A 57,671-nucleotide genomic window follows, 5' to 3' on the forward strand; every position below is an offset into this window, starting at 1 on the left:
TTGCAGTTGCCAGACCGCAAGATGTTTTAACAAATCAAAAGGGGTTTTAATAACTGGCTTAAAGCTGAAAGCTTTCCGGAACCCCCAGCCTAGCTGGGGGTTTTCCATAGACAAAAAACCACGGGGCGTTAAGCCCCGTGGTGTACACATATGTCAGCGATTTTAGTGAGCGCTGGAGGTCACCTGCCGACCCGCCGCGCGATCCCAGATAATCGCCAGGATCACCATCACCACCGTTGGCATCAACCACGCCAGTCCCTGTTCCGCCAGCGGCAAACGCTGACTCCAGGCTGGCAGCATATCGCCAAAGGCAGATGCTTTGATGCCGTCAAGGATACCAAAAAGCAGGCTGATAAACATGGCCGGCGCGATGATACGGGTGGAATTATGCCACCATGAGCGGGTAAAACTTAATACAACCAGTGCGATACACGGCGGATAGATAGCCGTCAGCACCGGAATGGAGATTTGAATCAGATGGCTCAGTCCGAGATTTGACACCACCATAGAGAAGCCGCCGAGAATAAAGACCAGCGTGCGGTAAGACAGCGGAATATACTGCGCGAAAAACTCAGCGCAGGCGCAGGTCAGCCCCACCGCCGTCACCAGACACGCGATAAAGATCAGCGCCGCCAGCAGGAAGCTTCCCGCGCCGCCAAAGGTATGCTGAACGTAGGCATGAAGAATCGCCGCGCCGTTCGCTGACTGATCGACCAGCGTCGCGCTGTCAGAACCTAAGCGAAACAAGGCAAGGTAAAGCAGCGTCAGCCCCACGCCCGCCATCAGGCCGGCCCAGACCGTGTAACGCGTCAACAGGCGCGCTTCGGTCACGCCGCGAGAACGCGCCGCGTTCACAATAACGATACCAAACACCATCGCGCCCAGCGTATCCATCGTCAGATAGCCGTTCACAAATCCGTTAGAAAAGGCCGCATTCTGATAAGCGTCCAGGGCGTTGCTGATTGGACCGGCAGGCCAAACGATAGCCGCGACGGACAGGATGACCAGCGCAATAATTTTCAACGGCGCCAGGAAATTCCCTACCGTATCCAGCAGCTTACCCGGATAGAGGGAAACCAGAATAACGATAGCGAAATAGACCACGCTGTAAATCAGCAACGGCATTGCAGAATCGCCGGTCAACGGAGCGATACCGACCTCAAACGACACCGTCGCGGTACGCGGCGTCGCAAATAACGGCCCGACGGCCAGATAGCAAACGGTCGCCAGCAGGAGTCCCGCCACTTTACCAATCGGCGTACTGAGGCTGTCTACGCCGCCGCCGACTTTCGCCAGCGCCACAACAGTAAGAACCGGTAGCCCTACGGCGGTAATCAGAAAGCCAATAGCGGCTGTCCAGACGTGTTCACCCGCCTGCAAACCGACCATAGGAGGAAAGATAATATTGCCTGCGCCAACGAACAGCGCAAATGTCATAAAGCCCAGGGCGATGATATCGCGCGATTTTAACTGATGGGTCATAAAGTCTTACTGCCTGTGGATGGTGATGTTGTAAACATTAAAATTTTTGCCTTTCCCGGAGGATTATAAAGCGGCGTTTTTTATCAATTTCAGCGGGAAAAACTCCCGGACCGATGCGGCGAAGAATTGTTTTTCGATTTACCGCGCAAATGCAGTCGTAATGACAGCACCTGAAGCGCAATTTAAACGCTTATAACGTTTTAAAGCAAGGTGGGATCTAAAAACCAGATGAATATCGCGATATGAAATTTACAACCAGAATAAAACACCATTCTCATGAAAAAGTTATGGCTAATCATGCGAACAAAAAATCACCAAACGTTGAATGTTTCAACGAGCCCGTCTTAACTGCAAAGAAAATAAGCCAGCATCCGCTGGCTTATGGAAAGTTATACTTACGAAAGGCAATTAATCACTATTTTTGGCAATTAAACGTTCCGGCAGCACAAAGCTAAATCGCGTTCCTTTGCCAGGCGAACTGTCGATTTCAAGGCGGCTTTCATGGTGATTCAACGCATGTTTCACAATCGCCAATCCCAGGCCGCTGCCGCCCGTTTGCCGCGAACGCGCTTTATCGACGCGGTAGAAGCGTTCGGTCAGACGAGGAATATGCTCGGCAGCAATCCCCGGACCGTTATCTTGAATGCAAAATTCAGCGCCATGCGCGGCACGTCGCCAGCTCACCGTAATATGCGTTCCCGCCGGCGTATGGTTTACTGCGTTATATACCAGGTTTGAGATCGCGCTACGTAGCTGCTCTTCATTGCCCAGAACGCTAAGACTATCGTCGACCGCAAACGTAAAGGTATGTTTCTGCTGGCTGAGCGTCTGCGCTTCACGCTCCACGACCCGCAGCATCATCGGTACATCCACTTTTTCATTTAATAACAGCGCCGGGGCCACCTCAATTTTAGACAGCGTAAGCAGTTGTTTTACCAGCCCTTCCATACGATACGTTTGCTCGCGCATCGTATGCAGCGCTTTCTCTCGCGTCGCCCCTTCCAGCGCCTGTTCCTGCATCATTTCCAGATAGCCTTGCAATACCGTCAATGGCGTACGCAACTCATGGCTAACGTTGGCGAAAAAGTTACGTCTGGCGCCTTCAAGCTGATGCATTTGCGTCACATCGCGCGCCACCATCAGGAGTTGTTTATCGGTATAAGGCATGACGCGGATCTCCAGATGCCGCCCGGTATTGAGCACCAAATGAAGCGGACGGGTGAAATCACGCGTTTTTAAATACTGGGTAAACTCCGGATAACGCAGTAGATTGAGAATATTCTGCCCGTTGTCATCCGGCCAGCGTAGCCCCAGTATCTGTTGCGCCAAACCGTTACACCAAAAAATGCCGCCCTCTTCTGTGGTCAGTACCACGGCATCAGGCAGCGACTCCGCGCCGCTGCGAAAACGTTTAATCAGGTTCCCCAGCTCGCGGCGACGCTTCTTATTTCGCAACTGCATCTGGTGTAAACCGTATAACAGCGGTTCCCAACTTCCCCGCCCCGGCGGCGGCGTCATACTTCTGTCGACCCAAAGCCACCAGGAGAGGCGTAACAAATTCCAGAAATGCCAGACAAGCAGTCCCGTCACCGCCGCCAGTAAAAACCACGGCAGATAACCAAAAAAAGCGCTAAGGATAAGCGCGGGGATGCAACAGAGCACCAGCTCCAGCACCAGCCTTTTCCATGACAGCCGTTCCAGCACGCGTCATACTCCCTCAAGAATGGAAAGCCTTCTCCGCCAGAAACCTGTGATCAACTGGCGGAAAAGGCATTAAAAGCGGGTCGAAAAACGATACCCTGTCCCGCGTACCGTTTGCACCATCCGGTCGTGGCCGCTGTGCTCCAGCGCCTTACGCAAACGGCGAATATGCACGTCGACCGTCCGGTCTTCAACGTACACATTGGTGCCCCAGACATGATTGAGCAGCTGTTCGCGGCTGTAAACCCGTTCCGGGTGCGTCATAAAGAAATGGAGTAATTTAAATTCGGTCGGCCCCATATCCAGCGGGCTGTCGCCGGTCATCACGCGGTGAGAGCCAGGATCAAGGCTCAGTCCCTGCATCTCGATCACCTCTTCGACCGCCATCGGCGAGATACGCCGCATAACGGCTTTAATGCGCGCCACCAACTCCTTGGGGGAAAACGGCTTGGTAATGTAATCGTCAGCGCCGGTTTCCAGCCCGCGCACACGATCTTCTTCCTCACCTCTCGCGGTCAGCATAACCACAGGAATATCCCGGGTCATGGCCTCACGTTTGAGATGTTTAATAAACTGTAACCCTGACCCGCCGGGCAACATCCAGTCAAGAAGGATGAGATCCGGCCAGGGTTCATTAAGTTTATTCACCGCACTGTCATAATCTTCGGCTTCTACGGGCTGAAAGCCATTTTGTTCGAGCACGAAGCACACCATTTCACGGATCGGCGCCTCATCTTCTACGACCAGAATACGTCTCGCCATAATTTGCCCTGTTAGTCGTTAGTTATCAATGCCGCGCCATTATGCGTCAGATTTATGACAGATTTATGAAAAAAAAAGGCGGCATTGACAGCATGTTGATGATTTATGACACCGGTGAAACCGTGCATTACCGTGTACCGGCGGTAAATTGCGCCCAAAAATGGAGGGGATGACGTGTATAATCCCGTTCACGCTTTTTTTGCATGGAACAATTATGCGCATCCTCCACACCTCTGACTGGCATCTGGGACAAAACTTCTACAGTAAAAGCCGCGCCGCGGAGCATCAGGCTTTTCTGGACTGGCTGCTGGAGACCGCGCAGGCCCATCAGGTGGATGCCATTATTGTCGCTGGCGATATTTTTGATACCGATTCGCCGCCAAGCTATGCCCGAGAACTTTATAACCGTTTCGTCGTTAATTTACAGCAAACGGGCTGTCATCTGGTGGTGCTGGCCGGTAATCATGATTCCGTCGCCACGCTAAACGAATCGCGCGACATTCTGGCGTTTCTCAATACAACCGTGATCGCCAGCGCGGGCTATGCGCCTCGGCTACTTCATCGTCGCGACGGGTCTCCGGGCGCCGTACTGTGCCCCATTCCCTTTTTGCGCCCGCGCGACATTATTACCAGTCAGGCGGGATTATCCGGCAGCGAGAAACAGCAGCAACTTCTTCATGCAATTGCCGATTATTATCAACAGCAGTATCAGGAAGCGTGCCTGCTACGCGGCGAACGAAAGCTGCCGGTTATCGCAACGGGACATTTAACCACCGTCGGCGCCAGCAAAAGCGATGCGGTTCGCGACATTTATATCGGTACGCTGGATGCCTTTCCGGCGCAGCATTTCCCCCCTGCGGATTATATCGCATTGGGACACATTCACCGCGCGCAATGTGTCGGCGGCACAGAGCATATCCGCTATTGCGGCTCGCCCATCGCCCTCAGCTTTGATGAGTGCGGCAAAAGCAAATGCGTGCATCTGGTGACCTTCGACCAGGGAAAATGGCAAAGTACCGAAAGTCTGGCTGTCCCCGTGACTCAACTGTTGGCGGTTTTAAAAGGCGACCTGGCGTCAATTACCGAACAGCTTGAGCAGTGGCGCGGCGTTGAGCAATCGCCCCCCGTCTGGCTGGATATTGAAATCACCACCGATGATTATCTGCATGATATCCAACGCAGAATACAGGCATTAACGGAGTCACTCCCCGTAGAGGTATTACTGGTGCGCCGTAGCCGCGAACAGCGTGAGCGCTCGCTGGCGAACGAGCGGCGGGAAACATTAAGCGAGCTTAGCGTGGAAGAGGTTTTTGCGCGGCGTCTGGCGCTGGAAGCGTTAGATACCCCGCAGCGCGAGCGCCTGAATCAGCTCTTTTCCAGCACGCTCTACGCGTTGAATGAGGAGCATGAGGCATGAAAATTCTCAGTTTGCGTCTGAAAAACCTGAACTCGCTGAAAGGAGAATGGAAGGTCGACTTTACCGCCGAACCGTTTGCCAGTAACGGGTTATTCGCCATTACCGGCCCGACCGGCGCGGGAAAAACCACCTTGCTTGACGCCATCTGCCTGGCGCTGTACCACGAAACGCCGCGCCTGAATACGGTATCGCAATCGCAAAACGATTTGATGACGCGCGATACGGCGGAATGTCTGGCCGAAGTGGAGTTTGAGGTAAAAGGCGAAGCCTGGCGCGCGTTCTGGAGCCAGAACCGAGCCCGAAATCGGCCTGACGGCAATCTCCAGGCCCCACGCGTGGAGCTGGCGCGGTGTTCAGACGGAAAGATCTTTGCCGATAAGGTAAAGGATAAACTGGAGATGATCGCCACGTTGACCGGGCTGGACTACGGGCGCTTCACCCGTTCAATGTTGTTATCACAGGGGCAGTTCGCCGCCTTTCTTAACGCCAAAGCGAAAGAGCGCGCAGAGCTTCTGGAGGAGCTCACCGGCACTGAGATTTACGGGCAGATCTCCGCACAGGTATTTGAAAAACATAAATCAGCCCGTCTCGAACTGGAAAAGTTACAAGCGCAGGCCAGCGGCGTCGCCCTATTGGCGGACGAACAGTTACAGCAACTGGAAGCCAGTTTGCAGGCGCTTACTGACGAAGAGAAACGCCTGCTGGCCGACCAGCAGGGACAGCAGCAGCACCTTCACTGGCTGACCCGAAAAAACGAGCTCCACACTGAATTACACGCCCGACAGCAGGCGCTGTACGCGGCGCAAGAGGCGCGAGAAAAAGCGCAGCCGCAGCTCGCGGCGCTGACGCTGGCGCAACCTGCTCGCCAGTTGCGTCCGCATTGGGAGCGCATTCAGGAACAAACCCGCGCCGTTGAGCGTGTTCGCCAGCACAGTGATGAAGTGAATGCTCGCTTACAAAGCGCGTATCGCCTGCGCCAGCGTATCCGCGCCTGCGCGCATCGACAATTCACGCAACTGAACGCCACAGGGCAGCGGTTGAAGACATGGCTGGCGGAACACGACGGCATCCGCGTCTGGCGCAGCGAACTGGCGGGGTGGCGAGCATTATTAACACAACAATCCCACGACCGGGCGCAACTGAGCCAATGGCAACAGCAGTTGCTGAGCGATATGCGTCAGCGTGATGCGCTACCGCCGCTCACGCTCGACCTCACGCCACAGGCGCTGGCGGAAGCCAGGGCATTGCATACCCGGCAGCGTCCGCTACGCCATCGTCTCGCCGCGCTTCAGGGGCAAATTCTCCCGAAACAAAAGCGTCAGGCGCAGCTACAGGCAGCTATCGCGCGTCATCATCAGGAGCAGACGCAATACACCCAACGTCTGGCAGATAAGCGCCTGAGTTATAAGACTAAAGCGCAGGAGCTTGCGGACGTTCGCACTATTTGCGAGCAGGAGGCGCGCATCAAAGATCTGGAAAGCCAGCGGGCGCACTTACAGTCCGGCCAGCCGTGTCCGCTTTGCGGCTCGACGACGCACCCCGCCATCGCCGCCTATCAGGCGCTGGAACTGAGCGCGAATCAAACCCGCCGCGACGCGCTGGAAAAAGAGGTCAAAACGCTGGCGGAAGAAGGCGCTGCGCTGCGAGGACAGTTAGATGCCTTAACGCAACAATTACAGCGGGATGAAAGCGAGGCGCAGTCGTTGTTGCAGGAGGAGCAAGCGCTTACTGAGGAATGGCAAACGCTGTGCGCTACGCTGGGCGTTCAGCTCCAGCCGCAAGAAGACCTCGCTGGCTGGCTGACCGCCGCGGAAGAGCATGAGCAACAGTTGGATCAGCTCAGCCAGCGTCATGCTCTACAAACGCAAATCGCGGCGCATACTGAACAGGTAGCGCGCTTTACCGCGCAGATTGCACAGCGTCAGGCGTCGCTGACGGCTGATTTGGCGCAGTATACGCTTTCCCTTCCTGCGCCAGAAGACGAGGCATCCTGGCTGAATGAGCGCGCCGACGAAGCGAAAATATGGCAACAGCGTCAGACAGAGTTCGCGGATTTGCAAACGCAGATCGACAGGCTTGCCCCGTTGCTGGAGACGCTACCGCAAACGGATACCGCGGATTCCGACGACGACGTGCCGCTGGATAACTGGCGGCAGACGCATGATGAGTGCGTGTCATTACAAAGCCAGTTGCAAACCCTGCAGGAACAGACGACGCAGGAACAGCAGCGCGCCGCCGAGGCGATAGCGCACTTTGATGCGGCGTTAAAAAATAGCCCGTTTGACAGCCAGGCAACGTTCCTGGCGGCGTTGCTGGATGAAGAGACCGTGACCCGTCTGGAAAAACAACAACAAACGCTGGAAAGTCAGCTACAACAAGCGAAGGCGTTAAGCGCGCAGTCCGCGCAGGCGCTGGCTGACCATCAGCAACAGCCACCCGCCGGTCTGGACCCAACGTGTACGGCGGAGCAGCTCGCGCAGCGGCTGGCGCAGTTGGCGCAACAACTGCGCGAGAACACGACACGCCAGGGGGAAATCCGCCAGCAAATTAAACAGGATGCAGATAATCGGCAGCGCCAACGGGCGCTGATGGCGGAAATGAAGCAAGCCTCTCAGCAAGTGGAAGACTGGGGCTATCTCAATGCGCTGATCGGCTCTAAAGAAGGTGATAAGTTCCGCAAATTCGCCCAGGGACTGACGCTGGATAATCTGGTCTGGCTGGCGAATCATCAGCTCACCCGCCTGCATGGCCGCTATTTATTGCAGCGCAAAGCCAGCGACGCGCTGGAACTGGAGGTTGTCGATACCTGGCAGGCCGACGCCGTGCGCGATACGCGAACGTTATCAGGCGGCGAAAGCTTCCTGGTCAGCCTGGCGCTGGCGCTGGCGTTATCAGATTTGGTCAGCCATAAAACGCGCATTGATTCCTTGTTCCTGGACGAAGGCTTCGGCACGCTTGATAGCGAAACGCTGGACGCCGCGCTGGATGCGCTCGACGCGCTGAATGCCAGCGGGAAGACCATCGGTGTGATTAGCCACGTGGAAGCCATGAAAGAACGTATCCCCGTGCAGATAAAAGTGAAAAAAAATCAATGGGCTTGGTTATAGCAAACTGGACAAAGCGTTTGCCGTGGAGTAACGCGAGTGTCATCCTGCGCACAGCATACCGTCATGACATAGCATAATAATGAATACACAAAGACGAATAAGGAATGGTATTACCTCGCGCTTATCCGCAAGCTATACGTTGATTGGCTGTGACAATTCATAGCCACAGCGCGCGACATGCGTCTTCATTTTCGGCAGGTGGTATGAAAAAAGTTATTTTTTCTTTGGCGCTGGGTACGTTCGGACTGGGGATGGCCGAGTTTGGCATTATGGGCGTGCTGACGGAGCTGGCACGCGATGTCGGGATAACGATTCCCGCCGCCGGGCATATGATCTCGTTTTACGCCTTCGGCGTCGTGCTGGGCGCGCCTGTAATGGCGCTCTTTTCCAGCCGCTTTTCGCTTAAACATATACTGCTGTTTCTGGTCATACTGTGCGTGATGGGCAATGCCATATTTACCTTTTCCTCGTCATATCTGATGCTCGCCGTCGGCAGACTGGTTTCCGGCTTTCCACACGGCGCCTTTTTTGGCGTCGGTGCCATTGTCTTGTCAAAGATTATCCGCCCCGGGAAGGTCACCGCCGCCGTCGCGGGTATGGTTTCAGGGATGACGGTGGCGAATCTGGTGGGCATTCCGTTCGGCACTTACCTGAGCCAGGAATTTAGCTGGCGCTACACCTTTTTATTGATCGCGGTTTTCAACATCGCCGTGCTCACCGCGATTTTCTTCTGGGTGCCGGATATTCGCGACAAAGCCCAAGGCAGCCTGCGCGAGCAGTTCCACTTCTTGCGTAGCCCCGCGCCGTGACTCATTTTCGCCGCCACGATGTTCGGCAATGCGGGCGTTTTTGCCTGGTTCAGCTATATCAAGCCATTTATGATGTACATCTCCGGTTTTTCGGAGACGAGCATGACGTTTATTATGATGCTGGTCGGGCTGGGGATGGTGTTAGGCAATCTGTTAAGCGGCAAACTCTCCGGTAGATATACGCCGCTGCGCATCGCGGTAGTGACTGACCTCGTTATCGTGCTCTCTCTCATGGCGCTCTTTTTCTTCAGCGGATACAAAACGGCATCGCTGACTTTCGCGTTTATCTGCTGTGCTGGTCTGTTTGCGCTCTCTGCGCCGCTGCAAATCCTGCTGCTGCAAAACGCCAAAGGCGGCGAACTGCTGGGCGCGGCGGGAGGGCAAATCGCGTTTAATCTCGGTAGCGCGATTGGCGCCTGGTGCGGCGGGCTGATGCTGACGCTAGGTTTTGCGTACCACTATGTGGCGCTTCCCGCCGCCCTGCTCTCGTTTTCCGCCATGTCGTCGTTGCTGGTATACGGACGTCTAAAACACAAGCAGCCATCGGTCACGCCGGTTGCCGGATGACGCCATCCGGCTAGAAACGTTACGCCAGCGGCCACAGCCAGGCCGCGCCGCGCACGCCGCTCGAATCGCCATGCCGCGCCTTACGTACCGGCGTCTCGCACTCGCCGCCAAAAACAAACGATTTCATCAGCGACGGAACCGTTTTGTACAGGCGCTCAACATTGCTCATACCGCCGCCCAGCACAATGACATCCGGATCCAGAATATTCACGACATGAGATAATGCCTTCGCCAGCCGTAGCTCATAACGGCTTATCGCCAGTTCCGCCACGGCGTCCTGCGCGTCGACCAGACGAATAATCTCATCGCCTTTTAGCGTTTTACCGCTCAAACGCTGGTAATCCGTGGCGAATCCCGTACCGGAAATAAAGGTTTCGATACAGCCTTGTTTACCGCAATAACAGGGAATTTCTTCGCGGTAACGCAACTCATCGTCATCCATCCACGGCAACGGATTGTGGCCCCATTCGCCTGCCGTACCGTTGCCGCCGATGTGCGCCCGGCCATTTAGCGCTACGCCCGCGCCGCACCCGGTACCGATAATCACCGCAAATACCGTTTGCGCCCCCGCCGCCGCGCCATCTACCGCCTCTGATACCGCCAGGCAATTGGCATCGTTGGCTAACCGCACTTCACGCTTCAGACGACGGCTCACATCGCTATCGAACGGCTGGCCGTTAAGCCACGTAGAGTTAGCGTTTTTTACCACGCCGGTGTAAGGCGAGAGAGAACCGGGAATGCCAATGCCAACGCTACCGGTCTGGCCGGTCGCCTGTTCCGCCATGTCGACCAGCGTAGCGATGGTTTCTATCGTTTGCTGATAATCCTCCCGCGGCGTAGGCAGACGATGGCGAAACCGCTGCTCTCCTGCATCATCAAGCGCAATGACTTCCGTTTTTGTGCCGCCTAAATCGATACCAATACGCACATACCGCTCCTCATTTTTTGGGAATATCAACAGGGTAGAATTCACCGTTCTGATTGGCAATGCAAGCCTGCCGACAATTCGTTACTATACCGACTGGATTTAACGACAAGGCCGTGGAAATTATCATGCTGTGGTTCAAAAATTTAATGGTTTACCGTCTTAGCCGCGATATCACATTACGCGCCGAAGAGATGGAGAAACAGCTCGCCTCAATGACGTTTACCCCATGCGGTAGCCAGGATATGGCCAAAATGGGCTGGGTTCCGCCGATGGGCTCTCACAGCGATGCGTTAACGCACACCGCCAATGGCCAAATTATTATTTGCGCGCGCAAAGAAGAGAAAATCCTGCCATCGCCAGTGATCAAACAGGCACTGGAGGCGAAAATCCAGAAACTGGAAGCCGATCAGGGACGCAAGCTGAAGAAGACGGAAAAAGATTCCCTGAAGGATGAAGTGTTGCATTCGTTGCTGCCGCGCGCGTTTAGCCGCTTCAGTCAGACAATGATGTGGATTGATACCGTTAACGGCCTGATTATGGTTGACTGCGCCAGCGCGAAAAAAGCGGAAGATACTTTGGCGCTACTGCGTAAAAGTCTTGGCTCGCTGCCGGTCGTCCCGCTGGCGCTGGAAAATCCGATTGAGCTGACGCTCACCGAGTGGGTGCGCTCCGGTACGGTCGCTCAGGGTTTCCAGTTGCTGGACGAAGCCGAATTGAAAGCGATGCTGGAAGATGGCGGCGTGATCCGCGCGAAAAAGCAGGATCTGGTCAGCGACGAGATCGCCGTTCATATTGAAGCGGGTAAAGTGGTCACGAAGCTGGCGCTCGACTGGCAGCAGCGTATTCAATTCGTCATGTGCGACGACGGCTCCATTAAGCGTCTGAAATTCTGCGATGAGCTGCGCGATCAGAACGAAGATATCGACCGGGAAGATTTTGCCCAACGTTTTGATGCGGACTTTATCCTGATGACCGGCGAGCTGGCGGCGCTGATTCAAAGCCTGGTGGAAGGATTAGGCGGCGAAGCGCAGCGCTAACCAGAGGGTCCCTCTCCGCCGGAGAGGGGACTCACCGTTACAAATAGCGGCACAGATACGAGGTGGGCTCAGCGACCTGTAGATGAAACTCGCTGTGGCCAGGCACGTTAAACACCTCACCGGCTGTATACACTTTCCATTCGACAGTTCCCGGCAACAGTACCTTCAACGCGCCGCTCACAACCGTCATCTCTTCGGGTTCGGCGGTGCCAAATGTATACTCCCCTTCCGCCATCACACCAACGCTGGCCCGGCCGGTGCTACTGCTGGTAAATCCAATAGACTTCACTTTCCCGGAAAAGTATTCATTGCTTTGTAGCATAATCAGGCCCCGTCTCATTATTAAATTAACACCCAATATAGAGTCCTGACGTTCGGCCTGTCACGTAAAATTAGACAAGCAGTTCTGAAGCTAACCGCGCAATCAAAACATTAGAGAGTAAAACCGGCACATCCAGCGCCTGCTGTAAAATATCCCGATGACGCTGATGAAAACCCAGACAATCCAGCATAATGACGTCCGCGCCTTGATCCAGTAGCGCCTGCCCGGCATCAATTAACTGTTGCTCAGAACCGTGAACCGGATTCGCCAGCGAATACACCGGCGGCATTTGCAATACCTGCCATTTTTTCTCCTGGGCCGCCAGAAGTTCTGCAACAGGCACAATCGCGCCCACCTGATGTCCATCCACAATAGAGGCGACAAGCGGTGGAATAATACGCAGCGGTTCAAGCAAAATAGAATTACGGGCTGCCGTACTTTTAATCGCCGCGGTGCTCATCAGTATAATGACATCGTAACCCTGATTATCCAGCACCTCGACAACGCTCTGTAAATCTCGCTCCACTTTCTGGCGGGAAACATGGGCTATCTGGTTATCATTCAGCAACGTCAAAAGCAGATCGTCGCCAGGCTCTACAGCGTAATCCGCCATAACGTCTTCCCGGCTCATTTTTCCCAGCAGGCTATGATGGGTTATGGGTTATGTGTTGTTCGTCGATGTATTCCGTCAGAAGCGGTAACACTTCGCTCATTGGCACAACGCCGATTGTGAGGATTGCCAACGACGCACTCATTTTTATTCCACCTTATTACTTCGTCGTAATTCCCGGGCAAATATTCACACGCTCACCGCGCTACCTGCCCTACAAATCTCAGAAAGCGTAGCAGCAGATGAGCAACGTATTGTGTAAAGATTCCAAATAACTCCAATATTGTATTGTTATCGCTTAATTTATGGTTTTAGTTGCCAGTATAAATGTTTCAAGAATGTGATGGAGATACAATTTAGGGGTACTCAGAATCCCTTCCGAGTGGTTCATGCGTCTATGATTTATCCGGATCTTCGTAACGTTTTTTCGCATCCATCGCTTCTTCTGCGGTCGGATGCTCGCTGATGAGCGAATCAGGTTTCGGATGGTCAGCCCGTAGCTGATACCACGTCACCGTCTGGCCCGGCGTGCCTTTTTCAATGGTGACGATATAAGCTTCCCGCGGATAAGGTGGTCTGGTTGGCATAGCGTTTCCTTTATTCTGGGTGAGCGTTAAGTATAGACATCTCCCTGTAACCGTTGCGTCGACGGCGGCAGCGCCGCAATAATTTCAGAAACGACCTGGGCCGGCGCTTTCGTCGCGTCAATAATGTAATGCGCCGTTTCGCGATACAACGCGTCACGCTGCTCAAGCACTTCCCGAACCTCTTCGCTCAACGGCTTGCCGGTGAGGGTCGGGCGCAGATCCGCTTCAGGTTCAGCCTCAAGCCGGTTAACCAGCGTGGATACCGGCGCGCACAGATAAATCACTACGCCAACACGGTGCATATAACGTCGGTTATACTCCGTGAGAATAATACCGCCTCCCGTCGCCACGACAGTCGAAGGCGCGCTTACCGCCTCCAGGGCCGCGGTTTCCCGGGCGCGGAACCCTCCCCAGCCTTCTTTTTCAACGATATCAGCGACGCTCATCTGCACGTGCGATTGCAGCCAGCGGTCGGTATCTGCAAACCGAAAACCGGTTGCCTGCGCCAGCGCCATACCGATGGTGGTTTTCCCACAGCCCCGCGGGCCAACAAGATAAAGAGGTTGCATCATAGCAGGCGTTCCCCCAGGAACTGCGCATACGCAGGATTTGATATCAGTAATGTTATAATCATATCATCTAACTAGTACAACGCATAAATGTAAATAATAATTTACACAAAGGTACTAAAGTCACAATATTAGTACTATAGCAAGAATCAGAAATGAATAAACTGTAAATTTTTCATTACATGATTTATTTTTTACGCTGGCTTTCCAGCCACCACTTATCCAGCTCGGCGGCAAAATGCTGACGATCGCGCGGCGAGAGAGTGTTTGGTCCCCCCGTTTGTACGCCGCTGGCGCGTAGCGTGTCCATAAAGTCACGCATCGTCAGACGTTCGCGAATCGTGGCGTCGCTATAGCGTTCTCCCCGGGGATTAAGAGCCGCAGCGCCTTTTTCCAGCACTTCAGCCGCCAGCGGAATATCCGCGGTAATCACCAGATCGCCCGCTTCGCATTGACGCACAATTTCATTGTCCGCCACGTCAAACCCGGCGGCCACGCGAAGCGTGCGGATAAAACGCGAAGGCGGCACGCGCAAGGCCTGATTGGCAACCAGAATAAGCGGCAACTGCATCCGCTCGGCGGCGCGGTACAAAATTTCTTTAATGACATTCGGACACGCATCCGCATCCACCCAGATGGTCATAATGTCTCCCGTACGGTATACAATCTTTTATTGTCTCGCGCTTTTGTCTTTCATCAAAGTGCTGTTTCTCCTTCTGCCCGTTTTCAATCCGCGTTAAGCTAACCATTCCCCATAACACACAAACATAGGGAGTGACGAGATGGAGAAGAAAATCGGTTTTATTGGCTGCGGTAATATGGGCAAGGCTATTCTTGGCGGACTGATTGCCAGCGGTCAGGTACTTCCCGGCCAGATCTGGGTCTACACCCCCTCCCCCGATAAAGTTGCCGCCCTGCATGATCAGTACGGCATTAATGCGGCGCAAAGCGCGCAGGAGGTCGCTCAGGTCGCGGATATCGTTTTCGGCGCGGTAAAACCGGGCATTATGGTGAAAGTGCTCAGTGAAATCTCCTCCAGCCTGAACAAAGACTCGCTGGTGGTCTCTATCGCCGCAGGCGTAACGCTTGATCAGCTTGCGCGCGCGCTGGGACACGACCGTAAAATCATTCGCGCTATGCCGAATACGCCGTCGCTGGTCAACGCAGGAATGACCTCCGTCACGCCCAACGCGCTGGTCACACCGGAAGATACGGCTGATGTGCTGAATATTTTCCGCTGCTTTGGCGAGGCGGAAGTGATTGCTGAGCCGATGATCCATCCGGTGGTTGGCGTGAGCGGATCTTCGCCGGCCTATGTCTTTATGTTTATCGAGGCGATGGCGGACGCTGCCGTTCTGGGCGGTATGCCTCGCGCTCAGGCTTATAAATTCGCCGCGCAGGCCGTCATGGGGTCGGCGAAAATAGTACTCGAAACCGGAAAGCATCCCGGCGAACTGAAAGATATGGTGTGCTCGCCTGGCGGAACGACGATTGAAGCCGTACGCGTTCTGGAAGAACGTGGCTTCCGCGCTGCGGTAATAGAAGCGATGACGAAATGTATGGAAAAATCAGAGGCGCTCAGTAAATCCTGAAGCCCGGCTGGACGTCATGCCGCCACTTCGGTGCGGTTACGTCCGGCATTCTTTGCTTTGTAAAGCGCCATATCCGCAGACTTTAACCATTCCCGATAATGACCGATTTGTGGCGTTAACGGCGCCACGCCCACGCTGATACGTAACATGACCTGCGGCGCGCCCGGCAAGCGTAAGGTATTTAGCCGTTCATGCACTCGCGACATGGCGGTAATCGCGCTGTCTGCCGGCGTTCCGCACATAATCACCGCAAATTCGTCGCCGCCAAAGCGCCCGATAATATCACTCCCGCGTAGCGTTATCTGTAATTGACGCGTCAGGGCGATAATAGCCTCATCCCCAGCATCATGTCCCCAGGTGTCGTTAATGCTCTTAAAATGATCGATATCGATAATCAACAATGTCGCCTCCCGATGGTGGCGTCGGCTGTGATCGAATTCATTACGTAATAAAATTTCCCAGTGGCGTCGGTTATAGACGCCGGTCATGCCATCCCGCGAACTCATCGCCTGCAAGCGTCGCTTATGTTCCGCTAATTTAATGGCCGTTTGATAACTTACCCAGGCGAACAGAAGCGGATACAACATAATGACGGGCAAAGAGAGCGTGACTTCCAGCGACGAGCTTCGCATCGCGACGGGTAGCCCGGTAAGCTGCAACGTCACCAGACATGACGCCAGCAAAAGGCCCATTCCGACAGTGAATAGCCGCCGCCCGCCAGCGCCCATCAGATTCATGCTCATCATCATAAACAGCGCGGCGGCAGGCAACATATTGACGCCCATCAACGCGATCCACATGCCGGAGAGGATCGCATCCACTTTCAGGTTGTAAATTTCCTGGCGTAGCGGATCAAGGGCTTTCGCCGCCCACTGCCACGCCAGATGCGGCCAGACAAAAGACCAGCCGACCAGCAATAACCACCAGCCGCCAAAGACAGGTTGCGACACTAACACGGCGGCCACCGGTAAAAGCATCCCCCCTAACCCCACCGCGCGCGGTAGCCTGATGCGCCGGGCGAAGCGCAATCCGGAGCGCTGACGATCATCAGAAGGGTCAGGCGGCGCTACCGCCTGCTCAACCGCTTTTCGGTAAAAATTTTCATCATTCATTATTTTTGGGAACATTTAGAAACAATTTTCCCAAATTATAGAAACAGAGCGCATGGAGGGAGTATGAAATTTCGGGTGAGTGTTTTTCAGGGCTCACCCGATAGCACTACGCCGCTTTTTTCAGGCAGGCGCTCATAAACTTGCTACGGTCATCGCCTTTCAGTGATTGTTCCGTCGCCTGAACATTGCATTCACGCATTTTCTGCTGTTGCGGCGTCAGGCTTTTCTCGCCAGGGGCTGACTGGCTGTTTTTCAGGCAGTCGCTAAGGTAGGTTTTACGCGCATCGCCTTTCAACGCTTGCGCTGTCGCCTGCTGATTACAGGTCGTCATGCGCTGCTGTTGCGGCGTTAACGGTTTCTCGGTTGCGCCGACGGCGGTTAAAAAGACCAGGCCAAAAAGTAAAGTCACCAGTAATGTTATTTTCATAGCACCATCCTTTTGTCAGTGTACACATTACACGTTGTCCCTTTGGGAAATATCCCAGGGACTTTATATAAGTCTGGCTGTTACTGGCAAAAATACCACCCGGCAGTAAAAGTATTACTTACCGTTAGCAATATATGTTTTATTGATTGACAAACCGTAGGCTAATGTGCAACTCGATTATCCACAGTCACACTGGCAGGATGCAGAAGAACAGCGCATAACGTTACACTGTTATTACCATAGCCGCTTCGTTTTTATTTTGCTCTGTATTAACCAGAAGAAAATAAAAACGAAGCGGCTATGTTATTTCATAAAAGTAACGTTATAACAACTGTGTTGTTTTAAATACGATTAGTGCCGGGGGTGTCTCAGCAACTTTTTTACATATTGGCGCAGCAATTCCGTATCGTGATCAGGAACGCTGGCATCCGGCTTTACGCCTTCAAGTGCCCCCTCTACCTGACGTATCAACATCTCCTGCTCGTTTTGCGCCATGTTACGTAACATTGCTGTGACGATAATCTCTAACGCTTCTACCTGAGCAACCAGTTCTTTCGACTCTTCTTCTTTTTGGGCTAGCTTAAGCAACAACTCTGCTATGAGATTTTTCATGACCATATTTCCTTATTAGTTCCAGGGTGACGTTATCACTATGAAGAACCACTGCCTAGAGGCTGAAAGTACTATTTTTATGATACAGGAAGAACTTTACACAAATAATTATCACTGTCGCCGCAGCGAAACGTTTCTCAGACCGAAAACGAGACGATAATAAACCATCAAAAAACAATAATCACGCTATATCATAATTTAAGGTTATGCCATCTATAGAAAAACTTCACGGATAAAGAGTATATCTTTTAATTTAAACCATATCGTAACGGCAGAAGCGCCGTTACGATGCACCGCTATTGGCCTTTCGCTTTTTGCGCGTTACGCCGATGACGTAACGCCAGGGTCAGTTGTCCAATATTGATCAACACGATCGCCGCCGTAGCGATAAAAACCCAGCGGAAACCGGCCATCGCCGATACCGTCGCGCCCATCAACGGCCCAACCACGTTGCCCAGGTACATAAATGACTGGTTGTAGCCAAAAATACGTCCGGTAATTTGATCGCTGGAGTATTTCACCAATAACGTTTGTACGGCGGGTAACATCGCGCCATCGGCAAAGCCTAACAAGAAACGTAACAGCCCCAGCTGGAACGGCGTGGTGACCCAGGACATCGCGAAGAAAAGCAGCACTGCGCAGATAAGCGTGGCCATCAGAATTCTTTCCGTGCCGATTCTGTCGCCAAGTTTTCCCAGGCGAGGCGCGGAGATACCGGGCACCGAGGCGATTAACCCGCTAAGAAAGGCGATGTTATTACTGTCCGGCATCATTGATTTGATAAACAGCGCCAGGATTGGACTGATGGAACCATTACAGAGTTGAATGACCATCGTGGTAAAAAACAAACTGATCACCAGCGCAGGATAAGGTAACGACGCAAAAACGGCTTTACCGCTCAGGCGTTCGCTTTTCTTGATGACCGGACGCACGCCTTCTTTAATTAAAAATAGCGTGACCAGAAAGCTCACCACCAACAGCATGGCGGTAATCAGAAATACCGCCCGCAGCCCGATATGATCCGCGACAAAGCCGCCCATTAACGGCCCGCCGATAACGCCGCTGATCTGCGCGGTAGAAAGCGTACTGAGCGCCCAGCCGCTACGTTCGCGCGGTACCTGAGAGGCTACCAGCGCCATGGCATTGGGGATATAGCCTGACGTTAACCCCATGATTCCGCGCAGCAGGAAAAGTTGCCAGACATGGGTCGCGAATGCTTGCAGTAGAATAGCTATCGCCATCCCGAGCGACGCGCGCAATAGCATCAGTTTACGCCCTTTACGATCGGCGAGACTGCCCCACATCGGCGATACAATGGCGGAAATAAGAAACGTGATGCTAAACGTTAACCCGGACCACATTGATAACGCTTCATGGGAAGAGACGCCAAGCTGGGAAATATACAGGGGTAAAAATGGCAGGATTTGGCTGATTGCCAGCCCGGTAAAAAAACATCCAAACCAAACGGAAATTAGATTAACTTTCCAGGATTCCATAAGACTCGTAACGGTAAGTAGCTGAAAATACGCGTTAGCTTAGCAAGCTCTCATTTTCCTGGTGGTTCCAGAGGTGCGATACGTCACACTTTGCTATTTTGTCTCCCCGTTCATCATTTTTGTGAAACATATCACATTATATAGCCGCGAAAGGCAGACGTTTATGCTTTAACGACACACGCCGTAGCCCCGCATTCCAAGATGAAAATGGTTAGCATGAGCAGCGTTATAGTCAGGCCCGAGCCCATTGCCATAATAATGGCAACTGGCGTTTAACATAGCGCGTAACCAGGGCCCCGTCTCCTCACGCCCCCAGCCGCGCAGGACAGTGATTTTTCGGCCATCTGATAGTTGAAACCCGCTGACATCCAGCGCTTCTGCGCTGGCATGTTCACTGCGACGCGCATCCGGACGGTGATAAATATTACGGCAGGCATAGCTGCCCAGATGTTCGATGCGGGTCAGGCGGCGCTGCATCCACGTTTCTGTTAAAGGTTTTGCCTGCTGTTCGACAAACAGCGCGGAACGCAGCGCCAACGGGCAGGAGGCTAAAAAACTGCTGCTCAGTTTTACCTGGCCAAAATCTCTGACGCGCACAACATGGGACAAGGGACATTCACCAGCGCTATCCGCAACAGGTTGTGATGAAATTAATCCCTGTTGATTGGCCGCCGTCAACAGCTCCCGGCACTGCGACGGCGTCAGGCGCTGTAGTTTGAAGGTAGTGATCCAGCCTGGCGGATCGGCAAGTTGTAGCGGAGCAAAAGGATTATAATAAGAGGGAAGATAACGATATCCCAGCCCGCCAATACCGCCCAACAGCACAATAATCAGAAAACCCTTACCTCTCACGCGGCCTCCGTTCTCACATCCCATAAACATTATGGCAGAAGCCCGCGAAACCCGCGTTTTGTCGTGGTAATGTATACGCTTTGCATTCGATGGAATGGGTTTTTAAGATGGCGAAATTGCGGGTAGGAATAGTATTTGGCGGTAAGTCGGCGGAACATGAAGTGTCTTTGCAATCAGCGAAAAATATCGTTGATGCGATCGATAAAACCCGCTTCGACGTGGTGCTGTTAGGGATAGATAAGGCGGGACAATGGCATGTTAACGATGCGGAAAATTATTTGCAGAATGCAGACGATCCGGCACATATCGCGCTACGTCCTTCGGCAATCAGTCTGGCCCAGGTGCCTGGCAAACACCAACACCAATTGATTAACGCTCAGAACGGGCAGCCGCTACCGACGGTAGATGTTATTTTTCCTATCGTCCACGGTACGCTGGGCGAAGACGGCTCATTGCAGGGGATGCTGCGCGTCGCAAACTTACCGTTTGTCGGTTCAGACGTGCTGAGCTCCGCAGCCTGCATGGATAAAGACGTCGCCAAACGACTGCTACGCGATGCAGGACTGAATATCGCCCCGTTTATTACACTCACCCGAACGAATCGTCACGCGTTTAGTTTTGCCGAGGTTGAATCCCGTCTGGGACTGCCGCTGTTCGTTAAGCCCGCCAATCAGGGCTCTTCGGTCGGCGTCAGTAAAGTCGCTAACGAAGCGCAATATCAGCAGGCGGTCGCGCTGGCTTTCGAATTCGATCATAAAGTGGTGGTGGAGCAAGGGATCAAAGGGCGCGAGATCGAATGCGCCGTATTAGGTAACGATAACCCACAGGCCAGTACCTGCGGCGAAATCGTACTGAACAGCGAATTTTACGCCTACGATACTAAGTATATTGATGATAATGGCGCGCAAGTTGTCGTGCCTGCGCAGATCCCTTCCGAGGTGAATGACAAGATCCGCGCGATCGCGATCCAGGCTTATCAGACGCTGGGGTGCGCGGGTATGGCGCGTGTCGATGTCTTCTTAACGGCAGACAATGAGGTCGTGATTAACGAGATTAATACGCTGCCAGGTTTTACCAATATCAGTATGTATCCAAAACTCTGGCAGGCGAGCGGATTGGGCTATACCGATTTGATCAGCCGCCTGATTGAGCTGGCGCTGGAACGCCATACGGCGAATAACGCCTTAAAAACCACGATGTAATAGCGCACGCCCGATAGCGCAACGTTTATCGGGCGTCTTTTACCTCATCATCTTCGCGCCGGCGAATGATGAACCCCGCCAGCCAGAAGCTGATAATCCACGTTACCAGCCCAACGCCATAGGTTTGCCATCCTTTCGCCTCAAAACCCAGCAATCCTACGACGCCATTCAAAATAAAGATAAGGCCAATAGAGAAGGCATAGTAGTGCCAGTCACGACGAATTTTTACAGGCAAACGCATAACGACTCCGACGTATTAACAGCAACAAAAACGTATTTTTGCATACTTCTGGCGAGCGAGTCTGTGGGGGATACGGAATTTCTTAAATGTTAATTGATTTTGATAAAAGTGATCGTTTTGTGACAACTAACAAAAATTTACGCGATGGATACATTCCATATGTGAAATTACCATGATTCTGATATTGACAAACACAATGACCTGTCAGACTTCACAGTAAGCCGATGGCATAACGCCAGATCGTAGCCGATCATCCTGGAGGTCTTTATGGCTGATTTCACTCTCTCAAAATCGCTGTTCAGCGGGAAGCATCGAGAAACCTCCTCTACGCCCGGAAATATTGCTTACGCCATATTTGTACTGTTTTGCTTCTGGGCCGGAGCGCAACTCTTAAACCTGCTGGTTCATGCGCCGGGTATCTATGAGCATCTGATGCAGGTACAGGATACAGGTCGACCACGGGTAGAGATTGGGCTGGGCGTCGGGACGATTTTTGGCCTGGTGCCCTTCCTCACGGGCTGCCTCATTTTTGCCGTTATCGCCGCGTTTTTACGCTGGCGTCACCGTCACCAATAAACCTTAGCGCGCTGGAGAAAATATCCCAGCGCGAAATTTATCGCCCCATACACCGCGCCCGCCGCTCATCAACTCGTTTAGCAAACCAGGCGGTCGTCAGCTTACGCGTGATCTTCGGACTTTCCAGTTGAATACCGGGCAACATTTCCCGCGCAAGCGTCTTGCCCGTTTTGGCCTCGGCCAGCTTATAGACTTTCTTGTAGAGCGCCGTTTTTTCAAACGCCAGGTTATCGCCTTTCTCCAGTTGGCTGCGAATTTCACGCTCACTCATTCCCAACTGCCCTGCCAGTTTGCGCACCGCTAACTCTGTTTTGCCCGGTTCCTTGCTGTTATAACGAATCAGATCGCCATCCAGCGCCAGTTTTACCCCACTGGCTTTACTGACGGCATTCTGGAACGCAGCGTTACGGCTGGCGTACCATCCCGCGTTGAAGTCGGCGAAGCGGAAAACAGGCGCGCTGTAGTTCGCCGGGTAATTCAGCAAATGGTAGGTTCCAAACCACAATCCGCCACGGCGCGTAAAGACCTCCTGACGTACCGTACCCGCCATATTCCACGGATAACCTTTCGCGTGCTGTTCGGCAAAGGCAATGCTGACCTGCATCGGGCCGCCCGTATGCACCGGGTTATATGAGCCAAATAGCGTCTGCCCCATAGGGACCATATTGATAAAGTCGTCAAAAATAGCGCTAAGCTGTTTTTCGGTTTTTACCGTGTCCAGGCGTTCGCTATAGCTCTTGCCGTTGGGGGAGTTAATTTTCAGCGCGGTGTGCACCAGAAACAGCGGAATGTGTAGTCGTTCAGCGCGGCGATCAATCTCCTGCCAGGCGATTTTACTTAGCCCCGGCACGACAGGATCCGCCTGATAACCGGACTCCTGCTGGGCGACAGCCAGCACCGAACAGATATTTTCTACCGTCGGCGCCAGCCCCTGGCTCTTAAACGTTGTCGCGATATCTTTCGCCCAGGCCTCTCTGTCTTTGACACTGGCCGGCATTTTCTGACGTACTACGCTTGCCACGTCGACAGGCTTCTCGCCCTTGCTCACCGGCTGCCCGGATTGACTACTACAGCCAGCCAATATGGCGACCGCCAGAAAAGGCAGAGGATAAAGACGGGACGCCGCCGACATAACGTTTCCTTCTGTTAGCTAAAAGAGTGGGTCACTTCCTGAACTGGCTGACCATCCAACTGGCGTTCAAAGCTACGTAAACGTTTATAAATAGACATCAGCTCCACCAGAGTCGTCCAGGAGTTAATCAAATACTGGAACGAACCGCGCACCTGACCAAACACGTTGGTGATTTGCGTCATCAGCCCCAGCGTAATCGTACCGGCAACAATGGAAGGAAACAGCAGGAACAAACCGAAAACGTTATCGACCTGCAAATAGAGAATGCGCGCGATGTTGAAATACATATAGTGAAAGTAGAGACGGAAGTAGTTATGGCGCACCGCGCTAAACAGTTCACGGACGGTGGGCGGCGTGGCGCGGCTGGCGTCATCTTCACCGTAGACCAGCTCTTTACGATAAGCTGCCTCCACTCGCTGATTTTTAAATTCCAGCCCCGACAATTTGATCCCGACGACCGCCAGCAGGCCCGTCCCCATTAATGACCAGACTATGGCGGCAATGACCAGGCCGTAAGGGATATGTCCTACGATGGGTAAATTCGGCACATGCGCTGACAGGGTGACCAACACCGGCAGAAAGGCGATAAGCGTCATGATGGCATTGATAAAACTCACGCCCATGTTCTCCAGTGTAGAGGCAAAACGCATGGTATCTTCCTGCACACGCTGGGCGGCCCCTTCGATATGGCGCAGGTACTGCCAGTGCGCCATATAGTGCTCATTCATTGCGGTACGCCAGCGAAATACATAGTGGCTGACAAAGAAGTTGTTCAGCACGCCGATCACCACGGCGATAAGCGCAATACCGAGAAACACCCCCACTTCATGATAAAATTGACCAAGAGTGACCTTGTGCGGCGAGTTGAGCGCCGTTTGAATCAAATCATAGAATGGCGCGTACCAGGCGTTAACCGCGACGCCAACCTCCACCAAAAACCAGGTGACAAAAATAATGAGCGAGGTGCCAAGTATCGACCAGTACTGCCAGCGGTGCGGGCTATAGATGAACCAGAACGTTGCAAATAATCCCACGCAAATCAGGTAATAAGCATAAAAAATCAGATAGTCCAGCAACCAGAAGCGCGCTGCGCTGATAGGCACTTCATCGGATGCCCCTACAAGTCGCGCCACCCAATCTCCTCCTCCCGCCTGCCAGAAAATGACAGCGATCAGCGCCCAAACAAACGCCGACATGAAAAACGGCCCTGGCTTTGGGAAAAAAGATTTAAACATCATGCTCTCCTGCTAACTTCTTATCTTTATTACGGCTGCTGTGACGGCGGCAATAGCACGCCATGCCCACGGCTAAACCAGGCATTGTGACCTACGTTGTGACGCTTAGTTCGCATTTCTGCTCAACAGAATTGTTTCGACGAGTTTCATACTCAGCAGGCACGCTGACGCTATCAGGTTATCACAAGCGCTTTATCACAAAAGTAAACATTCTCCATCACGAAAACCCGCCGTTACGTTTTTTCACCCACTTTTTTCTCTTTAACGTTTTGCAATGTGCCGCCGGGTAGTATAAATACGCATAACCACCGTTATTTCACTTATGGACATCACCGTTGAAACGTAGTCTGCTTTTTACTGCCATGCTGTTTGCGGCATCACTTACTTCTGTCCAGGCGGCTCAGCCGATTGCCGATCCGGTTTTTGCCTCTGATATCGTTGATCGTTATGCCGAGCATATCTTTTATGGTAGCGGCGCCACGGGCATGGCGCTGGTGGTGATCGACGGCAATCAACGCGTGTTTCGTAGTTTCGGTGACACCAGACCGGGCAATAATGTTCGTCCACAGCTTGACTCGGTCATTCGTATCGCTTCTCTCACCAAGCTCATGACCAGTGAAATGTTGGTAAAATTGCTCGATCAGGGAACGGTAAAATTAAACGATCCGCTCAGCAAATATGCGCCTCCCGGCGCGCATGTCCCGACGTATCAAGGCACGCCGATTACGTTGGTCAACTTAGCGACCCACACCAGCGCGCTTCCGCGAGAACAGCCCGGCGGCGCGGCGCATCGTCCGGTATTTGTCTGGCCAACCCGCGAACAACGCTGGAACTGGCTCTCCACAGCAACGTTAAAAGTCGCGCCCGGTTCACAGGCGGCCTATTCCAATCTGGCGTTCGACCTGTTAGCCGACGCGCTGGCGACCGCCTCCGGCAAACCTTATACGCAACTGTTTGAAGAAAAGATTACCCGCCCGCTGGGAATGAAAGACACCACGTTTACCCCCTCTCCCGATCAGTGTAAGCGTCTGATGGTGGCAGAGAAAGGCGCAAGCCCCTGTAATAATACGCTGGCTGCCATTGGCAGCGGCGGAGTCTATTCTACGCCAGGAGATATGATGCGCTGGATGCAACAGTATCTGTCGTCAGATTTCTATCACCGTAGCCATCAGGCCGATCGTATGCAAACGTTGATTTATCAGCGCGCACAGTTAAAGAAAATCATCGGGATGGACGTACCGGGTAAAGCCGACGCGCTCGGTCTGGGCTGGGTCTATATGGCGCCAAAAGACGGACGTCCTGGCATTATCCAGAAAACGGGAGGCGGCGGCGGTTTTATTACCTATATGGCGATGATCCCACAATATAATATTGGCGCTTTTGTGGTCGTAACCCGTTCCCCCCTCACCCGTTTTACCAATATGAGCGACGGGATTAACGATTTGGTTACTGAGCTAAGCGGCAATAAACCGATTGCTATTCCTGCATCCTGAGTCGTCGCGCCTCGCGCTATATCAGACGAGGCGCGACATTTTTGTTAATATTCGGAGGGCAAACGGTTAATACTGATCAATTTGCCTTTATTCATTTCAATGTAATTACCCTTACGCAGGGCCGCGAGAACTTCCGCCACCACCGATCGCGATACGCGCGTTCGTTGATGTATATAATTCATAACACCAATACGTGAGCGAAGTTCTTCATCCCACTCAATCATTGTCATTAACGTCGCACGAATCTGGTCGTAAGAATTATTACCAATGAGCTGCTTGTCACGAAGCTCCAGTACCTGACTTTTCCATACTATCCAACAGAAGGCTTCACGCCACAGTTGGTTCTGCTCAATGATGGCGAGAGTTTGTGATGATGAGAGGCGATAACCGATGCAACCGCTCTCCGCAATTAATTTATATTGTGCCTCTTTTTTCGCCACGCCATCGGCTAAGCCAAAAATAAAAGGGGCCTGCACAATACCAATAAGAACTTTATCACCCCGAACTAACGAAACAACCCCCTCTAAAATAACAAAGGTATGGGTATTACTTTCATCAGGTGAACAGATAATCTCTTTATCGTTAACAAACTCGAAACGCGTACCATGCTTAGAAAGGCATTTATCGAGTCTGTTGAATTCCTGTAGTGGCTTGTTTAAAGATAACATATGCATTCCTTGCAATAATGCCCGTCAAGTCCTTGACGGGCATTTTTCAGTTTAAATTACTTTTATTTCTCCTGAGAGAAAATGATTACCAGGTATATTTAACACCAACGTTTGCAGACCAGTCTTGATCAACATCACCGCCGCCGAGGTAGTTAGCATCGGTGTAGGCGCTGAAGTTCTTCGTGAAGCTGAACTGAGTACCCAGACCAACACGTACCGCAAAACCTTCTACGCCGTTGTCGATAGAGTCGCCGTTTACGTCAGCATCGTTGTTGGAGTCGTCGTAAACGTAAGCCAGTTTGAAGTACGGGGTCAGCGCCTGATCTTCGCTGTAAGTGAAGGTATAACCTGCATCTACACCGAGTTCATAACGCATGCTGTCGTAAGACTGACCGTCAACTTTCATGTCGTTGCTCAGCTGGTAGTCGTCGCCGGACTGGAACAGACCGGATACGCTGCCGTAAGGCGTTACGTAGCCTGCATCACCCAGCTTCAGATCATAACCCAGTTTCAAGCCGAAGCCCCAGGCGTCAGAAGAGGTGTTGCCGTCAACGTAAGTACCGTCGCTCATGTTAGCAGACAAATCGTTGTTGAAGTGAGAGTAGCTTAAGTTACCGTCAACAAAGATGTTGTTTGCGAAACGAGCGGAAGAGTAGATGTAGGCAGACTGGCTGTCCTGATCCACCTGACCGGTACGATCGCTCAGATCGCCTTTCGCGAAGCCTGCTGCCGCACCAACGATCCACTTAGCGTTGTTACCGTCAACTTTGGTATCAACACCGACCATGATGCCATTAACATCCTGATCGTAGTTAATGGTGCCGTTGTCGCCGTTGAAGTTACCGCCGAAGTAGCTTACCCATGCGCCGCCGTTATCCGCCAGGCCATGACGAGCGTTGGTCAGACGAGTACCAACGGTGTCTTGTTCCAGGTTCCAGATATTGGTGTTCGCAGAAGGAATGCTCAGCGCCATGTTAGCGTAGTCGGTCAGTTCCATCTGTTCCAGCACGACAGTGTTGCCTTCCTGCTTAGCCTGATAGGTGTAAGCACCCAGGTCAGCTTTGTTTGCTGCAGAGAAGGTAGCGTCGGTGTTTATGTCATTGACATAAATCAGCTCGTTACCTTTGTAATCCGCAACAGAACCGGCACCAGTAGCGTTGTCGATGCGCACTTTATAATTACCAGTGGCCGCTACAACGTTGTCAGTGGTGCTACTTGCATCAGCCTCGTCACCATTGTTGATATCGCCGTTACCGTTGATAGTCAGATGACCATCAGAGTTCATCGCGACAACGCCGTAACCGTAGTTAGCCTGAGTGGTATCCCAGGTACGGTCGTTCACCAAATCGGCATTTAGGGTATAGTCATTGCTATGAATGTTGAACACACCAGCATAAACATTGCCATTATTATCCGCAACGTTACTGCTAGTCAGTTCTAACGTATCAGTATCAATGACGCTATCTGCGTTTGTATTGTTGGTTTGAATATCTAACATACCACCGTGAGTTACGGTAATAGTATTAGCATACAGTGCATCATCACTCCATGCACTGCTGACATCATCAGCCAAAGTAACTGTACTGAAAGTATCAACGGTCAGGTGATCAGTATCAACGTAGCCACCTTCCCCGATGTTCATAGCTGAACCACCGTTTAGAGTAATGGTATCAGCGGTTAAATTGGAGCCATTAGCGACATCAACCTGAGAGCCGCTATTTACTGCTAAGGTATCTATTACAGATGTTTTTGTGGTATCCCACTCAGATCCATTATTCAAGCTGACGTCAAAGATACCGCTCTGGAAGGAAGCAGCACTATTAACACGTCCCCAGGCATCATAATTAGTCGAGTCTGGATCTAAGCTATTGGCATCAACATCATAGAATTGCACTGGATCCATTGACTGTGAATCATTAACCGCCGCACCAACCCATTTAGTGTTATTCAGGGTCAATGTCAGGTGATCAACGTTTTGATCATCATCTGCCCAACCACCATTCGTATAGACAGTAGTGGAATCATCGACTAAACGGCCATTAGAATAGAAATTATAATTCCAGGAGCTCTCAAGGACGACATCCCCCAGTAACTGCGAGTCGGTAAACGTAACGTTGTTTACCATACGGTAATTTGAATAAGGATCGTCAACAAAAGCTAAAGCAACATCATCTTTATTCCAACCATTGCCATTATAATCGCTTGGTTCACTTGAATTGCCAAAATGGCCTTGTTCCTCATCTTCGGACCAGGAGCCTGAAGTTACAGTTGAATTCGCTACGTTAATAGTGTTATCCCACTGATGTGCTTCGGTTGTATATGTTGAATTGCCAAGATCATTTTGGTAAAGAGCAATACCAGCCACATGAGAATTGTTAGTAATATTAATATTACTTTCAACATCAAGGGTTATAGCAGTGCCTAAACCAGCAGTAACCAATTTGTCATAATCGGTTTTGACTGTTTTTCCATCAGAATCGAGATAGGTATCAGTGAAGTAAAACGCCTCAAAGTCATCATCGATTGTAGAATTAGAAATGTTTAGATTAAAAGTATCATCATCAACCCAATCATGGGTCGTATAATCACTACCGTTAGTCCAAACATATTGACCGTAGCCCATCTGGTAAGAAGTAATCATACCATGAATGGTTGAGTTGGTAACATCCAATGTATTCGCAGTATCATTGGCGTAATCATGATTCAGATAATAAGTTGAAATAACGCCATTTACAGTGTCACCAGTAAATTTTGTATCAAAATAGCCGCTATCACTAGCTGGGGTGTTGTAGACATAACCACCATAAGTTAGATAGTCATGGTCGTTGGTATCATCCCAGCCAAAAACAGTGGCCGCATCGTCATGGTACCCAAAAGTATCGTATGTAGTAGCATTCGCCTGAGAAGTGATTGCCAGAGTGCAAGCCAATGCTAATTGTGAGACTACAAGTTTCTTTTTCCAGGAGTGCATTTGTCATCCCTCCTCAGGGACGTAATATAGTTGATCCATCAATTATCAATGCATAAAAACATATAGATGTTTAGCAAGGAGGATTATGCGGCGTCATTGCTAAAAGGTTCAATTATTCTTTATCCTCAGTCCGGATTCGGACATGAATTAAAAAGGCGTAATAAAAGGAAAGTTGATAATTAAAAAGCGTTCTTTTTCATGACCTTGCAAGAAAATAAAAAAACAAAATACATATAAGATAAATATGAATTAAAGAAAAACAAAATAAATATGAATAATGTCAAAATCCACATTTACTTAAATGACGATGAAATAAAACTAAAAACAACGTAAAACTAATTCTTATTTAAAATGATATAGTGCCTGATGTATTAATCTTCGGTATATAAAAGAAGCGCCATGTTCTGCCGCCGCCGGGGCTGCGCCTGCTACGTTAAGGACCGTTTTCGTAAAACATCTGCCTGCAGATTCAGGTATACTGGGCCTTCGATTCCACAAACATCAGGCAGACCATGACAGACCTTATCCATCGCCCTCGCCGCCTGCGCAAATCCGCTGCGCTGCGCGCTATGTTTGAAGAGACAACACTTAGCCTGAACGACCTGGTGTTGCCGATCTTTGTTGAAGAAGAACTCGACGATTACAAAGCTATTGATGCCATGCCCGGCGTAATGCGTATCCCGGAAAAGCAGCTGGCGCGAGAGATTGAACGTATCGCAAATGCTGGCATTCGTTCCGTTATGACCTTCGGCATTTCTCACCATACTGATGACACCGGCAGCGATACCTGGAAAGAAGACGGCCTGGTGGCAAGAATGTCCCGCATCTGTAAGCAAACCGTGCCGGAGATGATCGTCATGTCCGACACCTGCTTCTGCGAATACACCTCGCACGGCCACTGCGGCGTGTTGTGCGAACACGGTGTGGATAACGATGCGACGCTGGCCAACCTCGGCAAGCAGGCCGTTATCGCGGCGGCGGCTGGAGCAGATTTTATTGCGCCCTCCGCGGCAATGGATGGACAAGTCCAGGCTATCCGCCAAGCGCTGGATGCCGCCGGTTTTACCGATACGGCAATAATGTCCTACTCCACCAAGTTCGCCTCTTCTTTCTACGGCCCCTTCCGTGAAGCAGCGGGTACCGCGTTAAAAGGCGACCGCAAGACGTATCAAATGAATCCGATGAACCGCCGTGAAGCGATTCGCGAATCACTGCTCGACGAAGCCCAGGGCGCGGATTGCTTAATGGTGAAACCGGCCGGCGCGTATCTGGACGTGCTGCGTGAAATTCGCGAACGCACAGAGTTGCCGCTTGGCGCTTACCAGGTGAGCGGTGAATACGCCATGATTAAATTTGCTGCTATGGCTGGCGCCATCGATGAAGAAAAGGTCGTGCTGGAAAGTCTGGGCTCGATTAAACGCGCCGGCGCCGATTTGATTTTCAGCTACTTCGCACTGGATCTGGCTGAGAAAAATATTCTGCGTTAATTCTGTTACAGGGCGGCGCGCTGCCGCCCTTTCCCGACTTTACACCCCACTATTCAGTCGCTGAGTCTAACCCGTTGCCGGACGCGGCTTATCCGGCTTACGGCTATTCCTCGATCGCCTGGCGAATTTGCTGCAACGACGCGGGATCGTCAATGGTTGTCAGATCGCCCGGATCACGGCCTTCGCAGATCGCCTGGATCGTGCGGCGAAGCATCTTTCCGGAACGCGTTTTGGGGAGCTGCGAAACAAACCAGACATGCGCCGGACGACCAAAGTGACCGATCTGGTTATCCACCAGCGCCATAATCGCTTTTTCCTCGTCGCGCGCCGCCTCGCGATCCGCCAGCGTATCGCTCTGCTTCGGAATGACAAACGCCACCGCCACCTGCCCTTTCAGAGCGTCTTTTATCCCCACCACCGCCACTTCCGCTACGTTCGGGTAACCGGAGATACTTTCTTCTATTTCTCGCGTCCCCAGCCGATGACCCGCAATATTAATCACATCATCGGTACGGCCCAGAATAAAGTAATACCCCTCGGCGTCGCGGATTCCCCAGTCGAAAGTGGCATAAACCTGACGGTTAAACAGCGACCAGTAAGTCTTCACAAAACGCGCATCGTCGCCCCAAATAGTCTGAATACAACCCGGCGGCAGCGGCCCTTCGATCACCAGCATGCCTTTTTCATTTATGCCGCAGGGTTCGCCGGTGACTTCATTGAGTAGCTGGACGTTATAACCGTACATCGGCACCCCGGGACTTCCCAGACGCGACGGCCTGTCGTCCAGCGCGCGGGCCAGCGCCATGATCGGCCAGCCGGACTCCGTCTGCCAATAATTGTCGATGACCGGTACGCCCAGCGTCTCCGTCACCCAACTGGCCGTCGGCTCGTCCAGCGGCTCACCGGCCAGATAAAGCGCCTCCAGCGAGGAGAGATCGTGATTGCGGATTTGCGCCGTCGGGAATTTTTTCAGCACGCGAATCGCGGTCGGGGCGGAAAACATCCGGTTAACCTGGTATTTCTCGACAATTTTCCACCAGACCCCGCAGTCCGGGTACGTCGGCAGTCCTTCGTAAACAATAGTCGCCATGCCTGCCAGCAGCGGCGCGTAAACGATATAGGAGTGGCCGACGACCCAGCCGATATCCGATGCGCAAAAGAATACGCCGCCCGCCTTGCCGCCAAAAATGGTGTCCATCGAGGTTGCCAGCGCCACCGCATAACCGCCGACGTCGCGCTGGACGCCTTTCGGTTTGCCGGTAGTGCCGGAGGTGTAAAGAATGCACGAGGTTTCATTGGATTCCAGCCACGCCACCGGCACGCTCGCGCCGAGATACTGCTGGCGCAACGTGGAAAAATCCAGATCGCGCCCATCCACCCACGACATTTTCGCCAGCCCTCTGTCCACCAGCAGAACGTGTTTCGGCTGATGCTGCGCCTGCGCAATAGCGTCATCAAGCAGCTTTTTATACGGCAGAATTTTACCGCCACGCGCTCCGGCATCCGCCGACACAATCAGCGCCGGTCTGGCATCGTCAATGCGCGCCGCCACGCTGTGCGAGGCAAAACCGCCAAAGACCACCGAATGGATCGCGCCAATGCGCGCACAGGCCAGCAGGGTTATCTGCGCTTCGGCAATCATCGGCATATAGACCAATACGCGATCGCCACGCTGCACGCCCAGCGACAGCAGCATAGCGGCCACAGCGTTGACTTCATCATGCAACTGGCTGAAGGTAAATGTGCGCTCTTCATCGGTCTCTGATGAGACGGCAATCAGCGCCAGCGCCTCCGGCTGTTTATCCCGCCAGCGGTCGACGGCGTTATGACATAAGTTAGTGGTGCCGCCGCAAAACCAGCGGGCAAACGGTGGACGGCTATGATCCAGCGTCTGCGTAAACGGCTGTCGCCAGTCGATACGCCGGGCCTGCTCGGCCCAGAACGCCTCCGGTTCGTTAATGGAACGCTGATAAAATTCGCTAAAAGACATCACGCTCTCCTGTTGAACTTACGCCTTACTGCTGGCTGGCTCAGATGATATATAAATCGAGGTATTCGTTAACCGGCATCTGCTCCAGGCGGGCTCTGTCCAGGGAGACATCCAGAATGCGTTGCTGCTGGCGAGTCGGGAACTGACGCGCCAGGTTAATTTTAAATTTTTCGATAAGCTTCGGAATACCGTCGGCGCGGCGACGCGCATGACCAATCGGATACTCCACGACAACCTCGCCAAAGCGTGAGCCATCAGTAAACTCCACGGTGATCGCATTGCCGATAGCACGTTTTTCCGGGTCGTGATAGTCGGCGGTAAAAGCCGGGTCCTCATAGCACACGATTTTCTCGCGCAGGGCGTCAATACGCTTGTCCTGCGCCACCTCGTCTTCATAATCCGCCGCGGTTAACCGTCCGAACAGCAACGGCACGGCGACCATATACTGGATACAGTGATCGCGGTCCGCCGGGTTATTGAGCGGGCCTTTTTTATCGATAATGCGAAGACAGGCTTCGTGGGTGCGGATAGTCACTTTCTCGATATCCGCTGCCGTTTTGCCCGCGGCCTGCATCTGCTCATACAGTGTCATCGCCGCTTCGACGGCGGTTTGCGAGTGGAATTCTGCCGGGAAAGAAATTTTAAATAGCACGTTTTCCATCACGTAGGAGCCGTAAGGGCGCTGGAAACGGAACGTTTCACCTTTGAATGAAACGTCGTAGAAGCCCCAGGTTTTGGCGGTGAGCGCCGAGGGATAGCCCATCTCGCCGGTTTTCGCCATCAGCGCCAGACGTACCGCGCGCGAAGTCGCATCGCCCGCCGCCCAGGATTTGCGCGTACCGGTATTCGGCGCATGACGATAAGTGCGCAACGACTGCCCATCCACCCACGCCAGCGATACCGCGTTGAGGATCTCATCGCGCGTCAGCCCCAGCATTTCAGCGACCACCGCGGTCGAGGCCACTTTGACCAGCAGCACATGGTCAAGCCCGACACGGTTGAAGGCGTTTTCCAGCGCGATGCAGCCCTGAATTTCATGGGCTTTGATCATCCCGCTCAATACCTGTTTCATGGTCAGCGGCGCTTTGCCGGCGGCGACGGCGTTGCGTGACAGCCAGTCAGCCGTCGCCAGAATACCGCCGAGGTTATCAGAAGGATGGCCCCACTCGGCGGCAAGCCAGGTATCGTTAAAATCGAGCCAGCGGATCATCGCGCTAATGTTAAAGGCTGCCTGTACCGGATCGAGCTGGAACTGGGTGCCCGGCACGCGTGCGCCGTTGGGCACCACCGTGCCTGGCACGATTGGCCCAAGCAATTTTTTACAGGCCGGGTATTCCAGCGCTTCCAGACCACAGCCGAGCGTGTCGAGCAGGCAGTAATGCGCAGTGTCGTACGCCACCTTTGAGGTGATCTCGTAATTCATAACGTAATCAACGATATCAACGATTTCACGGTCAAAGTCTGGGCGAACGTTCGAAATATGTGCGGACATAGGGTACAACTCCTGTTTTTATATTTAGAGGTTTTAATTAGCAACGCTTTTCGATCGGCACAAATACGCGATCTTCCGGGCCGGTATAATTGGCGGAAGGACGAATAATTTTGTTGTCCTGACGCTGTTCAATAATGTGCGCCGCCCAGCCGGTAACGCGGGCGATGACAAACAGCGGGGTGAACATTTCGGTAGGGACGCCCATCATGTTGTAGGAGACCGCCGAAAACCAGTCGAGATTCGGGAACATCTTTTTGGTCTCCCACATCACCGTTTCCAGACGGTCGGCGATGTGGTACATCTTCAGCGAGCCGCCTTCTTCTGAAAGCTGTTTCGCCACCCGTTTGATCACCTGGTGGCGCGGGTCGGCGATGGTGTAAACCGGATGTCCAAAGCCAATCACCACCTCTTTGTTTTCCACGCGTTTACGGATATCCGCCTCTGCCTCGTCCGGTGTTTCATAACGCTGTTGAATTTCCAGCGACACCTCATTCGCTCCGCCGTGTTTCGGGCCGCGCAGCGCGCCAATCGCGCCGATAATCGCGGAGTAGACATCCGAGCCGGTCCCGGCAATTACCCGGCTGGTAAACGTCGAGGCGTTGAACTCATGCTCGGCGTACAGCACCAGCGAAATATGCATCGCCTTTTCCCAGCTTTGGGTTGGCTTTTCACCGTGCAGCAGATGCAGGAAATGGCCGCCGATGGAATCATCGTCGGTTTCCGGCTGAATACGTTCGCCGTTGTGGCTGTAGTGATACCAGTAAAGAAGGATAGAGCTGAGCGAAGCCAACAGCTTATCGGCAATATCGCGCGCGCCGGAGACGGTATGTCCCTCTTTTTCCGGCAGGGTGCAGCCCAGCGCGGAAACGCCGGTACGCATCACGTCCATCGGGTGCGAGGCCGCCGGTAACGCTTCCAGAACGGTACGGACATTGGCGGGTAATCCGCGCAGCGCTTTTAACTTGCTTTTATACGCGTTCAGCTCGTCGCGGGTCGGTAATTTTCCGTGGATCAGTAAATGCGCGACTTCTTCAAATTCGCAGTGCTCCGCCAGATCGAGAATGTCGTAACCGCGATAGTGCAGATCGTTACCGCTTTTTCCCACGGTACACAGAGCGGTATTTCCGGCAGGTACGCCGGAAAGCGCGACCGATTTTTTAGGCTTAATGACATGCGTGTTGTTTTGCAGGATCGTCGTGTCTGTCATATTGTCCTCGTCATTATTGTAATGTGTAGGGTATTGAGGCGTGTAGGCCGTACCGTAGGCGGGATAAACGTAGTGCCATCCGGCATTGCCTGATGGCGGCTTCGCCTTATCAGGCCCACAGGCTACGATTTTTTATTCCTGTACAGCGCGTCCAGCTTCTCTTCGAACTGGTAGTAATTGATGCTTTCGTACAGCTCGTTGCGGGTCTGCATGATGTCGATCACGTTCTTTTGCGTCCCTTCCTGGCGCAGCACGGTATAGACTTTTTCTGCGGCGCGGTTCATGGCGCGAAACGCCGACAGCGGATAGAGCGCCATCGCCACGTGTGCGCTGCGCAACTCGTCGGTCGTAAACAGCGGCGTCGCGCCAAACTCAGTGATGTTGGCGAGGATCGGCACCTGCGCCACGTCGGCGAACTGGCGGTACATCGACAGTTCGGTGATCGCCTCCGGGAACAGCATGTCAGCCCCCGCATCCACGTAAGCCTGCGCGCGATCGAGAGCCGCCTCCAGCCCTTCCACCGCCAGCGCATCGGTACGCGCCATGATCACAAAGTTCGGATCGGTGCGCGCATCCACTGCCGCCCGAATTCTGTCTACCATCTCCTCTTTCGAGACGATCGCTTTGTTTGGACGGTGTCCACAGCGCTTAGCGCCAACCTGGTCTTCAATATGCAGCGCGGCGGCGCCCGCTTTGGCTATGGACTTTACCGTCCGCGCGACATTAAAGGCGGAGGAGCCAAAGCCAATATCCGCATCCACCAACAGCGGCAGCGGGCAAACATCCGTGATGCGCCGGATATCGGTTAACACATCATCCAGCGTCGAAATCCCCAGATCCGGCAGTCCGAGCGAGCCCGCCGCTACGCCGCCGCCAGAAAGATAGATAGCCTGATACCCGGCCCGTTGGGCCAACAGAGCATGGTTGGCATTAATAGCGCCGACAATTTGTAATGGATTCTCTTTAGCGAGCGCGGCGCGAAATGCCTGCCCCGGCGAATGTAAAGACATAATTCGTCCTCATGTTAGTAAATTGTTATTCAAGATGTATTCACCAAAGCAAAGGCTATGCCAGGCAAAGAGGCAGCGAGAAAATTAAATACAATGAGATTTAAAAACAGGTAATTACAGTCATTCCTGTTATGAATAAGCGCGATTAAGGGAAAAGAAAAACGTGTCAGCTAACGTTTCATGAAACGAATCGCTCCGTTTCATTGCAACATTTATGAAACACGTTTAAAACAAAAAATCGCCCCTTAAAGATGAACCTACTGCGATGACGACTGCTCACAGCGCTCCGCGCGATAATAGCGATAAACCGGTGATCTGGACGGTCTCCGTAACGCGTCTATTCGAACTGTTTCGGGATATCAGCCTGGAATTCGATCATCTGGCGACCATCACGCCTATTCAACTCGGCTTTGAAAAGGCGGTGACCTACATTCGCAAAAAACTGGCGACCGAGCGCTGCGACGCGATTATCGCGGCGGGTTCGAACGGGGCCTATTTAAAAAGTCGCCTGTCAATACCGGTGATCCTCATCAAGCCCAGCGGATTCGACGTATTACAGGCGCTAGCGAAAGCGGGAAAGCTCACCTCGTCTATCGGTATCGTGACCTATCAGGAGACCATTCCGACTTTACTTGCCTTTCAGAAAACGTTTCACCTCTGTCTTGAACAGCGAAGCTATGTCACCGAAGAGGACGCGCGCGGGCAAATTAACGAACTTAAGGCCAACGGTATTGAGGCCGTCGTCGGCGCGGGATTAATTACCGATCTGGCGGAAGAAGCGGGTATGACCGCCATCTTTATTTATTCCGCGGCGACCGTTCGTCAGGCTTTTCATGATGCGCTGGATATGACCCGTCTGACACGGCGCCAGCGCGTGGATTACCCATCCGGCAAGGGATTACAAACCCGGTATGAACTGGGCGATATACGCGGCCAGTCGCCGCAAATGGAGCAGCTCCGCCAGACGATTACGCTCTATGCCCGCTCCCGTGCGGCAGTGCTGATTCAGGGGGAAACAGGGACCGGAAAAGAGCTGGCGGCGCAGGCGATTCACCAGACGTTTTTTCACCGCCAGCCTCACCGTCAGAATAAGCCATCCCCTCCCTTTGTCGCCGTCAATTGCGGCGCGATTACCGAGTCATTGCTGGAGGCGGAACTGTTTGGTTATGAAGAGGGCGCGTTTACCGGTTCACGACGAGGAGGCCGGGCGGGGCTGTTTGAAATCGCACACGGCGGCACGCTGTTTCTGGATGAAATCGGCGAAATGCCCTTGCCGTTACAAACCCGACTCTTGCGCGTACTGGAGGAAAAAGCCGTCACTCGCGTCGGCGGACACCAACCGATCCCGGTGGATGTCCGGGTGATCAGCGCTACGCATTGCGATCTGGATCGGGAGATAATGCAAGGACGTTTTCGCCCCGATCTCTTTTATCGCCTGAGTATTCTGCGTCTGACGCTTCCTCCTTTGCGCGAGCGGCAGGCTGATATTTTGCCGCTGGCGGAAAGCTTTTTAAAACAGTCGCTGGCGGCGATGGAAATTCCGTTTACCGAATCGATACGTCATGGATTGACACAGTGTCAGCCGCTTTTGCTGGCCTGGGGCTGGCCCGGTAATATTCGCGAACTGCGTAATATGATGGAGCGCCTGGCGCTTTTTTTAAGCGTCGATCCCGCACCAACGCTGGACAGGCAATTTATGCGGCAGTTATTACCTGAGCTTATGGTGAACACAGCAGAGCTGACGCCTTCAACCGTGGATGCGCACACGTTACAGGATGTACTGGCGCGCTTTAAGGGCGATAAGACCGCGGCGGCGCGTTATCTGGGGATTAGCCGCACCACTCTGTGGCGTCGTTTAAAAGCAGGTGCCAAAGACCAGTCGGGTAATTAAGACAAATGACAGCGTCCTGAATGCCTGATGGCGCTACGTTTACTGCAGGCCGTCATCCGGCAAAACGGATGCCGGTTGCCAGGAATAAAAATACCCGCCGGAAACCCAGGCGGGTATTTTTATGATGCAACGCTTTTATTTCTTTTTATAAATATCAGCCGTACCATGAATTTTATTTTCTGTCTGCCCGGACGTCAGCACCACCACATCCGCCCCTTTTTCATCCGCCTTTTTGATTAAATCTTCTCTGGCGTCCAGCGGCGACATTTCCCCGGTGGTGGAAATCGTGCCAATTTTCGTGTATTCGGAGGCGACTTTATCAAAGTCCGTTTTTTTCATGATTTCTGCGGCATAAACGTTTGTCACGACAAACGCTAATGCGCCAAGCATAACCTTGTAGCCAGTTTTCATAGCAAAACCCTCGTTTTATTATTACGCCATCATCGCTTTATCAGAACAAAAAGGCCGTTCGGACTGATTAAATAAGTAGTGTAGATTGCTGGAAAAATCCAGTCAGCCCCCGCTCACTCGGCATAACGACGCGGATTAAAACGCCCCTGCTTTGTGATCTCACTCGCAATCATCTGGTTTGACTATTAATAAGATGAACGTTATTTCTTGAGGCTATGGGAAGAGTTGTCTATGGAGCCGTTTCATGCCGTTGTGCTTACCGTCAGTCTGTTTGTGTTAACCTTTTTTAATCCCGGCGCGAATCTGTTTGTGGTGGTGCAAACCAGCCTCGCATCAGGACGCCGGGCGGGAGTCATCACCGGCCTGGGCGTCGCCACGGGAGACGCCTTTTATTCCGGGCTGGGGCTTTTCGGTCTGGCGACGCTCATTACGCAATGCGAAGCGGTATTTTCTCTTATCAAAATTGTCGGCGGCGCCTATTTATTATGGTTCGCCTGGAACAGTATTCGCCACCAGGCGACGCCGCAAATGAGCACGCTCCAGACGCCGATTGCCGCCCCGTGGACAATTTTCTTTCGCCGGGGATTAATGACCGATTTATCCAATCCGCAAACCGTACTGTTTTTTATCAGTATTTTTTCCGTAACGCTTAGCGCAGAAACGCCCACATGGGCAAGGTTAATGGCCTGGGCCGGAATTGTGCTGTCATCCGTTATCTGGCGTATTTTTCTCAGCCAGGCCTTTTCGCTCCCCGCAGTCCGCCGCGCTTATGGACGAATACAGCGCATTGCCAGCCGTGTTATCGGCGCCATTATCGGGATGTTTGCGCTCAGACTTCTCTATGAAGGCATGACGCACCGCTAATGTTTGCCCGGTAGCCTTTGCTACCGGACGATAAGCGTTATCAAAACGCCCATGACACGCTGCCTACAATGCTACGCTCGGCGCCAAAATAACAATAAGAGAGCGAATTACAGGCAGCGACATAGCGTTTGTCCGTCAGATTATTTACGTTGAGCTGGGCGCTCAAGCCATTTAACCCAATGCTGGATAAATCATACCCAACCACCATGTCGACCAGTGTATAGGACGGCAACGTGTGGGTATTCAGGCGATCGCTGGTCACGCCGTTGACGTACCGGATGCCGGAGCCCAAAGTCAGCCACTCTAACAGACCGCTTTTCACATCGTAGCTTAGCCAGGCGCTGGCCTGGTTCCGTGGAGCATAAACCGCGCGCTTCCCCTGCTCTTGCGGGCTACTTTTCTTATAACGGATATCAGTATAGGTATACGCCGCCTGCAAACGGACGCTATCCGACAAATGGCTAATGGCCTCCAGTTCAACCCCTTTAGACTCAATTTCACCAATCGAGCGGTACGGATCGGTAGGTTCTTCTTTGGTCGCGATATTGGTTTGGTTAATACGATACACGGCGGCGCTAAACTGGCTGTTCCCCCCCAGCGGTTCGTATTTTACCCCCGCCTCCCACTGCTTGCCTTTCATCGGTTCCAGCACATTGCCGTTTTCGTCGGCGAAGCTGGTCGACGTAAACGCGGTAGAATAACTGAGATAGGGGGCGACGCCATTGTCGAACAGATAAAGCAACGCGGCACGGGTGCTGACGTTGTTTTTATCGAGATCGCTGCGTGAATCATGAAGTTTGTCGATGTTAGACACGCTGACCCGATCGTAACGACCGCCCAACGTAAAGCGCCAGCGATCCCATGACATCTGATCCTGTAAATAGTATCCGGTCTGCCGCAGCTTATGTTTTTCACGGCTATACAACGTAATGTAATCCGGCTGAGCGCCATAAACAGGGTTGAAAGCGTCAATCGGCGGAAACGCGCCATAATAGCCAGTAGTATGATTACTGCGATCCTGATAATCGATCCCCACCAGCAGACGATGATTAATCGCCCCGGTATCCACGCTGCCGTCGAGCTGATTATCCAGCGCGATAGCCGACATTTTCTCCCCGGAGCCGGAATAGCCGCGATTCAGCGCCGTTTCATTCAACCAACCTGCGGCATAGACCTGATTCAACGTCACTTTGGTATGCAAATAACGCAATTTTTGCCGTACCGACCAGCCGTTATCGAACAGATGCTCAATGTTATAACCCACCATATTTTCACGGCGATCGTATTTGTCGTAGTCATCTTCACCTTCAAAGAAAGTGTTAGAAATTTTTCCGCCGTTATAAGGTACAACCGTGCCTTGATAAGGCAGTCCGGAGTGGCTACCGCCTTGCGGATCACGGTGCAGATAGGCCATAAGATCAAGACGCGTCCGATCGGTAATTCTCCAGGTCAGGCTCGGCATCAGCGCATAACGTTCCTCTTTCAGGGGCGTAAACTGCGAATCGGCGTAACGTGTCATGCCGCTAAGACGCGCCGCCACACGTTCATTGTCATCCAGTGGGCCGGTCACATCAAAAGCCGCCCCGCGCTGGTTGTTATTGCCGGCAAACAGCTTCACTTCTCCTCCGGCATCAAACGCCGGTTTTCGCGACGTCAACGAGACAATGCCGCCTGGCGATGAACGTCCATACAGAACGGACGCCGGGCCGCGTACCACCTCGATATCTTCCAGAAACCAGGGGTCAACCACCAACGAACTGTGCGAATTGGTGTCGCCCATCATTTTTAACCCGTCGAGATAGACGTTATCCAGACTACCGTCCGAAAAACCACGCAATACGATGTAATCAAAGCGGTTAGAGGCGCCTATCTGGTTACTGTATACGCCTGGGGTGTAGCTGACCGCCTGACGCACGCTGGTTGCGCCCTGCTCTTCAAACTGCTGGCGGGTAATAATGGATACCGACTGCGGCGTTTCAATATCTGGCGTCGCCAGCCTGGTCGCGCCACTCTGAACGGGCGAGGTGACAATGACGGTATCATTTTTTGTGGTTTCCTGGGCAAAAAGAGGAAAAGTCGCGCCGCCGATAGCTCCGCCTATCAATAGCGCCATACGCGTTGTCGCAAACATGAACATCTCCAAAGGCATCTTTATTGTAAATAAGAATTATTACCCTTTAGAGATAACGAACCACTATGCGTAACGCCAGATTGCCTATGCGCAATGATAAAAAATCACCCAAAGCGGCAGAAAACCGGGTTAGCGGCGGATATTACCGCTCTGGCGGGGCGCGTTACGCACAGTGGCGGGACGCCGTCAGAGACGCGTCACGCAGCTCGCCGGGCGAGCAGCCATAACGCCGACGAAATGCCGTCGCAAAGTTAGTGGCATGTTGATAGCCTGACATCCAGGCGGCCTGCTGCACGCTGTATCCCTCCATCAGATAACGACGCGCGCGCGCCAGGCGGCAATCGCGCAGATAATCAAACACGGTACACCCATAGGCATGGCGAAACTTGCACCGCAGGCTACTCGGACTCATTGCCGCCCGACGCGCCAGTTCGTTCAGCGTGTAGGCTTTTTCCGGCGTTTGCTCCAGTAAACGCCGAATGAGCTCCAGCCGCTGGTATTCACCGGTGACGGGAAGTCCGCGTTTTTGCGTTGCGGGCTGACATAGATTTAACGCATAGCCCAGCAATTGCAGCATGATGCCTTCCAGCATTAACTGGCGTGACGCCGCATGAGGTCCGGGCTGCTGCGCATAACGTAGCCCCGAAAGCAGAAACTCCGGCACCTGCCAGACCCTCGCCGAGGCCGCGCTACGTTCCCACTCGTCTGCCAGCGAGACAGGCAAACGCTCCCGCCACCCGCCGTCCGGGTACATTCCCAGCGATAAGGTGCGCAATTTACTGTCTGCGCCGTGATGGGCGCGTATCGTCTGCTGCTCACTCAGTTGCGAGCAAAACGCCATCCCCGCGCTCAACAAAAAGGTCTGCTCATTGACAGCCAGCGCGACGTTACCTTCCAACACCACCAGCATATACAGCGGACTGCTATGGCGAGAGGTGGTTTCATAAGGTTGTAACACGTGAACATCCGAGCGTGTAATGCAAATCCCGCCGGGAAGCGCTATCTCTTCGATATCGCCATGAAGTACGGGACTACTCTGCGTATACTGCGGTAACGCAGGGAAGCGGTAATCAATGCCATAACGCTCGCCAAACGCGATGAAGTCGCTGACGGAAAAGATCTTTTTCATCGCCGGGGCGGCGGAAGAGTGACAGGAGATCGGAGACATTATCAATACCGTTTATCTGCGTTATACCAGAGCGTTAGCCACTGTGTAACCATATCACTGCGGCCCGGGAACGACAATAAAGATGAGAATAATTATCAACCGCTATTGAGGGGAGAGATAAGGCGAGCAAAGGTGATCGATAAACGCCGATCTGTCGATAAAAACGCGCTTTCGCGAGAGACGAAAGCGCGTCCGGGGGTATCAGTCAGGAGCGAAATCCTGCGGAGGTCATGAGCAGTCTGAACAACATTCCGACGCCCGCCAGCAGAAGCACGCTGGCGCACCATATCGCGACCATCCATACGACTCGCCGCGACCATTTTTTCACTTTAACCATCAGTGATATCCCTCTCCATGTCGCACTTTTCCACGGAAGACGTAGTAGCTCCAGAAGGTATAAGCCAGAATAATCGGGATGATTATCAGCGCCCCAACCAGCATAAAGCTTTGACTTTGCGACGGCGCGGCGGCGGCATACAGCGAAATATCCGGTGGAATAATATTCGGCCAAATACTGATTCCTAACCCGCTGAACCCCAGAAAAATCAGCCCTAGCGTGAGAATAAATGGACGCGCATGGGATTGTGGTTTTTTCACGCTGCGCCATAGCCAGACGCTAAAAGCCAACACCAGCACAGGCACCGGCAGGAAGTAGTATAAATTGGGCAGCGTGAACCAGCGCTCGGCGATGTCGTCATGGGTGAGCGGCGTCCACACGCTGACGCCCCCCATCACCAGCAACAAGACGATCAACAACGGGCGCGACAGCGCGCACATCCGGCTATGCAGCGGATCTTCGCTTTTCATAATCAGCCAGGTAGCGCCCAGCAGCGCGTAGGTGACGACCAGACCGACGCCGCAGAACAGATTAAACGGCGTCAGCCAGTCAAGCTGCGAACCGCTAAAGGTTCGCCCTTCCACCTGAAAACCGCTCACCACCGCGCTCACCACAACCCCCTGGGCAAAGGTCGCCAGGATTGACCCGACGATAAAGGATTTATCCCAGAACGCGCGATGCGACTCGGTGGCTTTAAAACGGAATTCAAAAGCGACGCCGCGAAAGATAAGACCAAGCAGCATAACCACCAGCGGGATAGTCAGCGCGTCGGTGATGACGGCATAAGCCAACGGGAACGCGCCAAAAAGCCCGGCCCCGCCCAGCACTAGCCAGGTTTCGTTCCCGTCCCATACCGGCGCGACCGAGTTCACCATAACATCGCGATCGTGTTTATCACGAATAAACGGAAACAGGATACCGACGCCCAGATCGAAACCATCCATCACGATATACATCAGCGTGGCGAACACGATAATAGCAAACCAGATAACCGGAAGATCGATGGTCATTCGCGTTTCTCCTGCTCAAGCGATTCTCCCACGGCAGAGATAGGACGCGCGGGTCTGCCATCGGTTTCAGCGGTCGGTGTCTCCGCCGGCTGCGGCCCTTTCTGGATAAGACGAATCATATAAATATAGCCAACCCCAAACACCAGGGAATAGACCACAAAGAAGGCCAGCAAACTGATGCTCATTTGCAAGGTGCTGTGCGCGGAAACCGCATCACGCGTTCGCAGCAGGCCATAGACCACCCACGGCTGACGTCCTACTTCAGTCGTCACCCATCCGGCAAGGATGGCGATAAGCCCGGACGGCCCCATCCACAGCGCAAAGTGCATAAAGGGCCGCGAATGATACAGGCGGCGTCGGTAGCGTAGCCACAGGCTGGCCAGCCCCAGAAAGATCATCAGTACGCCCATGCCCACCATCAGACGGAAAGACCAGAACACCACGGTAGGGTTGGGGCGATCCTCTTTGGGATAATCTTTTAGCGCAGGCACCTGTTTGTCCAGGCTATGCGTCAGGATCAGACTGCCCAACGCCGGGATCTCAAGCGCATAGCGGGTCCGTTCCGCCTCCATATCCGGCCAGCCTACCAGCGTAAGCGGCGTTGGCTCGCCGGGCGTATTTTCCCAGTGCCCCTCAATCGCGGCGATTTTGACCGGCTGATGCTTCAGGGTGTTAAGGCCATGCATATCGCCAATCAATGCCTGAACGGGTGCCACCACGACCGCCATCCATAGCGCCATCGAGAACATACGGCGGATAGCCGGCGTATCGTTACCTTTCAGTAAATGCCAGGCTGCGGACGCGCCGACAAACATCGCGCTACTTAAAAACGCCGCAACGGACATATGCAACAGGCGATACGGGAACGACGGGTTGAAAATCACCGCGAACCAGTCCACCGGGACTACCTGACCGTTATGAATTTCAAATCCCTGCGGGGTATGCATCCAGCTATTAGACGCCAGAATCCAGAACGTCGACATTAACGTGCCCAACGCCACCATACAGGTAGACAAGAAATGCAGGCCCGGCCCGACTTTGTTCCAGCCAAAAAGCATCACGCCTAAGAATCCCGCTTCCAGGAAGAATGCGGTGAGCACTTCATAGGTTAATAAAGGCCCGGTGATACTGCCGGCGAACTGGGAAAAACCGCTCCAGTTCGTTCCGAACTGGTAAGCCATGACCAGACCGGAGACCACGCCCATCCCGAAGTTGACGGCAAAAATTTTGAGCCAGAACTGATAGAGCGAGCGCCAGACAGGATTACGCGTTTTTAGCCATAAACCTTCCAGTACCACCAGGTAACTGGCTAAGCCAATCGTAATCGCGGGGAAAATAATATGAAAAGAGACGGTAAAGGCAAACTGGAGTCTCGCTAAAAAGAATGCATCAAACTCCATGTTCCCTCCCGTTTATATAGTCACTTCGTGTAAAATATTCACTGTTCGCAACCAGGTTGAAACGAAACGGTTATTTTCCCCAAACGTAAAAACGTCGGGGAATATCCAGATAAATTACGATTTTTTTTGCGGCTGGCTGTCAGGCTTATCGCCCGACTCTGGCGCTTCGGAGGGGTCGTCTTTTTCGACAGCGAAACGGTAGTATCTATTTAGCATAACATGTCTCCCTTAGTTACATTCACTTGGCAATATCTACCTGGCCGTTATAAAAATAACGGCAAAACAAAAAAACAGCGTCTTCAAGACTATTTGCAATTTCAGCAAAATACACTTAGCTGAAAGTTAAGAATAGACGTAAAACGATAACCTTCAAGTCAACGCGGTTTACGGGACGGGGGATTAGCACAGGAGAATGACCGCAACGCTCGCTGCGCGGCGGCCATTTTATATGGCCTATCAAAAAGATAACCGTTAAGGTCTATTCAAACCCGTTAGTTTGCCTTCCCCCCAATCAAGCCATTGATGGTAGAAAATACCGCCGGCGCGCTGGTCGCTTCCGCAAACTCGACATTGATATTTTGCCGACGCAGCATATCGAAGAATTTACGTTGCGCATCAAGAATAACCTGATCGCCTACGCGCATATTTTCTGCTTTAGTTTCAACCAGTAAATAAACACTGTCGGCGTCCTGACGCTCAATACGGTACACAAAATCCGGCGTAGTAGAGCCCCCCGTATATTTGGGGATCTGAATGGCCCGCTTAGGCAGTTTGCCAAACACAGAAACCTGTTGCGGATAATCGTATTTTAATAGCGGCAATTCTGGATCGACGCTGTCATAACGCAACGGCGGTATTTGATAGAGAGAACGGGGATCGTCTATCGCATTCTCATCCACATTTTTCCCCACAATTTCAGCGCTAATCTCCTCTCTGAACTGCCGTGCCGTAGAATCAAATACCGACGTTGAAGCCTGAAAATCGAGAGGCAGATAATCGTGGCGCTGCGCAAAATGCGCATTAATCCGCGTCTGTAATGCGCGGGTCATATTGTCCAACGAGATCTCGCTTAAATAGCGTGAATCTCCGTGCAAAACATCACGCAGCATCGCCATTAACACCGGGTGCAGGACGTTAATCGGCAGACTGGTGCGTAACGCCAGTTGCTTAAGAAAATGGCCATATTTCATGCCCGCCATAAATTCGCTGGCGGCTAATTCGCCTTCCCGCTGCGCCACTTCAAAACGGCCATTATCTTCATTCGATACCAGCCGTTGTTGCACCTGGCTTGGCTTCTGGCGTATATACAGCGACGGATCGCGCAGCACCTCGGCGGCAATCTGTTCCAGAGAAGCGCCGCTACGCTCGAATTGCAGCATATAACGGCGGGAAAACTGCTCCCAGATACTGCTAAGTTGTTCCCAATTCTCTTTGCGTAACCTGACTCGCAGTCGGGAGGCGGGCTTATTGTCACGAATGCGATCCGCTCGCACCCGCGCCTGCGTCAGCTCAGGGTAGAACTCCAGTAGCCACGCAAAGCCACTTTTGGTTTCCCCGTTAAGCGTGACGCTGGGTTTAAACTCATTACTCCGGTTGATCAGTTTTTTATCATCCAGATCTTCCAGCAAACGAAGCTCCGTAAACGCAGGATCGACTTTTTGTCGCTCGGTGACGATGAGTGTGATCATCGCCTCATCCAGCTTCTGCTCGTTAAGCTGAACTTTGCTGTCGCGATTAATCTCATCAACCAGCATACTGGCAAACGCTTTTTCATCATAACCAATCAGAAACGACAGTCGGGACGGCCACTCTTCCTGATGAACGCGATGGCCGTTTTCATCTACCGGTAGCCGCAGGCCGCGCCCCACTTCCTGAATTTTGCTCGACTCGCTACCGGAAGAACGTAATTTAGCAATGACAAAAACATTCGGGTTATCCCAGCCTTCGCGAAGCGTCCATTTTGAAAACAGAAAGCGGCGCGTTTCCCAGTTGCCGTGATGGTCTGAAAAACTGAGCAACTTCTCTTTATTTTTCAGAATATCATCTACCTCAGCCTGGATCGCCTCATCGCCGCTTCCGCGGTCTTCGCCAAAGTAACCAGCGTGGACGTTTTGGTTATCCGAGTGCAGGCTGGCGAGCGTGGCCTGCAGAAACGACAGATACTCCACTTCTCGCGGCAGGGTCTTGCGCTGATAATCGTCAATCAGTTGCGTCAGTTTCTTTTTCAGTAAACACTCAAACTTCAGTTTCAACCAACCTTCGTCATCACGATAGCTTTTAATACTGTCAATAAAGAAAAAGCTTAAGGTCTTAATACGCGGGGCATTATTTTCTGGCTCATTGCTGCGTAAGAAATTTGCCTGCTCAGTGTCAAAATGCTTATCGATAGCGTCCTGAATAATCAGTTCCTGGTAGCTCGCGCCAAAGGTTCCTGGCACCAGCGCCATCCCTGCCTCCAGCTCCAGATCGTTCGACAACATTTTACTGCCGGCATATTCGATACTGCCTTCAAATCCTGCATCGACATCGGCGAGATTTTCGCCCACGCCAACCTCGGCAATTTTGCTCCCCCGTCGGAGGATTAATTTCTTTGCCGTGACGCTGTCAACGATATAACGATTGTTGGCCTGTTCTTCGGGGAGATTCGGGTAATAAATATCAATACCTTTCACCAAACCATCGTTAAAACTGTCCACCGCGTTGAGATCAAACTGCGGTTGCCGGCGATAGTAATCTTTACGTACACATTTATTTTTACCCTTACCTTCGACAATATCCGGGAAGGTAGCGCCAAAGCGGACGATCATTTGCGGCTGAATGGCCTGAATCGCTCGATAAAATTTGTTATCTCGCACAAAACGATGCGGTTCATCAATAATGACCACCGGTCGCGTCATTTGCAGCCCTTTAACAGGCGACGTCAGCCCGCCCAGTAGCGTTGATCGTAATCGTCTCGCGTCATACTGGCGGAATTGAGCATTTGCGCATTGATCAGCAAAACCTGAATCGTATGGCTATCACGACGGCTGGCATCAGTAAAACTTAATAACTGGGCCGGAAAATTTTTACGCCCCGACTTTACTTTAAAATCACCGGCGTTGATGGTGCAAAATTCCATCCGCGTATTTTCGTAGAACTGTGAAAAATGCTGTCTGGCGTAATCGCTGGTGATAAAGTTCCGCGCGCCTTCTTTAATGGCTGGCGTCGGCACCACCAGCACAAATTTGAAGAGGCCATACTTCTGATGCAGTTCATACATCAACCGAGTATAGACATAGGTTTTGCCCGTCCCGGTCTCCATTTTAACGTCAATATTGGCCTTATCGTCGTAACGTCCCTTAATCAGCGGATTAGCATAGTGATTATGATCGGCCTGCGCGTGATCGATACCGGTGAAACTCGCCAGAATCGCCGCTAACGCCTGTTCCTGATGGGGAAGTTCTTCCAGCAAAATATTCATCATCATCCCCTCTTAATAACGCTTCACCAGGTTCACTTTTTGATCAAGCTGTTTTAAGCCGATTTCCAGTTCACGAATGGATTCAAGGTCGAAAGAGTAGCCGTAAATGACAATGGTCTGAACCGGAAGCTGGTGCGTACCAATGTGGTTGAGAAGATCGCGGGTCTGCTCTGTTCCCCATCGTTCATCAATCAGATACAGGCGCGTATTATCAACATACCTGGCGCAATAGCCGGAAAAATCAACGGTCTGTACGTCAATATCCATTTTATAACCATCGGCGACCAGCCATGTCGTTAATAAGGTCTCTTCGCCGCTTGCGCCGCCCGGCACGCCCAATCCTCTGGCGGAAAAAGGATTGATCATGTCGGTAAATCCTGACTCGGTGAAAGCGGCCAGTTGACCGCTGGTATTGATAAAATGGCCGGTAGCAATATCGAAGCTATCCAGATCGTCCAGCGTCTGCTGTGTCGGAGTGGCAAAACGATAATGTTTAAAACCGAGATCGCTATTGGTCGCGGGATTGTTGGCGCGGATCTTCGCCGCAACGCGTGTAATTCGCTCGCGGCTGATTTCATCAATAGTGTTATAACCTGCTTTTTTCGCGATAGTGTTATTGCTTAATGCCTGATCGATAGTACACAGAATAAACGTGCGCTGCCCCCCATCTTCTTCATTCAGCGCCATCACCGCATGGGCCGTGGTGCCGGAACCGGCAAAAAAGTCCAGAACGACGCCGTCTTTATCGATAGCGAGCTTGATGATTTTCTTCAATAATGCGGTCGGTTTCGGCGTATCAAAAACGTTGTCGCCGAAGAGATCCAGAATCTCCTTTTTCCCCTCTTTATTCGACGCTACGTTATCCCAGTAATTGGTCGTTGGCTGCCCTTTACTGTGATGCGCGTACATGACTCGCTGGGGAATACCGCCGTTATCTTTGCCAAAATAGACCAGATTATCGGCCACCAGTTTTTGGTAACTGGCTTCAGGATAAGCCCATAGTCTTTCGTGTACCGTACCGTTCGGCGTGGTAATTTTATAGGTATAGCCGCCGCCGCTCAGCCCTTTTGACACCGTTAACGGCACCGGTCGCCATTTCCCTTCTGGAAACTGTTCGGTCGGTTCTTTATAGGATTTCTGAATATACTCTTTAGAAAGCGGTTCTAAACGTAAAGCGCCCTGACCGGTTTTGGCGTAAACAAGAATGTATTCCCCCTGGATGGAAACGTTATCAGAGTCGTTAGAAATCTCTTTTTTGCGCTTCCACATCACATTGGTGACAAATCCGCCTTCGCCAAAAATCTCATCCATCATTAATTTAAGATTGGCGTACTCATTATCGTCGATAGAGATAAAAATAAACCCGGTATCTTTCAGGAGCTTCCTGGCCAGGAAAAGACGCGGATACATGAAAGATAACCACGCGGAGTGCGTCGATTTACCCTGAATGGATTTTAAACGTGCCAGTTCGGTATCATTAAGACCAAACATATCCTGCAACGCCCGATCGCTATATTCAAAATGATCGGGATAGACAAACCCGTCCGATCCGGTGTTATAAGGGGGATCGATATAGATCATATCGACGGTATCGGCGTAATTATTTTGCAGATGGCGTAAAACATCCAGATTATCTCCGGTCAGAAAAAGATTATGGCTGTTTTTATTTTCTGCCAGAGTATTGTGTTCCACGTCAGGAACGATAACGGTAACGGATTTTTCACCCGCCTGTTTTTTTGCGTAATCTTTGCCAATAAAATCAATCTGATAACCGCTAGTCAGCTCATCAATATTACGCGCTTTCAGCGCGCGCTCAAATTTGGCGAGATCAAATCCGCCTTTCGCGATCAGTTCGCCCTGCTCGTTATAGCGATCGGCGATAAAAAATTCCGGTAATGCACGTTGTAACTCAGACAGAAAGGCGCTATTCGGGGCAACAGACTCGTTGTGTTTTTGGTTATCTTTCAACATGATATCTTCGCTCCGTTGACAATTTTAAGGTCCAACAATCAATTTCTTATAAAGAAAAAAGTAAGCGATGATTGTAATGGTCACGAAAGGCAGATGCCATCATTAACCTTTGTTGTTCGTTGAAAGGGCGTAAAAACCACAGGAGGAAGGAGCGCTCCCGGCGACAGTATGCGCCAGGAGCGTAGTGTTTACGTGCGATGACCGATGGCCGACTCCGGGAGGGCGTCGCTATCTGTACCGGAGATGACGACTCCCCGGGTCTCGCGACCAAATGCCACAAATACACAGATTAAAATAGCCACCGCGCCAGCCACGATCGCCATTGCCAACCCGTAATTGCCACCATGCGTTTCCGCGATGCGGGCCTGTAACGTCGCATTAACCGACGCCAGTAAATTACCGAGTTGGTAAACAAACCCTGGCAGCACGGCGCGCGCATTCGCCGGAACCAGCTCGTTCAGCCAGGTCGGCACGACACCCCAGGCGCCCTGCACCATAAACTGCATCAGGAACGCGCCCAGACCAATCGTGAATGATCCGCTGGAAAATGCCCATAGCGGGAGTACCGGAAGCGCAAGAAAGGCGGCGATCATGATCGCTTTTTTACGCCCAATACGTTCCGATAGCGTACCGTAGAAAATACCGCCGAGCATGGCGGCAATGTTATAAAAAATTGCAATGATACTGATCAGATGCGGATCAAAACCATGCTGCATCTTCAGGAAGGTAGGATAGAGATCCTGCGTGCCGTGACTGAAAAAGTTAAAGAACGCCATGACCAGCACCAGATACAGACACAACTTCCACTGTTTGCGCAGAACAGGAAGCAGCGCGGTATTCTCTTTACGCGCTCTGGCCGCCAGCCAGACGGGGGATTCCGGCACTTTAAACCAGATATAAGGCAGCAAGACAACAGGCAGGGCGCCAATCAGGAACATGCCACGCCAGCCTACCATACTGTAGAAGAGGCCAAAAATAACCGAGGCGAACAGATAGCCGCAGGGATAGCCTGCCTGAAAAATGCCCGACATCAGGCCACGCGAACGATCGGGAATGGTTTCCATCGCCAGTGATGACGCGACGCCCCATATCCCGCCCATCGCCACGCCGTACATGACCCGAAAAATCAGAAATGCCATGAAGGTGGGCGACCAGGCGGAAAGCAGTTCAAACACCGTAAAGAACAGAATATTGAGCATCAGTATCGGTCGACGTCCGTACTTTTCCGCCATTCGGCCAAATAGCAGCGCGCCAATGGGACGTACCGCCAGGGTCAGCATAATCGCAATGGAAACCTCCGATACGGAAGCGTGAAACCATTCGGCGAGATCGCTAAGTACAAAGACAAGGATAAAGAAATCAAACGCATCCAGCATCCAACTGGTAAAGCTGGCAAACGCCACATGTCGTTGTGTCGTCGTCCAGTTCAGGGGGGTGTACATAGGTAGTGTCCTGCATCAAAAATAACATCAAGCTTTGAAGCGGCGAAACGCTGGAGCGCTCCCGTCGTCAAAGCGACGTAACAAGGTAGCGTTGCGCTACTTATTTGTTATCTTTTTGTATATAGCAGGTAAAATGTTAGCAAAAATAGACAAATCATTACATATTATTAACAAAGCTTACTGGCACATGATTTGTCACATTTTTTATGGGGATTATCTCACGCAAAGAAAAGCGAAGCGTGGCTAGCGTATCGCGACCGGCCTGTCGCCAGACCGATCGCCATTGACGATTACCTCTCGCGCGGCGGGAAACCGGCCTTTTGCAGGGCGGCGGCAATCTGCTCCGCGGATAGCGACGTTTCAATGTCAACCAGACGCGTCGCCGGGTCGGTTCTCACCGTCGCATTAGCATCGAGAGTCAGAATCGTCTTTTTTACCGTACTGGCGCAGCCGCCGCAGGTCATGTCATCAATATGGAACTGCATAGTGAACTCCTTTTGTGTGGGAACTGTTGCCAGTCTGGGCCTTGTCAGTGTTGGAAGGTCAAGCGTAATCTCAGGACTTACAGACGCTTTGCCAGTCCGTGGCGACGAGGACGGCGCAATACCGCTCCGGTACGCGCCTCCGAGTACAGGCTGCGCGGCGCAAACGCCCGGATAGGCGCAGCGCGCGCCGCCTTCTTCCCGACCATCAGCCTGACAGGCTCGGCGGGAACGGCCAGCGCGTCTCTTAGCGGACTCTTTGAACCGGGATCGGGAAGCTGGCGTTTTCTACCGCAAATCACCTTGCCTCTCTTTCACGGCGGCGCATTACGCGCTGACCTGGATAGGGCGCATGTCCAAAAACAGATTGAAATCGCCTGGTATGAAAACGTTATTCAGCAAGCCTTTCGCGACGTGGCGGATGGTCTGGCGGGACAGCGTACGCTGAATGACCAGGTGCAATCAGAACAACGCGCGGTTGAAGCCAGCCAAATCGCCTATGAGCTGGCCGGACTCCGTTTTCAGGAAGGCGTCGATGACTACCTTACGCTGCTTGATACCCATCGTATGCTTTATGGCGCGCAACAGCGTCTGGTACGCACACGTCTCATGCAACAGTTGAATATCATTAGCCTGTATAAAGCATTAGGCGGCGGTTGGCGGGAATACAGCGAGAAAAAGCAAGGTTAGCCCAAATAGCGCGCGCGTCGCCAGTGCGGCGCGCGCGCTAAACAGGCATATATTGCCTGCAAAATAAGGTTAACGAGGGCAACGATAAACGTTCCCGCTTAACGTGACATTCGTTTGTTTGCTTGAGCCCGAACCGTGCCATGAACTTCCTGTCTGGCCTGCACGCTGGGTTAACAGGACTACCGTATTGTCGCCCATTTTATAAGCTTTGTTTTTCAGATCGTTACGGGCCCCCGTTTCCAGGTTACTGTTGGAAGTCCAGCCACCGGTAAAGAAATTCCCCTGGCTGCCCGTGATATCTCCTAAGTAGCTGCATTCCTTACCTGGCTCGCTGGTCATCACCCGTACCTGTTCAGCGCCATAATTCAGCGAATTAGCGCTACATGCGGTTAAAGCCAAGCCGACGAAACATACTAAGATCTTTTTCATACTAATACCTGGTCTATTAATCATTAAATAATAACGCGTTCTTGCTTCTGAACGCCGTCAAGGAACTATATTTAAGATGTAACGAATGTCTTTCATTTGCTGAAGAAAAGTCTCTGTCATGATGCTATCATGTATGCTTGAGGCTATTTCTTGTTCAGTTTTTTCAATATGCTCTCTGAGCCTTATTTTTGTTTTTTCGTCAAGCGCCGAGATAAGTATCTTAATGGCAAGCAGCAAAGTAGGATTGATGCTTTCACACTCTCTCATCGTTAACTTTTTCATCTTGTTTACTTCAAGCCTGATCGGCGTTTTTGTCTACACGGCAAATTTTAGATGCGAAGATATGGCGACTTCTTTGGTAAATAAATAGCAAATGGAAAAAGCGCTTGAAGCCATATTTACGACAGATACGCAATCTATGAATGTACAAAGTCTTACGACTAATGCCATAGCTACTGGCGATCTGACTCATCGACTTTTTATATAAAAAGTGCCATAACAACTCTTCCTCCTTTTTTGTCAACGGCGCAATTTCACCGACCGCTACATCGTTTGCACAAGCGTATTTAATGAAATGCTCAATAAAAACAGGCTTTGCCAAATCGGGATCGATATCAGGATCTCTATCGCAGCCATGTGGATAAAGTTTTCCAATATCTCTGCGCGTGAGCCAGATTCGACGAGCATGTGGATAATGCTGCATGAGCGCCTTAAAACCTTTCCAGACCCCCTGAATCAAAACTCGTCCATCAATAATAATTATGATATCTTCGCTAGCTGATATCTGACACGAATTATATTCTCCATTAAGTGGGAACATAAAGCACTTCCCATCCTCAAAGAGTGAAGCGATGCCTAAATAAGTATAATAATCATCCGTTAAAACTATACCTATCGTTTTTAACGGAAGTTGTTCCGATAGTGAATTTATAATAATTTCATCAATAGAATAACGCTACGGTGAGTGTTTTATCTTCCTCTTAAGATTACCTGACTGATTATAACCATCCCTACTCTGTAGCAACGCCATATTATATTTTTAGTTCCTTGCCATAAACGTAACGCTTATACTTTTAATATCAGAAGCGATAACCTACGCTGACACCAAATGTATTGGTATCCACAGCGAAGAAACGGCTTGCTTCCCATGATGCATCGATAGATATACTCTTAACAGGATTAAATATTACACCAGCGCCGTAGGCAAAGGACTCTTCTTTTGAGTGTTTATTAAATTTCATCGTCGCTATACCCGCATTGCCGTACAGGCTCACATAGTCATTAAAGCGATATGTTGGTCCAAACATCAAAGAACCATAGTCCACAGAATCGGAACCATTTTTATGCAATTTCCCCTCTTTCCAGGTGTAGTTCTCCATTTCATTGCGCGTCGCAGTGAATGAGCCTAACATCCCCCAGGTCTCATTGAACTCGTAACGATATTTAAAATTAAAGCCTCGCAGATCTTTGCTATCGCTATTTTTCAATGAACTGAGATGAGTTTGTGCATAACCAAACGATACGGTGTGCTGATCGTTAGCCAAAGCTAAAGGTGACGCTAATAATAAACCTAAAAAAACAAGGAACGAAGACCGTCTTTTCATTAAAACCACTCCATTTTTGATATATAATTAAGGCGGTACCGGAACTTATGGCACACAAATAGCATTTAGATTAAGAGCACCTAATGCGCTTATTACCAGTCATGCCAACTGCGGAGGTAATATAACCTGATATATTCGATAATGGATATGAAATCAGTCTTACAGAGTTCTTACTTTTTTATTAATAGCGGATTCATAGTTGCTTCAGACCCGATCCTGGCATCGCATCCGTCAGGCGGACTGCGAGAGGTTATCAGCGAGTATCAGTTACCTCCCTGTCGAGTCAAAAATTCATAACTCATTGTTTTATATGCATTTTAATTGATTATTGAGTTAACCTTTACCCTTGCCGAGGGCAATTTCGCAACTCGCTTTCTGACGCATTCAGACAACATTCAGATCTACTGCGCGGTACAAACGTTATAAAGCTGCCGATTAAGAGAATAAAAAAGGTTTTCTCACCCACTTTAGATATTCGAATCTCATTAGCCGCTTCCGGATGCAGAACCCGTAAATATGATAACAGATCGCCAGCCGTGTCCGTGGCAAAGACTTTTACCTGGGATACTTCGAACGTATAAACACCAGGCGCTGTTCGATGTAAATTTTTCATATACACGTCCCGGTATAATATTTTTACACCGTTATCTTTTGTTTTTATTTCATATTGAAGCGTAATTCTCTTCATCTTAAAATCAAGAACAAGACTGCCATCGGCATGGATATCTTTAGGCTGTATCGTCGTTACCGTTCTTGTCGTACATAAAAATTCATTAGTATTAATAGAACTATGGTTACTGTTTCGTACCCAAACTACCATCAGTACGACTGAAACAGCCAACATACCAAGCGTCGCCACGCTTAATAACGTTCTTTTATGGAAATGCATTTCGGCTCCGCTATATCAAGTTGGTTAAGACACTGGACAAAAATATTTGTATTAGGAACGCGAATGTAATAAATGATTTTTCCGTTTTGTTTATGTATTTCATTACTCATCTCAGAGTACGCTTCAATGATATCCGCCAGATGGGTTTTATCATGCCCGACACTATAAAAAGTGTATCCATCATACGAACCATTGAGGGTAAAATAATCAATATTTTCACCCTTAACTTTATAAATCATAAAAAACATCAGAAGCGCGGCCAGGCAAAAGTAGAGCCAATCTTTTCTATTCACAGCGCCCGGTATTGGGGGAATAATAGTATCATCGTGCCGCACTTCAACCGTCGATAATTCTGTTTCAGCAACAGCAGGCAACGGCATATCTTGCGCCTCATCACTCAACGGTTCAATGGAAACTGAGAGTAAAACACCCACGCGAGGGCGAGTCACAACAGACTCCCCCTTAAGACCAATTTTATCAAATGATCCTCGTAGCTGGTTAATCAGTTTATAATAACTGGCATCAGAGACCACAACACCTTTGCGCCCCCAGACATAGTTAATTAAATCATCTTTTTTAAAAAGGCCTTCATAAAAAGTGATAAGCAAACTGCGTTCCGATTCAGATATCGTTATCAACTCTCCGGCGCAGGAAAGCGTCATTCGTTCACAATCAAGAATAACCCTTTTGTCAATCAGATAATTGTTCTGACTCATAAAAATATCCGCCCCAGTGCTATCACGTTTCTTCACGGCATAAACATATTACTAGGATATATCGTGCTATTGAATTTTTTTCC

General features: G+C 51.6%; 47 protein-coding genes and 7 pseudogenes. 12 read left to right on the top strand and 42 right to left on the bottom strand.

Annotation, left to right across the window (positions count from 1 at the left end; translation table 11 throughout):
• Positions 1 to 162: 162 nt before the first annotated feature.
• From brnQ to phoB, 3 genes are all read right to left on the bottom strand, one after another.
• Positions 163 to 1,482: a branched-chain amino acid transporter carrier protein BrnQ gene (brnQ, locus tag AAYN39_RS02665; RefSeq protein WP_000149625.1), complete on the bottom strand. Its 1,320-nt coding sequence runs from the start codon at positions 1,480 to 1,482 to the stop codon at positions 163 to 165.
• 408 nt (positions 1,483 to 1,890) lie between these two features.
• On the bottom strand, positions 1,891 to 3,186 hold the full coding sequence (gene phoR / locus AAYN39_RS02670) for a phosphate regulon sensor histidine kinase PhoR (protein WP_000893648.1): 1,296 nt from the start codon (positions 3,184 to 3,186) through the stop codon (positions 1,891 to 1,893).
• 69 nt (positions 3,187 to 3,255) lie between these two features.
• On the bottom strand, positions 3,256 to 3,945 hold the full coding sequence (gene phoB, locus AAYN39_RS02675; RefSeq protein WP_000113921.1) for a phosphate response regulator transcription factor PhoB: 690 nt from the start codon (positions 3,943 to 3,945) through the stop codon (positions 3,256 to 3,258).
• 214 nt (positions 3,946 to 4,159) lie between these two features.
• Here phoB and sbcD point away from each other — a divergent pair, with 214 nt between their 5' ends.
• The 3 genes and pseudogenes from sbcD to araJ all read left to right on the top strand — a co-directional run bounded on the left by sbcD (position 4,160) and on the right by araJ (position 9,845).
• Positions 4,160 to 5,362, top strand: a complete 1,203-nt coding sequence (gene sbcD / locus AAYN39_RS02680; protein WP_001221246.1) for an exonuclease subunit SbcD — start codon at positions 4,160 to 4,162, stop codon at positions 5,360 to 5,362.
• Positions 5,359 to 8,500: pseudogene (gene sbcC, locus AAYN39_RS02685) on the top strand (exonuclease subunit SbcC). Before sbcD ends, sbcC begins: the two are co-directional and overlap by 4 nt.
• 172 nt (positions 8,501 to 8,672) lie before the next feature.
• A pseudogene (gene araJ, locus AAYN39_RS02690) lies at positions 8,673 to 9,845 on the top strand (MFS transporter AraJ).
• Positions 9,846 to 9,864: 19 nt separating this feature from the next.
• Here araJ and mak read toward each other — a convergent pair.
• Positions 9,865 to 10,773: a fructokinase gene (gene mak, locus AAYN39_RS02695; protein ID WP_001219273.1), complete on the bottom strand. Its 909-nt coding sequence runs from the start codon at positions 10,771 to 10,773 to the stop codon at positions 9,865 to 9,867.
• A 125-nt stretch (positions 10,774 to 10,898) separates the two neighbouring features.
• Between mak and rdgC the strand changes: the two genes are divergently transcribed.
• Complete coding sequence (gene rdgC, locus AAYN39_RS02700; protein WP_000964305.1) at positions 10,899 to 11,810, top strand: recombination-associated protein RdgC; 912 nt, start codon at positions 10,899 to 10,901, stop codon at positions 11,808 to 11,810.
• Positions 11,811 to 11,847: 37 nt separating this feature from the next.
• Here rdgC and ppnP read toward each other — a convergent pair whose 3' ends face one another.
• The 5 genes and pseudogenes from ppnP to AAYN39_RS02725 form a co-directional block, all read right to left on the bottom strand.
• Entirely contained in the window at positions 11,848 to 12,132 is a 285-nt protein-coding gene (gene ppnP, locus AAYN39_RS02705; protein ID WP_000941953.1) for a pyrimidine/purine nucleoside phosphorylase, read from the bottom strand.
• A 70-nt stretch (positions 12,133 to 12,202) separates the two neighbouring features.
• Positions 12,203 to 12,887, bottom strand: a pseudogene (locus tag AAYN39_RS02710) (AroM family protein).
• Between the two features lie 250 nt (positions 12,888 to 13,137).
• Positions 13,138 to 13,329 carry a protein YaiA gene (yaiA, locus tag AAYN39_RS02715; RefSeq protein ID WP_001143161.1) on the bottom strand — a complete coding sequence of 64 codons (192 nt, stop codon included), beginning with the start codon at positions 13,327 to 13,329 and terminating at the stop codon, positions 13,138 to 13,140.
• 26 nt (positions 13,330 to 13,355) lie between these two features.
• Complete coding sequence (gene aroL / locus AAYN39_RS02720) at positions 13,356 to 13,901, bottom strand: shikimate kinase AroL (RefSeq protein WP_000983569.1); 546 nt, start codon at positions 13,899 to 13,901, stop codon at positions 13,356 to 13,358.
• Between the two features lie 184 nt (positions 13,902 to 14,085).
• Positions 14,086 to 14,541 (bottom strand): YaiI/YqxD family protein, encoded by a 456-nt coding sequence (locus AAYN39_RS02725; protein ID WP_000158137.1) that lies wholly within the window; start codon positions 14,539 to 14,541, stop codon positions 14,086 to 14,088.
• Positions 14,542 to 14,680: 139 nt separating this feature from the next.
• Between AAYN39_RS02725 and proC the strand changes: the two genes are divergently transcribed.
• Entirely contained in the window at positions 14,681 to 15,490 is an 810-nt protein-coding gene (gene proC, locus AAYN39_RS02730) for a pyrroline-5-carboxylate reductase (protein WP_000412190.1), read from the top strand.
• 14 nt (positions 15,491 to 15,504) lie between these two features.
• Here the strand turns inward: proC and adrA are convergent, their stop codons facing one another.
• From adrA to AAYN39_RS02755, 5 genes are all read right to left on the bottom strand, one after another.
• Positions 15,505 to 16,617 (bottom strand): diguanylate cyclase AdrA, encoded by a 1,113-nt coding sequence (gene adrA, locus AAYN39_RS02735; protein WP_000484099.1) that lies wholly within the window; start codon positions 16,615 to 16,617, stop codon positions 15,505 to 15,507.
• Positions 16,618 to 16,708: 91 nt separating this feature from the next.
• On the bottom strand, positions 16,709 to 17,029 hold the full coding sequence (psiF, locus tag AAYN39_RS02740) for a phosphate starvation-inducible protein PsiF (RefSeq protein ID WP_000705165.1): 321 nt from the start codon (positions 17,027 to 17,029) through the stop codon (positions 16,709 to 16,711).
• A 351-nt stretch (positions 17,030 to 17,380) separates the two neighbouring features.
• Positions 17,381 to 17,641 carry an anti-adapter protein IraP gene (gene iraP, locus AAYN39_RS02745; RefSeq protein ID WP_001518423.1) on the bottom strand — a complete coding sequence of 87 codons (261 nt, stop codon included), beginning with the start codon at positions 17,639 to 17,641 and terminating at the stop codon, positions 17,381 to 17,383.
• A gap of 296 nt (positions 17,642 to 17,937) precedes the next feature.
• Entirely contained in the window at positions 17,938 to 19,137 is a 1,200-nt protein-coding gene (locus tag AAYN39_RS02750; protein WP_000446769.1) for a multidrug efflux MFS transporter, read from the bottom strand.
• A 168-nt stretch (positions 19,138 to 19,305) separates the two neighbouring features.
• A complete protein-coding gene (locus AAYN39_RS02755) occupies positions 19,306 to 20,019 on the bottom strand; it encodes an extensin family protein (RefSeq protein WP_000480795.1) in 714 nt (237 codons plus the stop codon).
• 77 nt (positions 20,020 to 20,096) lie between these two features.
• On the opposite strand from AAYN39_RS02755, the gene ddlA reads away from it, so the two are divergent.
• Complete coding sequence (gene ddlA / locus AAYN39_RS02760) at positions 20,097 to 21,191, top strand: D-alanine--D-alanine ligase (RefSeq protein ID WP_001096588.1); 1,095 nt, start codon at positions 20,097 to 20,099, stop codon at positions 21,189 to 21,191.
• A 25-nt stretch (positions 21,192 to 21,216) separates the two neighbouring features.
• On the opposite strand, the gene AAYN39_RS02765 is transcribed toward ddlA, so the two are convergent.
• A complete protein-coding gene (locus tag AAYN39_RS02765; RefSeq protein WP_001239240.1) occupies positions 21,217 to 21,432 on the bottom strand; it encodes a DUF2754 family protein in 216 nt (71 codons plus the stop codon).
• A gap of 267 nt (positions 21,433 to 21,699) precedes the next feature.
• On the opposite strand from AAYN39_RS02765, the gene AAYN39_RS02770 reads away from it, so the two are divergent.
• Positions 21,700 to 22,008 (top strand): YaiY family protein, encoded by a 309-nt coding sequence (locus tag AAYN39_RS02770; protein WP_000763139.1) that lies wholly within the window; start codon positions 21,700 to 21,702, stop codon positions 22,006 to 22,008.
• Positions 22,009 to 22,045: 37 nt separating this feature from the next.
• On the opposite strand, the gene yaiW is transcribed toward AAYN39_RS02770, so the two are convergent.
• Positions 22,046 to 23,140: a surface-exposed outer membrane lipoprotein YaiW gene (gene yaiW / locus AAYN39_RS02775; RefSeq protein WP_001271423.1), complete on the bottom strand. Its 1,095-nt coding sequence runs from the start codon at positions 23,138 to 23,140 to the stop codon at positions 22,046 to 22,048.
• A 14-nt stretch (positions 23,141 to 23,154) separates the two neighbouring features.
• Positions 23,155 to 24,375 (bottom strand): peptide antibiotic transporter SbmA, encoded by a 1,221-nt coding sequence (gene sbmA, locus AAYN39_RS02780; protein ID WP_000477016.1) that lies wholly within the window; start codon positions 24,373 to 24,375, stop codon positions 23,155 to 23,157.
• A 335-nt stretch (positions 24,376 to 24,710) separates the two neighbouring features.
• Between sbmA and ampH the strand changes: the two genes are divergently transcribed.
• Positions 24,711 to 25,868, top strand: coding sequence for a D-alanyl-D-alanine-carboxypeptidase/endopeptidase AmpH (gene ampH / locus AAYN39_RS02785; RefSeq protein ID WP_000830774.1), 1,158 nt, complete (start codon positions 24,711 to 24,713; stop codon positions 25,866 to 25,868).
• 44 nt (positions 25,869 to 25,912) lie between these two features.
• Here the strand turns inward: ampH and iprA are convergent, their stop codons facing one another.
• Entirely contained in the window at positions 25,913 to 26,536 is a 624-nt protein-coding gene (gene iprA / locus AAYN39_RS02790) for a hydrogen peroxide resistance inhibitor IprA (RefSeq protein WP_000950094.1), read from the bottom strand.
• Between the two features lie 85 nt (positions 26,537 to 26,621).
• Positions 26,622 to 29,507, bottom strand: a complete 2,886-nt coding sequence (locus AAYN39_RS02795) for an autotransporter outer membrane beta-barrel domain-containing protein (RefSeq protein WP_000556507.1) — start codon at positions 29,505 to 29,507, stop codon at positions 26,622 to 26,624.
• A 512-nt stretch (positions 29,508 to 30,019) separates the two neighbouring features.
• Between AAYN39_RS02795 and hemB the strand changes: the two genes are divergently transcribed.
• A complete protein-coding gene (gene hemB, locus AAYN39_RS02800; RefSeq protein ID WP_000130724.1) occupies positions 30,020 to 30,994 on the top strand; it encodes a porphobilinogen synthase in 975 nt (324 codons plus the stop codon).
• Positions 30,995 to 31,097: 103 nt separating this feature from the next.
• Here the strand turns inward: hemB and prpE are convergent, their stop codons facing one another.
• The 4 genes from prpE to prpB all read right to left on the bottom strand — a co-directional run bounded on the left by prpE (position 31,098) and on the right by prpB (position 36,693).
• A complete protein-coding gene (gene prpE / locus AAYN39_RS02805; protein WP_000010226.1) occupies positions 31,098 to 32,984 on the bottom strand; it encodes a propionate--CoA ligase in 1,887 nt (628 codons plus the stop codon).
• 40 nt (positions 32,985 to 33,024) lie between these two features.
• Positions 33,025 to 34,476 (bottom strand): bifunctional 2-methylcitrate dehydratase/aconitate hydratase, encoded by a 1,452-nt coding sequence (locus AAYN39_RS02810; RefSeq protein WP_001272711.1) that lies wholly within the window; start codon positions 34,474 to 34,476, stop codon positions 33,025 to 33,027.
• Between the two features lie 37 nt (positions 34,477 to 34,513).
• Positions 34,514 to 35,683: a 2-methylcitrate synthase gene (gene prpC, locus AAYN39_RS02815; protein ID WP_000132750.1), complete on the bottom strand. Its 1,170-nt coding sequence runs from the start codon at positions 35,681 to 35,683 to the stop codon at positions 34,514 to 34,516.
• 122 nt (positions 35,684 to 35,805) lie between these two features.
• A complete protein-coding gene (prpB, locus tag AAYN39_RS02820; RefSeq protein WP_000052221.1) occupies positions 35,806 to 36,693 on the bottom strand; it encodes a methylisocitrate lyase in 888 nt (295 codons plus the stop codon).
• Between the two features lie 265 nt (positions 36,694 to 36,958).
• On the opposite strand from prpB, the gene prpR reads away from it, so the two are divergent.
• Positions 36,959 to 38,584: a propionate catabolism operon regulatory protein PrpR gene (gene prpR, locus AAYN39_RS02825; RefSeq protein ID WP_000205290.1), complete on the top strand. Its 1,626-nt coding sequence runs from the start codon at positions 36,959 to 36,961 to the stop codon at positions 38,582 to 38,584.
• Between the two features lie 135 nt (positions 38,585 to 38,719).
• On the opposite strand, the gene yahO is transcribed toward prpR, so the two are convergent.
• Complete coding sequence (yahO, locus tag AAYN39_RS02830) at positions 38,720 to 38,995, bottom strand: DUF1471 family periplasmic protein YahO (RefSeq protein WP_000848026.1); 276 nt, start codon at positions 38,993 to 38,995, stop codon at positions 38,720 to 38,722.
• Positions 38,996 to 39,226: 231 nt separating this feature from the next.
• On the opposite strand from yahO, the gene AAYN39_RS02835 reads away from it, so the two are divergent.
• A complete protein-coding gene (locus AAYN39_RS02835) occupies positions 39,227 to 39,859 on the top strand; it encodes a LysE family transporter (protein WP_000433130.1) in 633 nt (210 codons plus the stop codon).
• 40 nt (positions 39,860 to 39,899) lie between these two features.
• Here AAYN39_RS02835 and foxA read toward each other — a convergent pair whose 3' ends face one another.
• The 12 genes and pseudogenes from foxA to AAYN39_RS02895 form a co-directional block, all read right to left on the bottom strand.
• The gene (foxA, locus tag AAYN39_RS02840) at positions 39,900 to 42,008 is read right to left on the bottom strand and encodes a ferrioxamine B receptor FoxA (RefSeq protein ID WP_100208312.1); all 2,109 of its coding nucleotides are present in this window, start codon (positions 42,006 to 42,008) and stop codon (positions 39,900 to 39,902) included.
• A 145-nt stretch (positions 42,009 to 42,153) separates the two neighbouring features.
• Entirely contained in the window at positions 42,154 to 43,158 is a 1,005-nt protein-coding gene (foxR, locus tag AAYN39_RS02845; protein WP_000074609.1) for a ferrioxamine uptake transcriptional regulator FoxR, read from the bottom strand.
• Between the two features lie 95 nt (positions 43,159 to 43,253).
• A complete protein-coding gene (locus AAYN39_RS02850) occupies positions 43,254 to 43,445 on the bottom strand; it encodes a hypothetical protein (protein ID WP_230374040.1) in 192 nt (63 codons plus the stop codon).
• Positions 43,364 to 43,549 carry a DUF2474 domain-containing protein gene (locus tag AAYN39_RS02855; RefSeq protein ID WP_305954967.1) on the bottom strand — a complete coding sequence of 62 codons (186 nt, stop codon included), beginning with the start codon at positions 43,547 to 43,549 and terminating at the stop codon, positions 43,364 to 43,366. The genes AAYN39_RS02850 and AAYN39_RS02855 overlap by 82 nt, the downstream gene beginning before the upstream one ends.
• On the bottom strand, positions 43,495 to 44,505 hold the full coding sequence (gene cydB / locus AAYN39_RS02860) for a cytochrome d ubiquinol oxidase subunit II (RefSeq protein WP_000151052.1): 1,011 nt from the start codon (positions 44,503 to 44,505) through the stop codon (positions 43,495 to 43,497). The genes AAYN39_RS02855 and cydB overlap by 55 nt, the downstream gene beginning before the upstream one ends.
• Positions 44,502 to 45,905, bottom strand: coding sequence for a cytochrome ubiquinol oxidase subunit I (locus AAYN39_RS02865; protein WP_000393706.1), 1,404 nt, complete (start codon positions 45,903 to 45,905; stop codon positions 44,502 to 44,504). The genes cydB and AAYN39_RS02865 overlap by 4 nt, the downstream gene beginning before the upstream one ends.
• Positions 45,906 to 46,019: 114 nt before the next feature.
• Complete coding sequence (ssaA, locus tag AAYN39_RS02870; protein WP_000934834.1) at positions 46,020 to 46,121, bottom strand: small effector SsaA; 102 nt, start codon at positions 46,119 to 46,121, stop codon at positions 46,020 to 46,022.
• Between the two features lie 275 nt (positions 46,122 to 46,396).
• A pseudogene (locus AAYN39_RS02875) lies at positions 46,397 to 49,368 on the bottom strand (type III restriction-modification system endonuclease).
• Between the two features lie 9 nt (positions 49,369 to 49,377).
• Complete coding sequence (locus AAYN39_RS02880) at positions 49,378 to 51,336, bottom strand: site-specific DNA-methyltransferase (protein ID WP_000910350.1); 1,959 nt, start codon at positions 51,334 to 51,336, stop codon at positions 49,378 to 49,380.
• 188 nt (positions 51,337 to 51,524) lie between these two features.
• The gene (locus AAYN39_RS02885; protein WP_000288510.1) at positions 51,525 to 52,778 is read right to left on the bottom strand and encodes an MFS transporter; all 1,254 of its coding nucleotides are present in this window, start codon (positions 52,776 to 52,778) and stop codon (positions 51,525 to 51,527) included.
• A gap of 290 nt (positions 52,779 to 53,068) precedes the next feature.
• Positions 53,069 to 53,263: a gold resistance metallochaperone GolB gene (gene golB / locus AAYN39_RS02890; protein ID WP_001159469.1), complete on the bottom strand. Its 195-nt coding sequence runs from the start codon at positions 53,261 to 53,263 to the stop codon at positions 53,069 to 53,071.
• 77 nt (positions 53,264 to 53,340) lie between these two features.
• Positions 53,341 to 53,403: pseudogene (locus tag AAYN39_RS02895) on the bottom strand (hypothetical protein); the annotation flags it as partial.
• On the opposite strand from AAYN39_RS02895, the pseudogene mdsC reads away from it, so the two are divergent.
• Positions 53,393 to 53,950, top strand: a pseudogene (gene mdsC, locus AAYN39_RS02900) (multidrug efflux transporter outer membrane subunit MdsC); the annotation flags it as partial. The pseudogenes AAYN39_RS02895 and mdsC sit on opposite strands and share 11 nt — an antisense overlap.
• A 69-nt stretch (positions 53,951 to 54,019) precedes the next feature.
• On the opposite strand, the gene AAYN39_RS02905 reads toward mdsC, so the two are convergent.
• The 6 genes and pseudogenes from AAYN39_RS02905 to AAYN39_RS02930 form a co-directional block, all read right to left on the bottom strand.
• Positions 54,020 to 54,379: a DUF4156 domain-containing protein gene (locus tag AAYN39_RS02905; RefSeq protein ID WP_000722977.1), complete on the bottom strand. Its 360-nt coding sequence runs from the start codon at positions 54,377 to 54,379 to the stop codon at positions 54,020 to 54,022.
• Positions 54,380 to 54,436: 57 nt separating this feature from the next.
• Positions 54,437 to 54,661 carry a membrane protein gene (locus tag AAYN39_RS02910; RefSeq protein WP_000737124.1) on the bottom strand — a complete coding sequence of 75 codons (225 nt, stop codon included), beginning with the start codon at positions 54,659 to 54,661 and terminating at the stop codon, positions 54,437 to 54,439.
• A 10-nt stretch (positions 54,662 to 54,671) separates the two neighbouring features.
• Positions 54,672 to 55,313 (bottom strand): helix-turn-helix transcriptional regulator, encoded by a 642-nt coding sequence (locus AAYN39_RS02915; RefSeq protein WP_000610819.1) that lies wholly within the window; start codon positions 55,311 to 55,313, stop codon positions 54,672 to 54,674.
• A 145-nt stretch (positions 55,314 to 55,458) separates the two neighbouring features.
• On the bottom strand, positions 55,459 to 55,983 hold the full coding sequence (locus AAYN39_RS02920; RefSeq protein ID WP_000830239.1) for an Ail/Lom family outer membrane beta-barrel protein: 525 nt from the start codon (positions 55,981 to 55,983) through the stop codon (positions 55,459 to 55,461).
• Positions 55,984 to 56,384: 401 nt separating this feature from the next.
• A pseudogene (locus AAYN39_RS02925) lies at positions 56,385 to 56,872 on the bottom strand (hypothetical protein).
• Positions 56,845 to 57,588, bottom strand: coding sequence for a transcriptional regulator (locus tag AAYN39_RS02930; RefSeq protein WP_000081360.1), 744 nt, complete (start codon positions 57,586 to 57,588; stop codon positions 56,845 to 56,847). The pseudogene AAYN39_RS02925 and the gene AAYN39_RS02930 overlap by 28 nt, the downstream one beginning before the upstream one ends.
• Positions 57,589 to 57,671 lie beyond the last annotated feature (83 nt).

Source organism: Salmonella sp. K21076 (assembly GCF_039650795.1).
Lineage (GTDB): Bacteria > Pseudomonadota > Gammaproteobacteria > Enterobacterales > Enterobacteriaceae > Salmonella > Salmonella enterica.

Bases quoted from the DNA above. Each gene is read 5' to 3' on its own strand.
- prpB (WP_000052221.1), bottom strand. From the start codon at position 36,693: ATGTCTTTACATTCGCCGGGGCAGGCATTTCGCGCCGCGCTCGCTAAA.
- AAYN39_RS02795 (WP_000556507.1), bottom strand. From the start codon at position 29,507: ATGCACTCCTGGAAAAAGAAACTTGTAGTCTCACAATTAGCATTGGCT.
- foxR (WP_000074609.1), bottom strand. From the start codon at position 43,158: ATGTCTCCGATCTCCTGTCACTCTTCCGCCGCCCCGGCGATGAAAAAG.
- hemB (WP_000130724.1), top strand. From the start codon at position 30,020: ATGACAGACCTTATCCATCGCCCTCGCCGCCTGCGCAAATCCGCTGCG.
- ddlA (WP_001096588.1), top strand. From the start codon at position 20,097: ATGGCGAAATTGCGGGTAGGAATAGTATTTGGCGGTAAGTCGGCGGAA.
- AAYN39_RS02750 (WP_000446769.1), bottom strand. From the start codon at position 19,137: ATGGAATCCTGGAAAGTTAATCTAATTTCCGTTTGGTTTGGATGTTTT.
- prpE (WP_000010226.1), bottom strand. From the start codon at position 32,984: ATGTCTTTTAGCGAATTTTATCAGCGTTCCATTAACGAACCGGAGGCG.
- iprA (WP_000950094.1), bottom strand. From the start codon at position 26,536: ATGTTATCTTTAAACAAGCCACTACAGGAATTCAACAGACTCGATAAA.
- golB (WP_001159469.1), bottom strand. From the start codon at position 53,263: ATGCAGTTCCATATTGATGACATGACCTGCGGCGGCTGCGCCAGTACG.
- AAYN39_RS02725 (WP_000158137.1), bottom strand. From the start codon at position 14,541: ATGACCATCTGGGTGGATGCGGATGCGTGTCCGAATGTCATTAAAGAA.
- prpR (WP_000205290.1), top strand. From the start codon at position 36,959: ATGACGACTGCTCACAGCGCTCCGCGCGATAATAGCGATAAACCGGTG.
- AAYN39_RS02765 (WP_001239240.1), bottom strand. From the start codon at position 21,432: ATGCGTTTGCCTGTAAAAATTCGTCGTGACTGGCACTACTATGCCTTC.
- AAYN39_RS02755 (WP_000480795.1), bottom strand. From the start codon at position 20,019: ATGTTTATGGGATGTGAGAACGGAGGCCGCGTGAGAGGTAAGGGTTTT.
- ssaA (WP_000934834.1), bottom strand. From the start codon at position 46,121: ATGCTAAATAGATACTACCGTTTCGCTGTCGAAAAAGACGACCCCTCC.
- AAYN39_RS02920 (WP_000830239.1), bottom strand. From the start codon at position 55,983: ATGAAAAGACGGTCTTCGTTCCTTGTTTTTTTAGGTTTATTATTAGCG.
- foxA (WP_100208312.1), bottom strand. From the start codon at position 42,008: ATGCCTTTGGAGATGTTCATGTTTGCGACAACGCGTATGGCGCTATTG.
- rdgC (WP_000964305.1), top strand. From the start codon at position 10,899: ATGCTGTGGTTCAAAAATTTAATGGTTTACCGTCTTAGCCGCGATATC.
- sbcD (WP_001221246.1), top strand. From the start codon at position 4,160: ATGCGCATCCTCCACACCTCTGACTGGCATCTGGGACAAAACTTCTAC.
- AAYN39_RS02850 (WP_230374040.1), bottom strand. From the start codon at position 43,445: ATGGTGCGCCAGCGTGCTTCTGCTGGCGGGCGTCGGAATGTTGTTCAG.
- brnQ (WP_000149625.1), bottom strand. From the start codon at position 1,482: ATGACCCATCAGTTAAAATCGCGCGATATCATCGCCCTGGGCTTTATG.
- AAYN39_RS02865 (WP_000393706.1), bottom strand. From the start codon at position 45,905: ATGGAGTTTGATGCATTCTTTTTAGCGAGACTCCAGTTTGCCTTTACC.
- iraP (WP_001518423.1), bottom strand. From the start codon at position 17,641: ATGAAAAATCTCATAGCAGAGTTGTTGCTTAAGCTAGCCCAAAAAGAA.
- AAYN39_RS02810 (WP_001272711.1), bottom strand. From the start codon at position 34,476: ATGTCCGCACATATTTCGAACGTTCGCCCAGACTTTGACCGTGAAATC.
- aroL (WP_000983569.1), bottom strand. From the start codon at position 13,901: ATGATGCAACCTCTTTATCTTGTTGGCCCGCGGGGCTGTGGGAAAACC.
- prpC (WP_000132750.1), bottom strand. From the start codon at position 35,683: ATGACAGACACGACGATCCTGCAAAACAACACGCATGTCATTAAGCCT.
- yaiW (WP_001271423.1), bottom strand. From the start codon at position 23,140: ATGTCGGCGGCGTCCCGTCTTTATCCTCTGCCTTTTCTGGCGGTCGCC.
- adrA (WP_000484099.1), bottom strand. From the start codon at position 16,617: ATGTTCCCAAAAATAATGAATGATGAAAATTTTTACCGAAAAGCGGTT.
- AAYN39_RS02835 (WP_000433130.1), top strand. From the start codon at position 39,227: ATGGAGCCGTTTCATGCCGTTGTGCTTACCGTCAGTCTGTTTGTGTTA.
- psiF (WP_000705165.1), bottom strand. From the start codon at position 17,029: ATGAAAATAACATTACTGGTGACTTTACTTTTTGGCCTGGTCTTTTTA.
- sbmA (WP_000477016.1), bottom strand. From the start codon at position 24,375: ATGTTTAAATCTTTTTTCCCAAAGCCAGGGCCGTTTTTCATGTCGGCG.
- yahO (WP_000848026.1), bottom strand. From the start codon at position 38,995: ATGAAAACTGGCTACAAGGTTATGCTTGGCGCATTAGCGTTTGTCGTG.
- AAYN39_RS02885 (WP_000288510.1), bottom strand. From the start codon at position 52,778: ATGTACACCCCCCTGAACTGGACGACGACACAACGACATGTGGCGTTT.
- yaiA (WP_001143161.1), bottom strand. From the start codon at position 13,329: ATGCCAACCAGACCACCTTATCCGCGGGAAGCTTATATCGTCACCATT.
- AAYN39_RS02770 (WP_000763139.1), top strand. From the start codon at position 21,700: ATGGCTGATTTCACTCTCTCAAAATCGCTGTTCAGCGGGAAGCATCGA.
- proC (WP_000412190.1), top strand. From the start codon at position 14,681: ATGGAGAAGAAAATCGGTTTTATTGGCTGCGGTAATATGGGCAAGGCT.
- AAYN39_RS02910 (WP_000737124.1), bottom strand. From the start codon at position 54,661: ATGAAAAAGTTAACGATGAGAGAGTGTGAAAGCATCAATCCTACTTTG.
- ppnP (WP_000941953.1), bottom strand. From the start codon at position 12,132: ATGCTACAAAGCAATGAATACTTTTCCGGGAAAGTGAAGTCTATTGGA.
- AAYN39_RS02905 (WP_000722977.1), bottom strand. From the start codon at position 54,379: ATGAAAAAGATCTTAGTATGTTTCGTCGGCTTGGCTTTAACCGCATGT.
- phoB (WP_000113921.1), bottom strand. From the start codon at position 3,945: ATGGCGAGACGTATTCTGGTCGTAGAAGATGAGGCGCCGATCCGTGAA.
- AAYN39_RS02880 (WP_000910350.1), bottom strand. From the start codon at position 51,336: ATGTTGAAAGATAACCAAAAACACAACGAGTCTGTTGCCCCGAATAGC.
- cydB (WP_000151052.1), bottom strand. From the start codon at position 44,505: ATGACCATCGATCTTCCGGTTATCTGGTTTGCTATTATCGTGTTCGCC.
- AAYN39_RS02930 (WP_000081360.1), bottom strand. From the start codon at position 57,588: ATGAGTCAGAACAATTATCTGATTGACAAAAGGGTTATTCTTGATTGT.